At 68.9% G+C, this 57,671-nt stretch carries 44 protein-coding genes, 1 tRNA gene and 1 riboswitch (2 of these 46 only partly in view); of the genes, 38 read left to right on the top strand and 7 right to left on the bottom strand.

Annotated elements, in window-relative coordinates:
• The 20 genes from arsB to pyk all read left to right on the top strand — a co-directional run.
• A protein-coding gene (gene arsB, locus RF637_RS03910) for an ACR3 family arsenite efflux transporter (protein ID WP_368844211.1) crosses the window boundary here: on the top strand, positions 1-284 show its 3' end. Its footprint begins 781 nt before the window's first position; 284 of the gene's 1,065 nt are visible here — the last part of the coding sequence; its start codon lies beyond the left edge, outside the window; the stop codon is at positions 282-284.
• Positions 281-721 (top strand): arsenate reductase ArsC, encoded by a 441-nt coding sequence (locus tag RF637_RS03905; protein ID WP_144930964.1) that lies wholly within the window; start codon positions 281-283, stop codon positions 719-721. Before arsB ends, RF637_RS03905 begins: the two co-directional genes overlap by 4 nt.
• Before the next feature lie 57 nt (positions 722-778).
• Positions 779-954: riboswitch (FMN riboswitch) on the top strand.
• Between the two features lie 147 nt (positions 955-1,101).
• Positions 1,102-1,809, top strand: a complete 708-nt coding sequence (gene pnuC / locus RF637_RS03900) for a nicotinamide riboside transporter PnuC (protein WP_131332861.1) — start codon at positions 1,102-1,104, stop codon at positions 1,807-1,809.
• Entirely contained in the window at positions 1,806-3,074 is a 1,269-nt protein-coding gene (gene ribD, locus RF637_RS03895) for a bifunctional diaminohydroxyphosphoribosylaminopyrimidine deaminase/5-amino-6-(5-phosphoribosylamino)uracil reductase RibD (RefSeq protein WP_368844198.1), read from the top strand. The genes pnuC and ribD overlap by 4 nt, the downstream gene beginning before the upstream one ends.
• Before the next feature lie 88 nt (positions 3,075-3,162).
• A complete protein-coding gene (ribB, locus tag RF637_RS03890; protein ID WP_144996570.1) occupies positions 3,163-4,557 on the top strand; it encodes a 3,4-dihydroxy-2-butanone-4-phosphate synthase in 1,395 nt (464 codons plus the stop codon).
• On the top strand, positions 4,554-5,255 hold the full coding sequence (locus tag RF637_RS03885) for a GTP cyclohydrolase II (protein ID WP_085108532.1): 702 nt from the start codon (positions 4,554-4,556) through the stop codon (positions 5,253-5,255). The genes ribB and RF637_RS03885 overlap by 4 nt, the downstream gene beginning before the upstream one ends.
• Positions 5,252-5,731, top strand: a complete 480-nt coding sequence (gene ribH, locus RF637_RS03880) for a 6,7-dimethyl-8-ribityllumazine synthase (RefSeq protein ID WP_064846821.1) — start codon at positions 5,252-5,254, stop codon at positions 5,729-5,731. Before RF637_RS03885 ends, ribH begins: the two co-directional genes overlap by 4 nt.
• A 114-nt stretch (positions 5,732-5,845) precedes the next feature.
• Positions 5,846-6,109 (top strand): phosphoribosyl-ATP diphosphatase, encoded by a 264-nt coding sequence (locus tag RF637_RS03875; RefSeq protein ID WP_035962118.1) that lies wholly within the window; start codon positions 5,846-5,848, stop codon positions 6,107-6,109.
• A 69-nt stretch (positions 6,110-6,178) separates the two neighbouring features.
• Positions 6,179-7,024, top strand: a complete 846-nt coding sequence (gene hisG, locus RF637_RS03870) for an ATP phosphoribosyltransferase (protein ID WP_239318592.1) — start codon at positions 6,179-6,181, stop codon at positions 7,022-7,024.
• 48 nt (positions 7,025-7,072) lie between these two features.
• Complete coding sequence (gene hisF, locus RF637_RS03865) at positions 7,073-7,837, top strand: imidazole glycerol phosphate synthase subunit HisF (RefSeq protein ID WP_368844197.1); 765 nt, start codon at positions 7,073-7,075, stop codon at positions 7,835-7,837.
• Positions 7,837-8,241, top strand: a complete 405-nt coding sequence (gene hisI, locus RF637_RS03860) for a phosphoribosyl-AMP cyclohydrolase (protein ID WP_231885604.1) — start codon at positions 7,837-7,839, stop codon at positions 8,239-8,241. Before hisF ends, hisI begins: the two co-directional genes overlap by 1 nt.
• Positions 8,242-9,831 carry an anthranilate synthase component I gene (locus tag RF637_RS03855; RefSeq protein WP_064846824.1) on the top strand — a complete coding sequence of 530 codons (1,590 nt, stop codon included), beginning with the start codon at positions 8,242-8,244 and terminating at the stop codon, positions 9,829-9,831.
• 2 nt (positions 9,832-9,833) lie between these two features.
• Positions 9,834-10,475 (top strand): Trp biosynthesis-associated membrane protein, encoded by a 642-nt coding sequence (locus tag RF637_RS03850; RefSeq protein WP_144996575.1) that lies wholly within the window; start codon positions 9,834-9,836, stop codon positions 10,473-10,475.
• A gap of 132 nt (positions 10,476-10,607) precedes the next feature.
• On the top strand, positions 10,608-10,853 hold the full coding sequence (locus RF637_RS03845; RefSeq protein WP_098054460.1) for an HGxxPAAW family protein: 246 nt from the start codon (positions 10,608-10,610) through the stop codon (positions 10,851-10,853).
• Positions 10,854-10,984: 131 nt separating this feature from the next.
• Complete coding sequence (locus RF637_RS03840; RefSeq protein WP_368844196.1) at positions 10,985-13,150, top strand: bifunctional phosphoribosylanthranilate isomerase/tryptophan synthase subunit beta; 2,166 nt, start codon at positions 10,985-10,987, stop codon at positions 13,148-13,150.
• A 38-nt stretch (positions 13,151-13,188) separates the two neighbouring features.
• Positions 13,189-13,995 (top strand): tryptophan synthase subunit alpha, encoded by an 807-nt coding sequence (gene trpA, locus RF637_RS03835; RefSeq protein ID WP_231885607.1) that lies wholly within the window; start codon positions 13,189-13,191, stop codon positions 13,993-13,995.
• Complete coding sequence (gene lgt, locus RF637_RS03830) at positions 13,995-14,858, top strand: prolipoprotein diacylglyceryl transferase (RefSeq protein WP_312797214.1); 864 nt, start codon at positions 13,995-13,997, stop codon at positions 14,856-14,858. Before trpA ends, lgt begins: the two co-directional genes overlap by 1 nt.
• Before the next feature lie 327 nt (positions 14,859-15,185).
• The gene (gltB, locus tag RF637_RS03825) at positions 15,186-19,901 is read left to right on the top strand and encodes a glutamate synthase large subunit (RefSeq protein WP_368844195.1); all 4,716 of its coding nucleotides are present in this window, start codon (positions 15,186-15,188) and stop codon (positions 19,899-19,901) included.
• Positions 19,894-21,357, top strand: a complete 1,464-nt coding sequence (locus RF637_RS03820) for a glutamate synthase subunit beta (protein ID WP_035962101.1) — start codon at positions 19,894-19,896, stop codon at positions 21,355-21,357. The genes gltB and RF637_RS03820 overlap by 8 nt, the downstream gene beginning before the upstream one ends.
• Positions 21,358-21,539: 182 nt before the next feature.
• Positions 21,540-23,042, top strand: coding sequence for a pyruvate kinase (gene pyk / locus RF637_RS03815; protein ID WP_064846830.1), 1,503 nt, complete (start codon positions 21,540-21,542; stop codon positions 23,040-23,042).
• A gap of 602 nt (positions 23,043-23,644) precedes the next feature.
• Here the strand turns inward: pyk and RF637_RS03810 are convergent.
• Positions 23,645-23,726: transfer RNA gene (locus RF637_RS03810), tRNA-Leu, on the bottom strand.
• A 195-nt stretch (positions 23,727-23,921) separates the two neighbouring features.
• On the opposite strand from RF637_RS03810, the gene RF637_RS03805 reads away from it, so the two are divergent.
• The 4 genes from RF637_RS03805 to rpsA all read left to right on the top strand — a co-directional run bounded on the left by RF637_RS03805 (position 23,922) and on the right by rpsA (position 30,862).
• Positions 23,922-24,656, top strand: coding sequence for an ANTAR domain-containing response regulator (locus RF637_RS03805; protein ID WP_368844194.1), 735 nt, complete (start codon positions 23,922-23,924; stop codon positions 24,654-24,656).
• Between the two features lie 135 nt (positions 24,657-24,791).
• On the top strand, positions 24,792-27,680 hold the full coding sequence (polA, locus tag RF637_RS03800; protein WP_368844193.1) for a DNA polymerase I: 2,889 nt from the start codon (positions 24,792-24,794) through the stop codon (positions 27,678-27,680).
• A 129-nt stretch (positions 27,681-27,809) separates the two neighbouring features.
• Positions 27,810-29,207, top strand: a complete 1,398-nt coding sequence (locus RF637_RS03795) for a GNAT family N-acetyltransferase (RefSeq protein ID WP_368844192.1) — start codon at positions 27,810-27,812, stop codon at positions 29,205-29,207.
• A 185-nt stretch (positions 29,208-29,392) separates the two neighbouring features.
• Complete coding sequence (gene rpsA, locus RF637_RS03790) at positions 29,393-30,862, top strand: 30S ribosomal protein S1 (protein ID WP_144996587.1); 1,470 nt, start codon at positions 29,393-29,395, stop codon at positions 30,860-30,862.
• 86 nt (positions 30,863-30,948) lie between these two features.
• On the opposite strand, the gene RF637_RS03785 is transcribed toward rpsA, so the two are convergent.
• Positions 30,949-31,671: a YigZ family protein gene (locus RF637_RS03785; protein ID WP_368844191.1), complete on the bottom strand. Its 723-nt coding sequence runs from the start codon at positions 31,669-31,671 to the stop codon at positions 30,949-30,951.
• A gap of 159 nt (positions 31,672-31,830) precedes the next feature.
• Between RF637_RS03785 and RF637_RS03780 the strand changes: the two genes are divergently transcribed.
• The 5 genes from RF637_RS03780 (at position 31,831) to RF637_RS03760 (ending at position 40,028) form a co-directional block, all read left to right on the top strand.
• Positions 31,831-34,203 (top strand): dephospho-CoA kinase, encoded by a 2,373-nt coding sequence (locus tag RF637_RS03780; protein WP_368844190.1) that lies wholly within the window; start codon positions 31,831-31,833, stop codon positions 34,201-34,203.
• On the top strand, positions 34,196-34,822 hold the full coding sequence (gene coaE / locus RF637_RS03775) for a dephospho-CoA kinase (protein WP_368844189.1): 627 nt from the start codon (positions 34,196-34,198) through the stop codon (positions 34,820-34,822). The genes RF637_RS03780 and coaE overlap by 8 nt, the downstream gene beginning before the upstream one ends.
• 62 nt (positions 34,823-34,884) lie before the next feature.
• Positions 34,885-37,032, top strand: coding sequence for an excinuclease ABC subunit UvrB (gene uvrB / locus RF637_RS03770; protein ID WP_368844188.1), 2,148 nt, complete (start codon positions 34,885-34,887; stop codon positions 37,030-37,032).
• A 104-nt stretch (positions 37,033-37,136) separates the two neighbouring features.
• A complete protein-coding gene (locus RF637_RS03765; RefSeq protein WP_368835344.1) occupies positions 37,137-38,348 on the top strand; it encodes a TerC/Alx family metal homeostasis membrane protein in 1,212 nt (403 codons plus the stop codon).
• 297 nt (positions 38,349-38,645) lie between these two features.
• Positions 38,646-40,028: a TerC family protein gene (locus RF637_RS03760; protein ID WP_368844187.1), complete on the top strand. Its 1,383-nt coding sequence runs from the start codon at positions 38,646-38,648 to the stop codon at positions 40,026-40,028.
• A 60-nt stretch (positions 40,029-40,088) separates the two neighbouring features.
• Here RF637_RS03760 and RF637_RS03755 read toward each other — a convergent pair whose 3' ends face one another.
• From RF637_RS03755 to RF637_RS03735, 5 genes are all read right to left on the bottom strand, one after another.
• Positions 40,089-40,589 carry a hypothetical protein gene (locus RF637_RS03755; protein WP_064846600.1) on the bottom strand — a complete coding sequence of 167 codons (501 nt, stop codon included), beginning with the start codon at positions 40,587-40,589 and terminating at the stop codon, positions 40,089-40,091.
• Positions 40,586-41,314, bottom strand: a complete 729-nt coding sequence (locus RF637_RS03750) for a sigma factor-like helix-turn-helix DNA-binding protein (RefSeq protein WP_368844186.1) — start codon at positions 41,312-41,314, stop codon at positions 40,586-40,588. Before RF637_RS03750 ends, RF637_RS03755 begins: the two co-directional genes overlap by 4 nt.
• Before the next feature lie 85 nt (positions 41,315-41,399).
• Positions 41,400-44,012, bottom strand: coding sequence for a DEAD/DEAH box helicase (locus tag RF637_RS03745; protein ID WP_368844185.1), 2,613 nt, complete (start codon positions 44,010-44,012; stop codon positions 41,400-41,402).
• Between the two features lie 198 nt (positions 44,013-44,210).
• Positions 44,211-45,191: a bile acid:sodium symporter family protein gene (locus RF637_RS03740; RefSeq protein ID WP_186317123.1), complete on the bottom strand. Its 981-nt coding sequence runs from the start codon at positions 45,189-45,191 to the stop codon at positions 44,211-44,213.
• Positions 45,188-45,844, bottom strand: coding sequence for an MBL fold metallo-hydrolase (locus tag RF637_RS03735; protein ID WP_144996605.1), 657 nt, complete (start codon positions 45,842-45,844; stop codon positions 45,188-45,190). The genes RF637_RS03740 and RF637_RS03735 overlap by 4 nt, the downstream gene beginning before the upstream one ends.
• Before the next feature lie 67 nt (positions 45,845-45,911).
• Between RF637_RS03735 and RF637_RS03730 the strand changes: the two genes are divergently transcribed.
• From RF637_RS03730 to whiA, 9 genes are all read left to right on the top strand, one after another.
• On the top strand, positions 45,912-46,700 hold the full coding sequence (locus tag RF637_RS03730) for a MarR family winged helix-turn-helix transcriptional regulator (protein ID WP_368844184.1): 789 nt from the start codon (positions 45,912-45,914) through the stop codon (positions 46,698-46,700).
• Positions 46,697-48,505, top strand: a complete 1,809-nt coding sequence (locus RF637_RS03725; protein WP_368835338.1) for an MDR family MFS transporter — start codon at positions 46,697-46,699, stop codon at positions 48,503-48,505. The genes RF637_RS03730 and RF637_RS03725 overlap by 4 nt, the downstream gene beginning before the upstream one ends.
• Before the next feature lie 215 nt (positions 48,506-48,720).
• Entirely contained in the window at positions 48,721-51,747 is a 3,027-nt protein-coding gene (gene uvrA / locus RF637_RS03720) for an excinuclease ABC subunit UvrA (RefSeq protein WP_368844210.1), read from the top strand.
• Positions 51,744-52,430 carry an HAD family hydrolase gene (locus RF637_RS03715; protein ID WP_144996609.1) on the top strand — a complete coding sequence of 229 codons (687 nt, stop codon included), beginning with the start codon at positions 51,744-51,746 and terminating at the stop codon, positions 52,428-52,430. The genes uvrA and RF637_RS03715 overlap by 4 nt, the downstream gene beginning before the upstream one ends.
• 11 nt (positions 52,431-52,441) lie before the next feature.
• Complete coding sequence (locus tag RF637_RS03710) at positions 52,442-53,131, top strand: lysophospholipid acyltransferase family protein (RefSeq protein WP_368844183.1); 690 nt, start codon at positions 52,442-52,444, stop codon at positions 53,129-53,131.
• On the top strand, positions 53,124-55,187 hold the full coding sequence (gene uvrC, locus RF637_RS03705) for an excinuclease ABC subunit UvrC (RefSeq protein ID WP_368844182.1): 2,064 nt from the start codon (positions 53,124-53,126) through the stop codon (positions 55,185-55,187). The genes RF637_RS03710 and uvrC overlap by 8 nt, the downstream gene beginning before the upstream one ends.
• A gap of 58 nt (positions 55,188-55,245) precedes the next feature.
• Entirely contained in the window at positions 55,246-56,163 is a 918-nt protein-coding gene (rapZ, locus tag RF637_RS03700; RefSeq protein WP_085107506.1) for an RNase adapter RapZ, read from the top strand.
• Between the two features lie 27 nt (positions 56,164-56,190).
• Positions 56,191-57,264: a uridine diphosphate-N-acetylglucosamine-binding protein YvcK gene (gene yvcK / locus RF637_RS03695; RefSeq protein ID WP_094067113.1), complete on the top strand. Its 1,074-nt coding sequence runs from the start codon at positions 56,191-56,193 to the stop codon at positions 57,262-57,264.
• Positions 57,265-57,315: 51 nt separating this feature from the next.
• Positions 57,316-57,671 carry the 5' end (the start) of a DNA-binding protein WhiA gene (whiA, locus tag RF637_RS03690; RefSeq protein ID WP_239318529.1) on the top strand. Its footprint extends 634 nt past the window's final position, so only the first 356 of its 990 coding nucleotides appear in the window; the start codon lies at positions 57,316-57,318; its stop codon lies beyond the right edge, outside the window.

Below are 57,671 nucleotides of genomic sequence, written 5' to 3'. Positions count from 1 at the left end.
TGTTCGTCATCGGCCTCTTCGCCTCGAAAGCGGTGGGGCTCGACTACGGCAAGTCGGCCACGGTGGCTTTCACCGCGTCGGGCAACAACTTCGAACTGGCGATCGCCGTGGCCATCAGCACCTTCGGCGTCACCTCCGGGCAGGCACTGGCCGGCGTCGTGGGGCCGTTGATCGAAGTGCCCGTCCTGATCGGCCTGGTCTACGTGGCCCTGTGGGCCGGCCCGCGCGTGTTCCCGAACGATTCCTCCGTCCCCACCCACCGAACCCGGGAGACCGCATCATGAGCGCACCATCACCCACGAAACCGACCGTGCTCTTCATCTGCGTCCACAACGCGGGCCGCTCCCAGATGGCGGCGGGCTACCTGGCCGCGATGTCAGGCGGGAGCATCGATGTCCGTTCGGCCGGGTCCGAACCGGCAGAGAGCCTGAACCCGGTGGCCGTGGAGGCAATGGCTGAGGAGGGCATCGATATCACCGCAGCCGTGCCCACGATCCTGCGGACGGAGCAGGTCAGGGCCTCCGACGTCGTCATCACCATGGGCTGTGGGGACACCTGCCCCGTGTTTCCGGGCAAGCGCTACGAGGACTGGGACCTCGACGACCCGGCCGGTCAGCCCCTCGCGGACGTGCGCAGGATCCGCGACGACATCAAGGCCCGCGTCACCGGACTGCTCTCGGATCTGCAGGGCCGTGAGAACGGCCAGAAAACCAGGACGTGACCGCCCGGTGCCCCCGATCACGGGCATGGTGAGGCCGCGTGGCATAATGAGCGCAGCAACGTGTTCCGGGGTCGGTGCAATTCCGAACCGGCGGTGACAGTCCGCGAACCGTGAACACCGTGCACAGCACCGAGCAGGTTCCCGTGGGAACCACCGGGGATGCGCACGGAGGGATCGGCCGAACCGGTGGAAATCCGGTACCGACAGTACAGTCTGGATGGTAGGCACACGTGAGCGTCACGGCGTCCTGACCGTGCGCGGTCGCACGCGATCGCGGTCCGTCGGGTGGTGCTGTGACGTGCTCCGCCGCGCGATCGTGTTCGACGCGTGTGCGCATTCCTCCCCGGGACCACCGACAGTGGCGGGTGAGAGGAGACACCGTGGACGTCCTGCGTTGGTTGTTTGACGCGCAGTTGCGGGTGGGCGACGGTTTCATCCTGTGGCGCGAGGTGCTCGGCAACGTGTTCGGGCTGCTGTCCGCGCTGGGCGGAATGCGCCGCAAAGTGTGGGCGTGGCCCGTGGGGATCGTGGGCAACGCGATCCTGCTGACCGTCTTCCTGGGCGCGGTGTTCGACACCCCCAACCCCGTGAACCTGTTGGGCCAGGCCGGCCGTCAGGTCATGTTCATCGCGGTGTCCGTGTACGGCTGGGTGCAGTGGCGCCGGTCCCGCGGGGCGTCCGAGGAGGCCGTGTCCCCGCGTTGGGCCACCGCCCGCGAACGCGTGTTCCTCGTGGTCGCCCTCGTGTTCGGGACGGCACTTCTCACGCCCATCTTCCGTGCCCTGGGCTCGTACGAACCCGTGTGGGCGGACGCCTGGATCTTCATGGGCTCGCTGCTCGCAACGCTCGGGATGGCCAAGGGCTGGGTCGAGTTCTGGCTGTTGTGGGTCGCCGTGGACATCGTGGGCGTGCCCCTCCTGTTCTCCGCCGGTTACTACGCCTCGGGCTTGATGTACGTGTTCTACGGCGCGTTCACGCTCGCAGGGTTCTTCGTGTGGTGGCGCGTGAACACGCGCCAGCGCCGTCGCGCGACGATCGAGACGGGCTTCCCGGACCTGCGCCTGTCCGTGGGTGAGGACGAGAAGTGACGGCGTACAACGGCGCCGCTGCGCCGGGGCCCGAGCCCCGCTCCCGTCCGGGGGCGGGGCCGTCCCGCGACTACTCGGCCGCGGAACACGAGGCGATGCGCGCGGCTCTGGAAGCGGCTCGGCGGGGGATCCGCGGGGCCAATCCCGTGGTGGGCGCCGTGATCCTCTCCGCCGCGGGGGAGATCCTGCACGTGGGTCATCACCGCGGGGCGGGCACCCCGCATGCGGAGGCGGACGCCCTGCATCTGGCCCGTGAGGCGGGGACACCTCTCGAGGACACCACCATGGTCGTGTCCCTCGAACCCTGCAACCACACCGGACGCACCGGCCCGTGCTCGCGCGCGATCCTCGACGCGGGGATCCCCCGGGTCATTTACGCGGTGGCCGACGGCACGGACACCGCCCGCGGGGGCGGCGCGTTCCTCGCCGCACACGGGGTGGACGTGCGTCAGGGGCTGCTCGCGAGGGAAGCCCACGATCTCAATGACCGCTGGTTCATTGCCCAGCATGATGCGCGACCGTTCGTGACGCTAAAACTCGCTCAGACGATCGACGGCCGCGTGGCCGCCGCGGACGGGACGAGCCAGTGGATCACGGGTGCACCCGCTCGGGATCAGGGCCACGCCCTGCGCACCCGGGTGGACGCGATCCTGGTGGGCGGCGGGACCCTGCGCGCGGACGACCCGACCCTGACCGCGCGGGATGCCGCGGGTGAACCCCTCGCGCGGCAACCCCTGCGGGCAGTCATGAGCACCCGCCCCGTGCCCGCGGATGCCAAGGTCCGGCGCGGCGTCGTCGACCGCGGGCCCCGGGAAGACACCGAACGTGGAGCCCCGGGAGACACCGGAACGGATCACGGAGAGGTCGCATGCGCCGACCGCGGGCACGACGGGCGGTTCATCCACCTCACCACGCACGATCCCGCCGAGGCGTTACAACACCTCCGTGAACGCGGGGTTTCCCACGTGCTCGTGGAAGGCGGGCCCACGGTGTCCGCCGCGTTCCTCGCCGCCGATCTCGTGGACGAGCTGTGGTTGTACCAGGCCCCGCTGATCCTCGGGGACGGCGCGGCGTCGGTCGCGTCGCTCGGGATCGGGACGCTTGCCGCGGCGTCGTCATGGCGCGGTGACCCCGTGCGGCACCCGGCGGACCTCGCGCGCCCCGGCCACGAAGAGGCCACGGAGCAGATGGAGGCGATCAGCCGCGTGGGCGTCGATGGACGGTGGCACTTGCGGCCCGCGGGTCCCGTACCCGACGCCCCATGACACGCCCCTGAACTGACGCAGCACACCAAGACCTCGCGCCGGGAAGTTCCCGAGAACCCCGCGCACCCCGGATCCCCAAGGAGAATCAGTGTTCACCGGAATTGTCGAAGCCCAGGCCACCGTGGAACGTGTGGAACGGTTGGCGCAGGACGCCGCCCGGCTGCACGTGTCCGCGGGGCCACTCGTCGCGGACCTGCCCCACGGCGGCTCACTCGCGGTCAACGGGGTGTGCCTGACCGCGGTCCCCTCGGGCGCGGCGGGGGACTTCACCGCGGACGTCATGGGCGAGACACTGCGCCTGACCACCCTGGGGGCGCTCGGACACGGTGACCTGGTGAACGTGGAACGCTGCACCGCAGCCGGGCAGCGCCTGGACGGGCACGTGGTCCAGGGGCACGTGGACGGCGTGGGCACCGTGGTGCAGCGCACGTCCCACACCGGATGGGAGACCGTGCGGATCAGAGTCCCCGTGGCACTTGCGCGCTACATCGCGGTCAAGGGTTCGATCGCCGTGGACGGCGTGTCCCTCACGGTCACTGCGGTGAACTCCACGGACGAGCCCGAGGCGTGGTTCGAGGTGGGGCTGATCCCGGAGACCCTGCGCGCGACCACGCTCGGCGCTCGCACGCCGGGTTCCACCGTCAACCTCGAGGTGGACGTGCTCGCCAAGTACGCCGAGCGCCTGGCCTCGTACGCGGCACCCGCGACACCGCGCGGCGTCGCCCTCGATCCGGTCGCGGACGCCGTGGCCGCGATGGCCTCGGGCGCCGCGGTCGTTGTCGTGGACGACGAGGACCGGGAGAACGAGGGCGACCTGGTGTTCGCGGCCCAGCACGCGACCCAGCCCCTCATGGGCTTCACGATCCGGCACAGCTCCGGGGTGGTGTGCGTGCCCATGACCGACGAGCGCGCGGACCGGCTTGCCCTGCCGCCCATGACCGAGCACAACGAGGACGCCAAGGCCACGGCGTACACCGTGACGTGCGACGCCCGCACCGGGATCACCACCGGGATCAGCGCGCGGGACCGGGCGCTGACCACGCGACTGCTCGCGCTGCCCGGCACCACCGCGGCCGAGCTCACGCGGCCCGGCCACATCCTGCCGCTGCGCGCGGTCCCTGGCGGGGTGCGCGAACGCGCGGGGCACACCGAGGCCGCCGTGGAGCTCGCGCGGCTCGCGGGGTGCGAGCCCGTGGGTGCGATCGCGGAGATCGTCGACGACGCCGGGCAGCCCCTGCGCGCCCCCGCCCTGCGGCGGTTCGCGGACGAGCACGGGCTCGTAATGATCAGCATCGCCGATCTGATCGCCCACCTGGACGCGACGGATGCCGCTGAGGACGCCGTCCCGCGGGCGGCCGCGAACGACGCCGGCGCCGCGGCTCAGGACGCGAAGGGCACAACTCGACCGAGCGCCGTCGACGTCGCCGGGGGCGCCACCGCGCCGTCGGTGGACACCACGGGGGAGGGAGACCGCATCGCATGAGCGTTTTCGACCACGGTGAGATCCCCGAACACGCGTCACCGGCCGACAATCACGCGGCGCCGGGAGCGGAGCCCCTGCACCACAGCGACCCCGTGACCGTGCCCTCCGAGTACGGCACGTTCTCGGTGACCGGTTGGCGCGTTCCGGAGCCGTCGGGGATCCCCGCCGCCGAGCACGTCTCCCTCACGGCACCCCCGCCCGCCGACGAAGCCGCTCTGCCACCGTTGCTGCGGCTGCATTCCGAGTGCCTCACCGGGGACGTCTTCGGCTCGTGGCGCTGTGACTGCGGACCGCAACTGCACCTTGCGCTGGAACGGATCTCCCGCCACGGGGGCACGGTGCTGTACCTGCGCAACCACGAGGGCCGCGGGATCGGGCTGATCAACAAGCTGCGCGCCTACAAGCTCCAGGACGGCGGAGCGGACACCGTGGACGCCAACACCATGCTCGGGCTGCCCGCGGAGGCCCGGGACTACACCGCCGCCGCCCGGATCCTCGCGGCCATGGGCCTGACCACGGTGCGGCTGCTGACCAACAACCCGGACAAGGTCGCCAAGCTCGAGGCGCTGGGGATCACCGTGGCGGACGTGATCCCCCACGAGGTCCACGCGCGCACCGAGAACCTGGACTACCTGCGCACCAAGCGCGACCGCATGCACCACCACCTGACCCACCTCAACCCAGGAGAAACATCATGAGCGGACACGGCGCCCCGACCACCCTCGCCTCGGACCTCGATGCCTCGGACCTGACCGTGGCCGTGGTCGCCGCGAGCTGGCACACGACGATCATGGACGGGCTGCTCGACGGCGCCCTGCGCGCCCTCACGGAAGCGAACACCGGCACGGTCGTGCGGGTGCGCGTACCCGGGAGCTTCGAGCTGCCCGTGGCCGCCCGCCGCCTGGCGGAGACGGCGGACGCGGTGGTCGCGCTCGGCGTCGTCATCCGCGGCGGCACCCCGCACTTCGACTACGTGTGCCACGCCGCGACCTCCGGACTCACGGACGTGTCCGTGGCCACCGGGACCCCGGTGGGCTTCGGCGTACTCACGTGTGACACGGAGGAACAGGGCCTGGACCGCGCCGGCCTCGAGGGCTCGCACGAGGACAAGGGCTACGAGGCCGCCCACGCCGCCCTGAGCACCGCCCTGACCCTGCGCGAGCACGGGGTCTGAACGGAGCAGACGCTCGCGGCCGGTCCGCCACGCTCGATCCGCGGAGGCCGGCCGCGAGCGGCGTGCATGTGCCACGCGTTCGGGACGGGCACGCGCACCCATTACCCTGAAGGGGTGAAAACCTTCGAAGACCTCTTCACCGAACTGCGCACCAAGGCCGAGCAACGCCCCGAGGGATCCAGGACCGTCACGGAACTGGACTCCGGGATCCACGGCATCGGGAAGAAGGTCGTCGAGGAGGCCGCCGAGGTCTGGATGGCGTGCGAGTACGAGTCCGACGCCGAGGCCGCGGAGGAGATCTCCCAGTTGCTCTACCACGTGCAGGTCATGATGATCGCCAAGGGTATGAGCCTCGAGGACGTCTACAAGTACCTCTGAGCCCCGCGCGTCACCCGCTCCGGGCACCGCCCCGATCCCCGTCATCTGCGCCCCGCGGAAAGGAATCCCATGCTGCGAGTAGCCGTGCCCAATAAGGGCGCGCTGTCTGAAGCCGCCATCACCATGCTCATCGAGGCCGGTTACCGGCAGCGGCGCAGCACCCGGGAACTCGTGCTGGTGGACAACGACAACCACGTGGAGTTCTTCTACCTGCGCCCGCGGGACATCGCGATCTACGTGGGTGGCGGCACCCTGGACCTGGGGATCACCGGACGGGACCTGCTGCTCGATTCCGGCGCGGAGGCCGAGGAAGAGCTGGGCCTGGACTTCGCCCGTTCCACCTTCCGGTTGGCCGGCCCGCGCGGCCAGTTCGAGTCCGTGCAGGAACTCGAGGGCAAGCGGATCGCCACGAGCTACCAGTTGCTGCTGGAGCGTTACCTCGCGGACCGCGGCGTGGATGCCGAGGTCGTGCGCCTGGACGGCGCCGTAGAATCCTCCATCCGGTTGGGTGTCGCGGACGCGATCGCGGACGTCGTGGAGACCGGCAACACCCTGCGCGCGGCGGGTCTCGAGATCTTCGACGAACCGATCATGACCTCCGAGGCGCTGCTCATCCGCCGCGGCGACGAACCGGAACCCGAGGGACTGCGCGTGCTGCGACGTCGTCTGCAGGGTGTGCTGGTCGCGCGGCAGTACGTGATGATGGACTACGACATCACCGAGGACCTGCTGGCCGCCGCCACCGAGATCACCCCGGGTATGCAGGGCCCCACGATCTCCCCGCTCGGTCACGACGGCGCGGTGGCCGTTCGCGCGATGGTGCGCAAGAGCGACACCAACAAGGTCATGGACGCGCTCTACGAGGTGGGGGCCCGGGCCATCCTGGTCTCACCCATCCAGGCCGCGCGGATCTGACGCGGGCGCGGGCGAAGAGAAGTCGAGAGCAGTGAGGACGGTGGCGTAATGGGTGTGGCCGTACGAGTCATTCCGTGTCTGGACGTCGACGCCGGGCGCGTGGTCAAGGGCGTGAATTTCGAGAACCTGCGGGACGCGGGGGATCCTGTGGAACTCGCGGCGCGCTACAACCTGGCCGGCGCGGACGAGCTCACGTTCCTGGACGTGACCGCGTCCTCGAGCGAGCGGGACACCATGTTCGACGTCGTGGCCCGCACCGCAGAGAAGGTGTTCATCCCCCTGACCGTGGGCGGCGGCGTGCGCACGGCGCAGGACGTGGACCGGTTGCTGCGCTGCGGCGCGGACAAGGCCTCGATCAACACCGCGGCGGTCACGCGCCCGGAGGTCATCGACGAGATCACGAACCGCTTCGGCAACCAGGTGCTCGTGCTGTCCCTGGACGCGAAACGCACGGGCAACACCCCGTCCGGTTTCGAGGTCACCACGCGCGGTGGGCGCACGCTCACGGGCCTGGACGCGCTCGAGTGGGCCCGGGAGGCCGAGCAACGCGGGGTCGGGGAGATCCTGCTCAACTCGATGGACGCGGACGGGACCCGCGAGGGCTTCGACCTGGAGATGATCTCCGCCGTGCGGGATCGGGTAAACGTTCCGCTCATCGCGTCGGGCGGGGCCGGGGCACCCGAGCACTTCCCGCCCGCGGTCGCCGCCGGCGCGGACGCGGTGCTGGCGGCCTCGGTGTTCCACTTCGGCCCGGACGACGCGATCGCGGACGTCAAGAACGCCCTGCGTGCCGCAGGTTACGAGGTGCGCTGATGTCCCAGAACCAGGAGACCCGGATGAGTACCGCCACGGACGAGTTCACGACCCACAACCTGGACCCCCGCATCGCCGAGCAGCTCTCGCACAACGAGGCGGGACTCGTGGCGGCGATCATCCAGCAGTACGACACCAAGGAGGTGCTCATGCTGGGCTGGATGAACGACGAGGCCCTGCACCGCACCCTGACCGAGGGTCGCGTGACCTTCTGGTCGCGGTCCCGCCAGGAGTACTGGCGCAAGGGGGACACCTCCGGGCACTACCAGAGCGTGCACTCCGTGAGCCTGGACTGTGACGGGGACGCCCTGCTCGTGCAGGTGGACCAGCACGGCGCGGCATGCCACACGGGCTCGCGCACGTGTTTCGACGATCGAGACCTCCACGCGGAACAGGCGGTTTAAATGCACGAACTCGGCAGTATCACCCCCACCCTTGAGGAGTTCCGGCAGTATGCCGCGACCCGCCGCGTGATCCCGGTGCGCACCACGGTGCTCGCGGACTCACTGACCCCCGTGGGTCTGTACCGCGCGCTCGTGACCCGCGAGGGCGAACCCCGCCCGGGCACGTTCCTGCTCGAGTCCGCCGCGGAGGGCGGGGTGTGGTCCCGCTACTCGTTCGTGGGGGCCGGTTCCGTGGCCACGCTGACCTCCCGGGACGGGCAGGCGCACTGGATCGGTGACGCACCGGCCGGGGCACCGGTGGACGGTGATCCCCTCGACGCCCTGCGCGCGACCATGCAGTTGCTGCACACCGCACCCTTCGAGGGCGTCCCACCGCTCACGAGCGGGATGGTGGGTTTCGTGGGCTGGGAGGCCGTGCGCCGCTGGGAGACCCTGCCCAACCCGCCCGAGGATGACCTGCACATGCCCGAGCTGGCCATGAACCTGGTCGCGGACATGGCCGTGCACGACAGCAAGGACGGCTCCGTGCTGCTCGTGGCCAATGCCGTGAACGTCAACGGCACGGACGAGAACGTGGATGCCGCCTACCACGACGCCGTGTCCCGGTTGCGCTCCATGGTGACCCGCCTGGCCACCCCGCTCGAGCGCACTACGGTGTCCATCGCGGAGCAGGGAGCACCGGAGCTCACGGACGTGGAGTCCGTCGCGCGCCAGTCGTGGGACCGGGAGCTGTTCATGTCCGCGATCGACCGCGGCAAGCAGGCGATCGTGGACGGCGACATCTTCCAGGTGGTGGTCTCGCGCCGCTTCGAGGCTGAGTGCCACGCGAGCTCGCTGGACGTCTACCGCACGCTGCGCCGGATCAACCCGAGCCCGTACATGTACCTGTACTCGTTCGAGGACGCCCAAGGTCGGCCGTACTCGATCGTGGGTTCCTCACCCGAAGCGCTCGTGACGGTCACGGGCCGCCAGGCCATGACCCACCCGATCGCGGGCTCCCGCCCGCGAGGTGCCACGGTGGACGAGGACGTGGCCCTGGGCCAGGACTTGCTCGCGGACGAGAAGGAACGCGCGGAGCACCTCATGCTCGTGGACCTGGCCCGCAACGATCTCTCCAAGGTCGCCGAGCCCGGCAGCGTGGACGTGAGCGAGTTCATGGAGATCGAGCGTTTCAGCCACATCATGCACCTGTGCTCCACGGTGGTCGCGCGCATGCGCGAGGACGTCACCGCCTACGACGTCCTCGCCGCCACGTTCCCCGCGGGCACGCTCTCGGGCGCGCCCAAGCCTCGCGCGTTGCGCCTGCTCGACGAGTACGAACCGCTGCGCCGGGCCGTCTACGGCGGCGTCGTGGGCTACATGGACTTCGCGGGGAACATGGACATGGCGATCGCGATCCGCACGGCGCTGCTGCTCGAGGGTACGGCGTACGTCCAGGCGGGCGGCGGTATCGTGGCTGATTCGGATCCCGAGTCCGAGGCCCAGGAATCCCTCAACAAGGCCACCGCGCCGTTGCGCGCCGCGCTGATCGCCCAGACCCTGCGCGAGCCGGGCACGGACACCCGGGCCTCCCGTCCCCCGAGGAGCTGACGTTGCTGCGCCGCACCGCACCCGCCGTCCTGGTCACGCTGTTGTGTGCCCTGGCGTTGTTCGCCACGACCACCGCCACCTGGATCCACGCGGACGTCCCCACGTCCCTGCAGTCGGTCACGGTGGACGTCCCCGGGGCCGACGCCGCTCCGGCCGTCACCGCCCTGGGTCTTGTCGCCGCCGTGGCCGCGGTGGCCTCCACGCTGGGAGGCCGGGTGCTGCGCATGATCGTGGGCGCCGTCGTCGCGCTAGCGGGCGTGGGCGCGGTGCTCGCGGTGCTGGCCGTCACGGGGGACTCGCGTGCGGCCGCGCAACCCACGGTTGGCGCGCAGACGGGTGTGATCAACGACGGCGGGGACTACGCCCTTACCGGGTGGCCGTGGGCCGCCGTGACCGCCGCGGTGCTGCTCGCACTGTGCGGCGTGTGGCTCGCGGTGGTCGCCCGGCACGCGCGACGGCGCAATGCGCAACGCTACGATCGCGCTGCGGTCGCCGGCAGCGTGGGAACCGCCGCGACGACGGCCGCGATGCACCCGCGGGGTGGCGAGGCCTCGGCCGGGGAGACCCAGGCCGCGGAGCACGCGGACGACATCGACACGTGGGACGCGCTGACTCGCGGCGACGACCCTACACAAACCGACTGAACCGCGTGGGCTGCGGCGCGCACGCGCCGGGAAGTGGCACAATGGGGTCAGAGAATCCTCGGTCCCACGGCTCACGCGGGACCGGCAATCCAAGAGCCGAGCGGCTCAACCGGCACGGGAGAGTGGACACGCATGTCGAACACCGATCAGATCATCCTGGACCACACCGCCGCGGTGGGCCACGGCAACACCGTGGCCGCGTGGGCCTGTGTGGGCGTGATGACCGTGGGTGTCATCGTGGGCTGCGTGGGTTTCGTGATGGCTTCGGTCCCTGTGACGGTCGTGGGCATCGGTCTGATCATCGTGGGCGTGATCGTGGGCGGCGTGCTCAAGTCCATGGGGTACGGCAAGGGCGGGTCCAAGACCAAGTCCCACTGATCGCCGCAGGGGATCGGTACCGCATTCATCCGTCGATGACCAGTTCCGCGCTGTCGGGGAACTGGTCATCGTCGTCCGTGCGCCGGGTGCACCGCACGCCGGCGTGCACCGAGAACTAAGTGAGGAATCGCATGACGCAGCAGCACACCGGTACGGTGCTGGACCGGATCATCGAGGGGGTGCGCGAGGACCTTGAGACCCGGAAGGCATCGGTGTCCCTGCAGGACGTGCGCCATGCCGCCGCGGAACAGACTCCCGCGCTGGACGCCGAGTCCGCCCTGCGCGGTGCGGATCCCGCGTCCGTGCAGGTGATCGCCGAGGTCAAGCGCTCGAGCCCGTCCAAGGGTGCGCTCGCAGCGATCGAGGACCCGGCGCAGCTGGCCGCCGCGTACGAGCGCGGTGGGGCCTCCGTGATCTCGGTGCTCACCGAGCAGCGCCGCTTCGGGGGCTCGCTCGCGGACCTCGACGCCGTGCGCCGCGCCGTGGGCATCCCCGTGTTGCGCAAGGACTTCGTGGTCGAGGAGTACCAGGTGTGGGAGGCCCGCGCGCACGGTGCGGACATCGTGCTGCTCATCGTGGCAGCCCTCGACGACGCCACCCTGCGGGAGCTGCTCGAACTGACCCACCACCTCGGCATGCATGCGCTCGTGGAGACGCACACCGAGGAGGAGATCGATCGCGCCGTCGCCGTGGGTGCGCGGATCATCGGGGTGAACACCCGCAACCTCAAGACCCTGGACGTGGACGTGGACACGTTCGGTCAGCTCGCCGAGCGGTTGCCACGCGAGGCCGTGATCGTGGCGGAGTCCGGTGTCCTGGGGGAGGAGCAGATCCGGTTGTACGCGGGCCACGGCGCCAACGCGGTGCTGACCGGTGAGGTGCTCGTGCGCGCCGAGGACCCCGCGCAGACCATCGGTCGCTTCCGGGAGGTCGGCGCAATGTCCCGGGCCGAGTACTTGGCTGGGGCCACCCCGACCGCCGCGCAGGAGGAACTCGCCGCGGCCCAGGTCTCGGGGGAGGCTTCCGCACGGGACGCCGAGTCTCTCCGGCACGCCCCGGGCCCTTACTTCGGGGACTTCGGTGGCCGGTGGATGCCCGAGTCCCTCGTGGCGGCCCTGGACGAACTGACCGAGACGTTCGACAAGGCTCGTACGGATGAGACCTTCCAGGACGAGTTCCAGCGGCTCTCCCGCGAGTACTCCGGCCGACCCTCCCTGCTCACCGAGGCCGAGCGCTTCGGCGCGGAACTCGGGGTGCGCGTGTTCCTCAAGCGTGAGGACCTCAACCACACCGGTTCCCACAAAATCAACAACGTGCTGGGGCAGGCCCTGTTGGCCCGGCGCATGGGCAAGACACGGCTGATCGCCGAGACAGGCGCGGGCCAGCACGGTGTGGCCACGGCCACCGCAGCGGCTCTGTTCGGCATGGAGTGCTGCGTGTACATGGGCGAGGAGGACACGCGCCGCCAAGCGCTCAACGTCGCGCGCATGCGGCTGCTGGGCGCGGAGGTCGTGGCCGTGAAGAACGGTTCCCGCACCCTCAAGGACGCGATCAACGAGGCCCTGCGGGACTGGGTCGCGTCCGTGGAGACCACTCACTACCTGCTCGGCACCGCCGCCGGACCGCACCCGTTCCCGGCTATGGTCCGCTACTTCCACGAACAGATCGGTGAGGAGGCCCGCGCGCAGATCCTCGAGCAGACAGGCCGCCTCCCGGACGCCGTGACCGCGTGCGTGGGCGGCGGGTCCAACGCGATCGGGATCTTCCACGGCTTCCTGGACGATGAGTCCGTGCAGCTCTACGGCAACGAGGCCGGGGGTGACGGCGTGCAGACCGGCCGCCACGCCGCGACCATCACACTGGGCCGACCGGGCGTGCTGCACGGCGCCAAGACGTTCCTCATGCAGGACCCGGACGGGCAGACCGTGGAGTCCCACTCGATCTCCGCCGGCCTGGACTACCCCGCCGTGGGGCCGGAACACTCCTACCTGCACTCGATCGGGCGCGTGAACTACGAAGCGGTCACGGACGTCCAGGCCATGGACGCCTTCCGGCTGCTGTGCCGCACCGAGGGCATCCTCCCGGCCATCGAGTCCTCCCACGCGCTCGCCGGCGCCCGCGAGGTCGCTGCCCGCTGGGTCGCGGAACTCGGGCCCGAGGAAGCGGCGCAGAAGATCATCGTGGTCTCGCTCTCCGGGCGCGGCGACAAGGACGTGGCCACCGCGGGGGAATGGTTCGACCTCCTCCCGCAGGACAGCCACGAGGAACGCGTGGCGCAGAAAGGCGAACAACTGTGAGCACCACCGAGCACACCCCTGCGGGCTTGACCGAACGCATCGTCCCGCGTGACCTCACGCGCAGCGCGGACTCCGCGCTGTCGCGGCGGATCGAACAGTGCAAGGCCGAGGGCCGCCCGGCCCTCGTGGGCTATCTGCCCGCCGGGTACCCCACCGTCGAGGAGTCCGCCGCCGCCGCCGTGGCCCTGGGTCGCAACGGCGCGGACATCATCGAGATCGGCATCCCCTACTCGGACCCCGTGATGGACGGACCGGTCATCCAGGCGGCGACCACCCAGGCGCTCGCCAACGGTTTCCGGGTTGAGGACGCGTTCACCGTGGTGCGCGCCGTCGCCGAGCAGACGGACGCGGTCCCCGTGGTGATGACGTACTGGAACCCCGTGCTGCAGGCGGGCGTGGACGAGTTCGCGCGCCGGCTCAAGGACGCCGGGGGAGCCGGGATCATCACCCCGGACCTGATCCCGGACGAGGCCTCGGAATGGTTCGCGGCCTCCGAAGAGCACGGTCTGGACCGGATCTTCCTGGTGGCCCCGTCCACCACCCGTGAGCGCATGGACATGACTGTGAGCGCGGCCTCCGGCTTCGTGTACGCGGTGTCCGTGATGGGCGTGACCGGGACCCGGGACCAGGTGTCCTCGGCCGCCGAGGACGTCGTCGCCCGCGCACGCGGGGCCGGTGCGGAGCGGGTGTGCGTGGGCCTGGGGGTGTCCAGCCGCGAGCACGTGCTGGAGATCGGGGCGTACGCGGACGGCGTGATCGTGGGCACGGCTCTCGTGCGCGCGCTCGGTGAGGGCGGGCCGCAGGCCGTGGGTGAGCTCGCCGCGCACCTCGCGGGACGCGACTGATGCCGCCGGTGCTGCCCGCCTCCATCCCGTCCCCGAGCATCAGCAGCATCCACCTAGGGCCGCTCACGGTGCACTTCTACGCGCTGTGCATCCTGCTCGGGATGGCCCTGGCCATCTGGCTCACCATGCGGCGCTGGAAGCAGTGCGGTCAGGACCCGGACGTACTGTGGGACATCGTGTTCTGGGCGGTGCTCGCCGGGATCGTGGGGGCGCGCGCCTACCACGTGCTGATCACGGACCCCGCCGGGTACTTCGGGCCCGGCGCGGACCCCCTGGCCGTCTTCCGGATCTGGGAGGGCGGACTCGGCATCATGGGTGCCGTGCTGTTCGGCGCCGTGGCCGCGTGGTTCGTCTCGCGCAAGAACGGGTTGTCGCTCGCCGTGTTCGCGGACTGCGTGGCCCCCGGACTCCTGCTTGCCCAGGCCGTGGGACGGTGGGGCAACTGGTTCAACCAGGAACTGTTCGGCAGACCCACCACACTGCCGTGGGGGCTCGAGATCTCCCCGGCGTCCCCGAACTTCCCCGCGGGGCTGCCCGCGGACACGCTGTTCCACCCCACATTCCTGTATGAGAGCCTGTGGAACCTGCTGGGTGTGGTGCTGCTGCTCGCAATCGACCGCCGCATGCGGGACCCGCACGGGCGGATCTTCGCGCTGTACATGATCTACTACGGGATCGGGCGACTGCTCATCGAGCTGTTCCTGCGCGTGGACCCGGCCCTGATGATCGCCGGTGTGCGCGTGCACGTGTGGACCTCGCTGCTGATCGTCATCGCGGGCATCCTCCTCTTCGCGGTCCTGGGTAGGCGTGCCCGCTCTCGTGCCGGGGCAGCGGCCGAGCCTGCCCGGGCCGTGCGTTCCTGACGCGTCCTCCGGGTCTCCGACCACGACGCCGCACGCGGACCCCGCAGAGCTCTTCACGACTGCGCGGGGCCCGCGTCGTCGTCCGTGCGATCCGTCACGCATGTTCGGGTGACGTGGCCTACGTGGTAAATTACCCGAGCACCGTGCCTGTCCCGCTCATCCGTGGGACCCGCCGGTTCGATCCACGGCCCACGGGCCGCTTCCTTCCGCAACGGGGCGGACACGCGCGTCACCTGGATCCCGCGTCGCCCGCTGCGCACCCACCGAGTGCTCCCCGGGCCTCGTCCGACGCATTCGACCTGCCGGCCCTTGGTGAGGAGTACCGCCATGAGCAGTGACCAGATAGCAGCCCCGAACTCCCGCGAGCAGCATCGCGTGAGCACCACGGATCCCGTTCGCCGGGACGCACCCGAACCACGCGACGCCGCCGAACCGGTGTCCCCGTTCGAGCGTTTCTCGGCGGTGCCCGAGGATCAGGGCCTGTACCGCTCGGAGGACGAGAAGGACGCGTGCGGTCTGGCCGTCGTGGCCACCCTGGACGGCGTGGCCTCCCACGACATCGTGGACGCCGCGCTCACGGCCCTGCGCAACCTCGAGCACCGCGGTGCGGTGGGTGGGGACGAGGGCACCGGGGACGGCGCCGGTCTGCTGACCCAGATCCCGGACGAGTTCCTGCGCGAGGTGGTGGACTTCCCGCTGCCGCCCCAGGGGGCCTACGTGGTGGGCACGGCGTTCATGCCCACCGGCGGTAAGCACCTCGAGGAGCTCAAGCGCTCGCTCGAGGAACTCGCCCGCATGGAACGCCTCACGGTCCTGGGCTGGCGGGACGTCCCCGTAGTCGACGACGCCGTGGGCGCGTCCGCGCGCGCCGTGATGCCAACGTTCGTGCAGTTCTTCGTCTCCGACAGCAGTCACAACGAGCGGGCGGCGTCCCTGTTTGCGCAGGACGCAACGTCCTACGATCCCGTGGCCGCCCAGCTCGAACTGGACCAGAAGGCGTTCCGCGTGCGCAAGCGCGCGCAGAACAAGTTCGGGGTGTACTTCCCGTCCTTCTCGTCCCGCACGCTCGTGTACAAGGGCATGCTCACCACGGCTCAGCTCGAACCGTTCTACCCGGACCTGTCCGATCCGCGGTTCACGACCAAGCTCGCGGTGGTGCACTCGCGCTTCTCCACCAATACGTTCCCGTCCTGGCCGCTCGCCCAGCCCATGCGAACGCTCGCACACAACGGTGAAATCAACACCGTAGTGGGCAACCGCAACTGGATGCGCGCACGCCAGTCCACGCTGTCCGGGGCCGTGCTGGGCCGCCAGCCCGAGGACCTGTTCCCCATCTGCTCGGAGGGCGCGTCCGACTCGCAGTCGCTCGACGAGGTCGCCGAGCTGCTCCAGCTCGCGGGCCGGCCCGTGACCGAGACCATGCTCATGCTGATCCCGGAGGCGTGGCAGAACCATGAGACCATGGATCCGCAGCTCAAGGCCTTCTACCAGTACCACGCCACGCTCATGGAGCCGTGGGACGGTCCCGCGTGCGTGTCCTTCACGGACGGAGTGCGCGTGGGCTCGGTCCTGGACCGCAACGGGTTGCGCCCGGGGCGGTTCTGGCAGACCGACGACGGTCTGGTGATCTTCGCGTCCGAGGTGGGCGTCGTGGACGTGGGGGAGCGCGTCGTCGTCCGCAAGGGCCGGGTGTCCCCGGGGACCATGTTCCTCGTGGACACGGACGAGGGCCGGATCGTGGAGGACCGCGAGATCAAGGCCGAACTCGCCGCCACCAAGCCGTGGCAGGACTGGGTGCGGGACTCGGTGCTGCCCATCACGGAGCTGCCCGAACGCGAGCACATGACCCACCCGCCGCACTCCATCCGGTTGCGGCAGAAGACCTTCGGCTACACCGAGGAAGAGCTCAAGCTGATCATCGGTCCCATGGCCGTGGCCGGCGCCGAGCCCATCTACGCGATGGGCACGGACACGCCCGTGGCAGTGCTGTCCAACCGCTCGCGGCTGTTGTTCGACTACTTCGTGCAGTCCTTCGCGCAAGTGACCAACCCGCCGCTCGACGCGATCCGCGAGGAACTCGTCACGTCCATGGCCGGTGCCGTGGGGCCCATGGCCAACATGCTCTCCACGCAGCAGACCCGGACGCGCCAGATCCAGCTGAACTTCCCGGTGATCGACAACGACCAGCTGGACCAGTTCGTGCACCTGGACGACGACGGCGTGCCCCTGAGCCTGCGCGTGCGCGGGCTGTACCGTCCCGTGGACGGTGCGGACTCGCTGCGGGCCCGGATCGCGGAGATCTGCGAGAAGGTCTCCGCGGCCGTGAACCGCGGGGTGCAGTTCGTCATCATCTCCGACCGGGATTCCAACGGCGTGTGGGCTCCCATCCCGTCCCTGCTGCTGACCTCCGCCGTGCACCACCACCTGTTGCGCTCGGCGACCCGCACCAAGGTGGCCCTGATCGTGGAATCGGGGGACGTGCGGGAGGTCCACCACGTGGCCCTGCTGCTGGGCTACGGGGCGTCGGCCGTGAACCCCTACCTGGCCATGGAATCCGCCGAGGAACTCGTGCGCCGCGGGGAGATCCGGGGGGTCACGGAAGAACAGGCCGTGGCGAACCTCATCAAGGCGCTGGGCAAGGGCGTGCAGAAGATCATGTCCAAGATGGGCATCTCCACCGTGCAGTCGTACTGCGGTGCGCAGACGTTCGAGGCCCTGGGCCTGTCGAGCGAGCTCGTGGACGACTACTTCGCGGGCACACGGACCCAGATCGAGGGTGTGGGTCTGGACGTGATCGCCGCGGAGATCCAGTCCCGACACCGCCTGGCCTATCCGGAGGACGGCGTCACCGAACCGCACCGGGACCTCGCCACGGGCGGCGAGTACGACTGGCGCCGCGAGGGACCGCGGCACCTGTTCGACCCGCACACGGTCTTCCGGTTGCAGCACGCGACCCGCACGGGCCGCTACGACATCTTCAAGTCCTACACGTCCCGCGTGGACGACCAGGCCAAGGAGCTCGCGACCCTGCGCGGACTCATGAGTTTCGCGTCCACGCGCGAGCCCGTGAACATCGACGAGGTGGAGCCCGTGAGCGAGATCGTCAAGCGGTTCTCCACGGGTGCCATGAGCTACGGCTCGATCTCCGCGGAGGCCCACGAGACGCTCGCGATCGCCATGAACCGTCTGGGCGCCAAGTCCAACACGGGCGAGGGCGGTGAGGACGTCGAGCGGCTGATCGACCCCGAGCGGCGTTCGGCGATCAAGCAGGTGGCCTCTGGCCGGTTCGGGGTCACGAGCCTGTACCTCGCGACCGCGGACGACCTGCAGATCAAGATGGCCCAGGGCGCCAAGCCCGGCGAGGGCGGGCAGCTCATGGCGCAGAAGGTCTACCCATGGATCGCGCGCACGCGCCACGCGACCCCGGGGGTTTCGCTGATCTCCCCGCCGCCGCACCACGACATCTACTCGATCGAGGACCTCGCGCAGCTGATCTACGACCTCAAGCACGCCAACCCTCGCGCTCGCGTGCACGTCAAGCTCGTGTCAGAACGCGGGATTGGCACGGTCGCGGCGGGCGTGACCAAGGCCAAGGCCGACGTCGTACTGGTCTCCGGTCACGACGGCGGCACGGGCGCGGCGCCCCTGAACTCGCTCAAGCACGCGGGCATGCCGTGGGAGCTGGGACTCGCGGAGACGCAGCAGACCCTGCGGCTGAACGGGCTGCGCGAGCGCGTGGTCGTGCAGGCGGACGGCCAGCTCAAGACGGGGCGCGACGTCGTCGTCGCCGCGTTGCTGGGCGCCGAGGAATTCGGCTTCGCCACGGCGCCGCTCGTGGTGGAGGGCTGCATCATGATGCGCAAATGCCATCTGGACACGTGCCCCGTGGGAGTTGCCACGCAGAACCCCGAACTGCGCAAGCGCTTCACGGGCAAGGCCGAGCACGTGGTGAACTTCTTCGAGTTCATTGCTCAAGAGGTGCGCGAGATCCTCGCCGAACTCGGGTTCCGCAGCATCGCGGAGGCCGTGGGGCACGCCGAGGTACTGCGCACGCGGGAGGCCGTGGCGCACTGGAAGGCCAAGGGGCTGGACCTGAGCCCCGTGCTCGATTCGTTCCGCGCAGAAGGGGTCACGGACGGACTGCGCAACACCGGCGTCCAGGACCACGAACTCGAGAAACACTTCGACACGAAGCTCATCCCGCTTGCGCAACCGGCGATCGAACGCGGTGAACCCGTGCGCGTACAGGAACGCGTGATCAACACGGACCGCGCCGTGGGCACGATGCTCGGATACACCGTGACCAGCGCGCTCGGGACCCGGGAACTGCCGGATGACACGATCGACGTGACCCTGACCGGTCAGGCCGGCCAGTCGCTGGGCGCCTTCGTGCCCCGCGGTATCACGCTGCGGCTCGAGGGGGACGCGAACGACTACACGGGCAAGGGCCTTTCCGGCGGACGGATCGTCGTGCGGCCCCCGCGCGACGCCGGATTCGTGGCCCACGAGAACGTGATCGCGGGCAACGTGATCGGTTACGGCGCCACGAGCGGCGAGATGTTCTTCAACGGCACCGTGGGGGAGCGCTTCCTGGTGCGCAATTCCGGGGCCACCGCGGTGGTCGAGGGCATCGGTGACCACGGCTGCGAGTACATGACCGGGGGTGTAGCCGTGGTGCTGGGTGAGACGGGCCGCAACTTCGGGGCCGGGATGTCCGGCGGTGTGGCATACGTGCTGGACCTGGACGAGCGGGACGTGAACAAGCAGGCCCGCGAGAGCGGTGAACTGCACCTCGAGCACCCGGACGCCAACGACCGTGAGTTGCTCGCCGACCTCATCAAGCGCCACGGTGAGGAGACCGGGTCCGAGTTCGCGCGCCAACTGCTCGCGGACCCGGACCGCACGATGTCGCGCTTCACCAAACTGCTGCCGCGGGACTACTCCGCGGTGCTTGCACTGCGCAACGAGGCCGAAGCCGCCGGGGACGACCCGGACGGCGACGGCACCTGGCACAAGATTCTGGAGGTGACCGGCCGTGGCTGATCCCCGTGGTTTTCTCAAGGTCCGCACACGCGAGGACCGTCCCAAGCGCCCCGTCCCGGTGCGCCTCATGGACTGGGCGGAGGTGCAGCAACGCCAGGAGGCGGGGACGCTGCACGAGCAGGCCGGGCGCTGCATGGACTGCGGTGTGCCGTTCTGTCACCAGGGGTGTCCCCTGGGCAACCTCATCCCCGAGTGGAACGACCTCGTGTGGCGTGACCGGTGGGACGAGGCCTCCGAGCGGATGCACGCGACCAACAACTTCCCGGAGTTCACCGGGCGCGTGTGCCCCGCGCCGTGCGAGTCCTCGTGCGTGCTCGGGATCAATCAGGAGCCCGTGACCATCAAGCAGGTCGAGTACGCGATCGGCGAGAAGGCGTTCGACGACGACCTCATCAAGCCCTACGTCCCGCAGCGGCTCGTGGGCAAGACGATCGCGGTGGTCGGTTCCGGTCCCGCCGGACTCGCGGCGGCCCAGCAGCTCACGCAGGCGGGGTTCACGGTGGCCGTGTACGAACGGGACGACCGGATCGGCGGTCTGCTGCGCTACGGCATCCCCGACTTCAAGCTCGAGAAGTCCGTGCTCGAACGCCGGCTCGAGATCATGCGCCAGGAGGGCACCAAGTTTCGCCCGGGCGTGGAGATCGGCACGGACATCACGTGGGACGCGCTGCGCAGGCGTTACGACGCCGTGATCGTGGCCACGGGTGCCACGCGGCCCCGTGAGCTCGCGATCCCCGGCCGTGAGCTCGCGGGGATCCACTACGCCATGGACTTCCTCGTGCGGGCCAACCACCTGGTGGCCGAGGACCACGTCCCCGACCCCATCGACGCGCGCGGCAAGCACGTGATCGTGTTGGGTGGCGGTGACACCGGTTCCGACTGCATCGGCACCGCGCTGCGCCAAGGTGCGGCGTCCGTGACGTCGCTCGCGATCGGTCGCAAGCCTCCCGTGGACCGCGCGGACGAGGAACCGTGGCCCATGATGCCCCGGGTCTTCGAGGTCTCCACGTCCCACGAAGAGGGTGGCGAACGCACGTACCTGGCCTCCACGGTGGAGTTCGTGGGGCAGGACGGCCGGGTCACGGGACTGCGCGTCGCGGAGACCGAGTACCGCGAGGACGGCTCCCGCGGTCCCGTGGCCGGCACCGAGAAGGTGTTGCCTGCGGACCTGATCCTGCTCGCCCTGGGATTCACGGGCAACGAGTCCCGCGAGCTCACCGAGCAGCTACCCGTAGCGCTGGACTCCCGGGACAATGTGGCGCGGGACGAGACCTACATGACCGCCGTGGACGGGGTGTTCTCGTGCGGTGACGCAGGTCGTGGGCAGTCGCTCGTGGTATGGGCCATCGCGGAGGGCCGGGCGTGCGCCGCTCACGTGGAACGCCACCTTACAGGCCAGACCCGGTTGCCAGAACCCGTGACCCCGTCCGAGCGGGCGATCGACCTGAGCCTGTGACCCGCCCGCATCCGTGATCCTCCCGGCACCCGCCATGAGTCCTGCCATATCAATTCCCAGGGCTCGTTGCTAAGGTAGGAACGGACATCGGCGAAGCGGCCGCGGTCGGGCAGCACCAGGCTGCTCAACCCGGCCGCTTCGTCATATGCACCAACCATCCGCCATTCGAAAGGGAGTCACCCATGCGTCGAGCGAAGATCGTGGCCACCATCGGCCCCGCCATCTCCTCGTACGAGAACGTCACCCAGGCGATCCAGGCCGGAATGAACGTGGCTCGCCTCAACATGAGTCACGGTGACCACACCGTGCACAATACGTCCTACGAGAACCTGCGCCGGGCCAGCGAAGAGCTGGGCACCACGGTCGCGATCCTCGCGGATCTGCAGGGGCCCAAGATCCGGCTGGGCAACTTCGCGGACGGCCCCCATGCGCTGGACGTGGGTGACACCTTCACGATCACGATCGAGGACGTCCCCGGCTCCAAGGAGCTGTGCTCCACGACCCACAAGGGCCTGCCCGGCGACGTCAACGTGGGGGACCCGCTGCTGATCGACGACGGCAAGGTCGCCCTGCGCGCCACGGCCGTGTCGGACACCGCCGTCACCACCGAGGTCGTGGTCGCCGGGACCGTGTCCGACCACAAGGGCATCAACCTCCCCGGCGTGGCCGTCAACGTCCCCGCACTGAGCGAGAAGGACGAGGCGGACCTGCGCTGGGCCCTGCAGCGCGGCGTCGACATCATCGCGCTGTCCTTCGTGCGGGACGCCCAGGACATCACCCGGGTGCATGAGATCATGGCGGAGGAGGATCGCAAGATCCCCGTGATCGCCAAGATCGAGAAGCCCCAGGCCGTGGATGCGCTGCACGAGATCATCGACGCGTTCGACGGCATCATGGTCGCCCGCGGCGACCTCGGTGTGGAGCTGCCGCTGGAGGCCGTGCCGATCGTGCAGAAGCGCGCGATCGAGCTCGCCCGCCGCTGGGCGAAACCCGTGATCGTGGCCACCCAGGTGCTCGAGTCCATGATCGACAACCCGCGCCCCACGCGCGCCGAGGCCTCGGACTGCGCGAACGCCGTGCTCGACGGCGCGGACGCCGTGATGCTCTCGGGCGAGACCTCGGTGGGCAAGTACCCCATCAAGACGCTCGAGACCATGTCGAACATCATCCTGGCCACCGAGACGCAGGGCATGGACCGCATGCCCCCGCTGGGCACCGAGCCCCGCACGCGCGGCGGCGCCATCACCCGCGCGGCGGTGACCATCGCCCGGCAGCTGGACGTGAACTACATCTGCACGTTCACCCAGACGGGTGACTCGGCCCGCCGGTTGTCCCGGTTGCGCCCGGAACGCCCGATCCTCGCGTTCACCCCCGAGAAGAGCGTGCAGGCGTGGCTGCAGTTGCTGTGGGGCGTCCAGCCCATCCGGGTGGATCGCGTGGAGCACACCGACGACATGACTCGTCAGGTGGACCACTACCTGCTCCAGCATGATCTCGCCAACACCGAGGACATGGTCATCATCTGCGCCGGTTCGCCCCCGGGCCACGCCGGGTCCACCAACCTCGTGAAGGTGCACCGCGTGGGCGACCTCCAGGACGCCGGCGAGGCACCCCAGCGCGAACCCCGCGAGCGCGTGGGGCCGTGGGGCGGCATGGCCGGTTCCGCCACGTGGCGGGAGCCGTGATCGGTCGCTGACCCACGCGGGTCGCCCGTATGGCGGACCGCTGCGAGCGGTTCTCGTCGCGGCATCTGCGTGTGGGTCTCGACCCGATGTTCTAGTGGAGTAAAGGCAGTCCGGACGCCGTCCGAGCTGCCTTTACTCCACTCTGCGTGCTGACCGTGGATGCTGATCGATCGCGCGAACAGCGGCTGGGGCCCTACGGTTTCCCAAAGGTTTTGCTACGTGCCTTGATCGGGGAGCCGGTCCCGCATGAGGGATTCGAGCAGCGTGATGGGCAGGGGCCGGTCGTAGGGAAACTTGATGAACCCGGCGCCGTACTCTTCCCCCGCAGCCGCTTCCCGTGACTGGTGGGGTGCGAAGAACTCGGGGCTGAACCGCAGGGAGCAGTGGTGCTTGAAGTTCTACAGCATGCACAGAGTGGTGTTGTCGTCGAGCACGGGCGGGCCTCCCCATTGCTGACAGGTTCCCGACCGGTCCACCCACCCGCCCGACCACGGATGCGGGAAGGCCCACGACCCCCGTGCATTCGCCCTGTGTTCGGCCACGAAAAACGGCCCCGCGGGTGCGAGGCCGTTCCAAAGGTGCTCCGACGGAGCGAGTTGTCGTGCCCAAGGTGGGACTCGAACCCACACATGTCTCCATACTGCATTTTGAGTGCAGCGCGTCTGCCAATTCCGCCACTTGGGCATGTCCGGGAAGGGGACCGTAGTGCGGGCCACCGCCGCCGGTGCGGATAACAGCATACATGATGGGTCTAGGCTGGAGACCGGTCCGCCCCTTCCGCGCCCGGGGGTGTGATGTGTCCCATGAGGCGCGTTCGCGGCACTCGTGGTTGGATGCCGTGTCGACACGACCAAGTTGTCCCCAAACCTAGGAGTCCCCGTGACGGATTCGTCGAACACCCCGGAGCCCACTGCGCCCGGGGCACAACGGTCGGGCGCCGCAGACCCTGGCGTCGCGCAGCCCGACACCGCCCGCGCCGAGACGACCCACGTCGACGCCGCGCCCGCCCAGGACCACGCCGTCCGTTCCGAGGCGCAGGGTTCCGAAGCCAAGACGGTCGTCGTCGCGGAGGACGAGGCGCTGATCCGCATGGATATCGTCGAGATGCTCGAGGACGCCGGGTACCGCGTGGTGGCGCAGGCGGAGAACGGGGAGCTCGCCGTCGCCCTGGCCTCCGAGCACCGCCCGGACCTCGTGCTCATGGACGTGAAGATGCCCGTGATGGACGGGATTACCGCCGCGGAGCAGATCGCGCAGGACCGGATCGCGCCCGTGGTACTGCTCACCGCGTTCAGCCAGCGCGAGCTCGTGGAGCGTGCGCGGGAGGCCGGCGCCATGGCGTACGTGGTCAAGCCGTTCACCGTGGACGACGTGGTGCCCGCGATCGAGATCGCGATGTCTCGTTTTGAGGAGATCACGGCCCTCGAGAGCGAGGTCGCGGACATGAAGGAACAGTTCGCCACGCGCAAGCTCGTGGAACGCGCCAAGTCGCTGCTCCAGACCAAGATGGGTCTGTCCGAGCCCGAGGCGTTCCGCTGGATCCAGAAGACGTCCATGGATCGCAGGCTGTCGATGCGCGAGGTGGCCGAGGCGATCATCAGCCAGGTGGCCTGACGCCCCGGGGCCCAGCTCGTCCCGGGCCGCGCGCGGAACGCGCCCGAAGCTGTCCCTGGCCGTGCGACGTCCCGCGCCCGAGCCCGTGTTCCGCCGGGGCCTGTGCCTGTCCGGGGGTGGCCCTAGGATGGAGCCGTGACTGAGACGAGCAAGCAGGCCAGCCAGGACGCCCCTGAGACCCGCACCGTGGTGATCGGTGAGAAGACCGAGCACCCGCAGGAGGTCTCGCTGCCCGTTCCGGTGTCCCGGCCCGAGAAGCGCTTGCTACTGATCGACGGCCACTCCCTGGCGTTCCGCGCATTCTTCGCGCTCTCTCGCGCTGCCGAGTACGGTGGGGGCCCCGGTTTCGTGACGTCCGACGGCGTCCACACCGAGGGCGTCTACGGATTCGTGAACACCATGGTCAAGCTCGTGCGCGAGGAGAAGCCCACCCACCTGGTCGTCTCCTTCGACCTCGAGGGCCCTACCCTGCGCTCCCAGGAGTACGGGGAGTACAAGGGCGGCCGGGACGATACCCCGGAGGAGTTCCACGGGCAGGTCCCCAACATCCGACGCATCCTCGAGGCTGTTGGCATTCCGATCGTCACGAGCGAGGGCCACGAGGCGGACGATGTCCTGGCCACGCTCGCCACCACGGCCGCCGCCGAGGACTTCGAGGTGCTCGTGTTCTCGGGTGACCGGGACGCGTTCCAGATGATCACGGACCACGTGACGGTGGTCTACCCGGGCCGCACGCCGTCGGACCTGCGCCGCATGGACGCGCAGGCGGTCTTCGAGAAGTACAAGGTCGCCCCGCAGAACTACCCGGATCTCGCCGCGCTGACGGGGGAGACCGCGGACAACCTACCGGGTGTACCGGGCGTGGGTCCCGGCTTCGCGGCCAAGTGGATCACGTCCTACGGTCCCGTGGAATCGCTGCTCGAGCACGCGGACCGGATCACCGGCAAGAAGGGCGAGGCCCTGCGCGAGCACGAGGACCTCGTGCGGCGCAACCGCAAACTCAACCGCCTGGTCACGGACCTGCCCCTCGGCGTGGACCTGGATCATGCGGTACTGCCCGAGGCCGATCCCGAGCGGGTCGGCGTGGTCTTCGACGAGCTCGAGTTCGGTGCCCAGTTGCGCGGGCGTCTGCTCGAGGCCTTCGGTTCCCACGCTTCCGACGACGACGCCGCCACGGTTCCCGAGGTCACCGACGTCACCCGGGTGCGCACCGCCCAGGAGTTCAGCGATTGGCTGGACGCGGGGGAGAAGGACGTGCCTATCGTCGTCCGCCGCTTGGCGCACGACCCCAAGGCACCCTCCGGCGCGGAGGTGACCACCCTCATGCTCATGAACCAGCGCGGTGCCGCCGTGGACCTCGTGACCGCGGACCAGGAGCTGACCATCGCCGTCGAGGAATGGCTCGCAGACCCGGCGGCGCCCAAGATCGTGGACGGCCTCAAGGACCTGTACCACGGTCTGATCCAGCGCGGGATCGAGCTCGCCGGTGTCGTGGACGACGTCCAGCTCTCCGGCTACCTCGTGCGGCCCGCGCTGCGTTCCTACGAGCTGGACGCCCAACTGAGCCACCACCTGGAGGTGGAGGTGCCCCGCGCGGACGAGTCCGCGGCGTCGGAGAAAGACGGACAGACCGAACTCGCCCTGGACGCGTCGGACGAAGAGGACGAGCTGGCCGGTGTGAGCGACGCCGAGCTGCGTCGCCAGGCAACGCTCGGTTCCGCGTGCCGGCAGTTGAGCGAACACCTGCGCGGGCTGCTCGAGGCCGACGGCCAACTGGGGCTGCTCACGGATCTGGAGATGCCCCTCGCCGTGATCCTCGCCCGGATGGAGGCCACGGGGATCGCGATGGACCGCCCAGGTGTCGACCGGTTGTTCGACGACCTCCAGCAACCGATCGACCAGGCCTTCGAGCAGGCGCAGGCGCAGATCGACCACGAGATCAACCTGGGTTCCACCAAGCAACTGCAGGCCGTGATGTTCGAGGAACTCGGCCTGCCCAAGACCAAGAAGACCAAGACCGGGTACACCACGGACGCCGCGGCGGTCGCGGACCTGCTCGGACGCGTGGACCCCGAGACCCAGGGTTCGCGGTTCCTCGTGGCGCTCATGAACTGGCGCGAGTACTCCAAGCTCAAGCAGATCGTGGCCGGATTGCGGGACGCGATCGCCGAGGACGGGCGCGTCCACACCACGTACCAGCAGACCGTGGCGGCCACCGGACGGCTGTCCTCCACGGGTCCCAACCTGCAGAACATCCCCGTACGCACCGAGCAGGGCCAGCGCATCCGCGACGTGTTCGTGGTGGGGGAGGACTCCCAGGGCCCGTTCGCATGCCTCATGACCGCGGACTACTCCCAGATCGAGATGCGGATCATGGCCCACCTGTCCGGGGACGAGGGCCTGATCGAGGCGTTCCGTGGCGGGGAGGACCTGCACCGGTTCGTGGGCTCGCGCGTGTTCGACGTGGCCCCGGAGGACGTCACCCCTCAGATGCGTTCCAAGGTCAAGGCCATGAGCTACGGCCTCGTCTACGGGCTGAGCTCCTACGGCCTGTCCCAGCAGCTGAACATCGGCGTGGACGAGGCCCGCACCATGATGAGCGGCTACTTCGAACGCTTCGGCGGCGTGCGGGACTTCCTGCGCGGCGTCGTCGAGGAAGCCCGTTCCAAGGGCTACACCGAAACGATCGACGGGCGACGCCGCTACCTCCCGGACCTCACGAGCGACAACCGCCAGGCCCGCCAGGCCGCCGAGCGCATGGCCCTGAACGCACCCATCCAGGGCTCTGCCGCGGACATCATCAAGAAGGCCATGATCGGCGTGGACCGGGCCCTGCGCGAGGACGACCTGCGCTCGCGGGTGCTGCTGCAGGTCCACGACGAACTCATCGTGGAGGTCGCCCCGGGGGAGACGGAGCGGGTCGAGGAGATCCTGCGCACCGAGATGGCCGGGGCCGCGGAACTGACCGTGCCCCTGGACGTCAACGTGGGCACGGGGCGGACATGGCACCAGGCCGCCCACTGACCGCCTGAGCGCACGGACCACTCAGCCCGCCGCTCGGCGCCGCAGCAGGCCGTGCACCCAGCACCACACCCGCCACCGCGCGGCGGGCCACGGCACACCCGAACCGCCCGAGTCACGACGAGGAGCATCATGAACGCGACACCCCGGCACGAGCAGACCCGCGAGAGCGAGTACAGCGCCCGCGGGAACGACTACGTCCTGCGCCGCTTTCTCGCGAACGAGGGTGGCACGGACGCGAACCCCGAGTTCGTGGAGTGGAACCGGGCGGTCGCCCAGGGGTTCCACGGCCGTGAACCGGGGCAGGAGGCCACCGAGCGCAACCTGCGATCGATGCGCGCCGCTGGCACCCGGTTCCGCGCCGCATACACCGCGGACCCCGTGCCCACAGCCGCGCTGGGGGCCGAGCGACCCGTGGCCACGTTCTGCTCGTGGGACTCGGAGCTGACGCTCGGGGAAGGGAGCAGCGTGCCCGCGTGGTTGGTCTCTGAGGTCACGGTGCGCCCAACCCATGCCCGGCGAGGACTGTTGCGCCGGCTCATGACCACCGACCTGACCGAGGCCCACGAGGCGGGGTTCCCGATCGCGGCGCTCACCGCCTCCGAGGCCACGATCTACGGTCGCTTCGGTTTCGGTGCGGGCACGTTCAACACCGAGATCACGGTGGACGCGCACACGCGGTTGCAGTTGAAGGCCCCGACCGTGGGCACGGTGGAAATGGCAGACAACCACGCCGTGGCCGAGCTGGCGCCGAGCATCTTCGATCGCTTCCACCGCGTGACGGCGGGCTCCCTCACGCGCACGCAGAAGTGGTGGGACATTATTTCCGGTCGGTGGAGCTGGGACCAGGAGGGCCCGGATCCTGAGATCCGCACCGCGGTGCACTACGACGCCCGGGGTGAGGCGGACGGCTACGTGAGCTACAAGTTCGTCTCCACCCAGGGGTTCCAGGGGTACCTGAAGGTCGTGGACCTCGTGTCCCCGAGCTCGCAGGTGCGCATCGCCCTGTGGGAGTACCTGTGCAACCTGGACCTCGTCACGGAGGTGCGCTACAACAGCGCCCAGATGGAGGACCCGCTCATGTGGGGCATGGTGGACATGTCCGCCTACACCGTGCGCAAGCGCTACGAGCGACTGTGGTTGCGCGTCCTGGACCCGGTGGCAGCCCTGTCCGCCCGGCACTACACGTCCCACCGCAAGGTCAGGATGTCGGTCGTGGACTCCATGGGCTTCGCGGACGGGATCTACGAGATCGACACCACCGGTGATGCCCCCCGCGTGGAACGCGTAGCGGACCGCCCGCGCACACAGGACGATCTCGCGGGGAAGTCCATGCCCGCCGTGGAACTGCCCGACGGCGCGGACGTCGCCCTGAACGTCGATTCGCTCGGCTCGCTGTACCTTGGGGCCGTCAAGGCGTCCACGCTGCACTACGCGGGCCTGCTGCGCGTGCGCGACGACGCCGCCCTGCGGGACATCCAGGCGCTCATGTCCACGCCCACCCACCCGTACTGCATCTCCCCGTTCTAAGCGCGGCTCGCGCAGCGCGCGGACGCACCCTCCAGGCTTGAACCGGCACGGTTTCGGGCCTAGACTGGAGCGGTGCGTGTATTCGCACGCCCACATCAAGCGTGACGTCGCCAATCCGGTGCGCCCCACAGGGCGGGGTCGGTGACACCAAACCATCACATCAATTTCATCGGAGTCCCTACTACATGACCACCACCACCCAGCAGGTCGCCGTCAACGACATCGGAACCGAAGAGGATTTCCTCGCCGCTGTCGACGCGACCATCAAGTACTTCAACGACGGCGACCTCGTGGAAGGCACCGTCGTCAAGGTCGACCGCGACGAGGTCCTCCTGGACATCGGGTACAAGACCGAAGGTGTCATCCCCTCTCGTGAGTTGTCCATCAAGCACGACATCAACCCCGATGACGTCGTGGCTGTGGGTGACGAGGTGGAGGCTCTGGTCCTCACCAAGGAGGACAAGGAAGGTCGCCTGATCCTCTCCAAGAAGCGCGCTCAGTACGAGCGCGCCTGGGGCGACATCGAGAAGGTCAAGGACGAGGACGGCGTCGTCACCGGCACCGTCATCGAGGTCGTCAAGGGCGGCCTCATCCTGGACATCGGCCTGCGTGGCTTCCTGCCCGCCTCCCTCGTGGAGATGCGCCGCGTCCGCGACCTCGCTCCGTACATCGGTCAGCAGCTCGAGGCCAAGATCATCGAGCTGGACAAGAACCGCAACAACGTGGTCCTCTCCCGCCGTGCATGGCTCGAGCAGACGCAGTCCGAGGTGCGCGCCAACTTCCTGCAGCAGCTGCAGAAGGGCCAGGTCCGCACGGGCACCGTCTCCTCGATCGTCAACTTCGGTGCGTTCGTGGACCTGGGTGGCGTCGACGGCCTGGTGCACGTCTCCGAGCTGTCCTGGAAGCACATCGACCACCCCTCCGAGGTCGTCGAGGTCGGTCAGGAAGTCACCGTCGAGGTGCTGGACGTCGACATGGACCGCGAGCGTGTGTCGCTCTCGCTCAAGGCCACCCAGGAAGATCCGTGGCAGCTGTTCGCCCGCACCCACGCCCTGGGCCAGGTCGTCCCCGGCAAGGTCACCAAGCTGGTTCCCTTCGGTGCGTTCGTTCGCGTCGAGGACGGCATCGAGGGCCTCGTGCACATCTCCGAGCTGGCGCAGCGTCACGTGGACATGGCCGAGCAGGTCGTCTCCGTGAACGAGGAGCTGTTCGTCAAGGTCATCGACATCGACTTGGACCGCCGCCGGATCTCGTTGTCCCTCAAGCAGGCCAACGAGGGTGTGGACCCGGACTCCACCGAGTTCGATCCCGCCCAGTACGGCATGGCCGCCGAGTACGACGAGCAGGGCAACTACAAGTACCCCGAGGGCTTCGATCCCGAGACCAACGAGTGGATCGAGGGTTACGAGGAACAGCGCGCCGCGTGGGAGGAGCAGTACGCTCAGGCCCAGTCCCGCTGGGAGGCGCACAAGGAGCAGGTGCGCAAGCACCTGCAGGAAGACCAGGATGCGGCGACCACCTCGTCCTCCTCGTCCTCCCCGAGCCACTCCTCCGGCCCCACGAGCTACTCTTCCGAGGCTCCGGCCGAGGACGCGGGGACGCTCGCGTCCGACGAGGCCCTCGCCGCTCTGCGCGAGAAGCTCACCGGTCACTGAGTCGCACGCGGCGGCACGTCGGCCCGTGAGCTCGCCGTGAGGTGAATCCGAGAGGTCCCGCTCCCCGTGACGGGGAGCGGGACCTTTCACATGTCCGGGACGTCCTCCCACCGGGCGGGTCCCTCGTGGACGCTCGCGTGGCCCGCGGTGATGCTCGCAAGGGCTGCCCGGGCGTCGTCGATGGCGCCGGGGAGGTCCGCCACGAGCAGGCGCAGGGTCGCGTCCGCGGAGCCGTAACCGGTGGGCAGGACCGTGAACCCGCGGGCGCGCATCTGGGACTCCACGCGGCCGGCCTCGGCGTAGGCGAGCGGCAGGGTCAGTTCGCGGCAGCGCATCCTGCGCACCAGCGGGGCGGTGTCCAGCGCGGCGGTCACGGCACCGGAGTAGGCGCGCACGAGCCCGCCGGCCCCGAGCTTGACCCCGCCGAACCACCGCACGACCACGCCACACACGTCCGAGAGGTCACCGGCCTCGTCCGCGGTGCGTTGCCGGGTCGTGGCGTGCGCGGTCAGCGCCTGCAACATGGGCGTGCCCGCGGTACCCGCCGGTTCGCCGTCGTCGGACGAGCGCGTCGTGGCGCGCGTGGGTCCGAGCACGAACGCCGAGCAGTGGTGACGGGCGTCCCGGTGCTCGGCGGCCACACGGGAGATGAACTCGCGGGCTTCCGCTTCCGTGTCCACGCGGGTGAGTAGTGCCAGGAACCGCGACTTCTTGATCTCGAGCTCCGCGCTGTGCACGATGCCCCGGCGCGGGACGGTGTAGGACACGCGCGAGTCCGCGGCGTCGTGGGAGAGGGATTCGGCGGGCACACCACCAGTGTAGGGACGCGCCGATCCGGGGGCTCGTGGCCGCGCGGGGGGCCCGGGACGGTCCCGGGGCGCCCGCTCTGAGCACGGGAGGGCCACTACAGTGAGACCTGCCGCGCCGATGCGGCCACGTGCCACCGCCTCCCATCGGAAAGCTGACCTGTGCTCAATCGTCTTCACGACCGACTGGGGTTGCGCACGACCCCGTCCATCTTCTTCGTCTCGGCCGCGCTGGTCGTCGTCTTCACGCTCGGCATGAGTCTGTTCCCGGGGCCCGTGCAATCGGTCTTCGGCGTGGTCTCCCATGCGTTGCGCTACCAGACGGGATGGTTCTACACCTTCAGCGTGACCGCTCTCGTGATCTTCGCGATCGGTCTCGCACTGAGCCGCTACGGTCGCGTGAAGATCGGCGACGACGATTCCGTCCCGGAGTACTCCGGGATCGCGTGGTTCGGGATGCTCTTCGCGGCGGGCGTGGGCGCCGTGCTGATGTTCTGGGGTGTGGCTGAACCCATCAACCACTACGCGAACCCACCCATGTACGGCACCGAACCCGCCTCGGACCGCGCCGCGGTGGAGGCCCTGAACATCGCCAACTTCCACTTCGGCGTGCACATGTGGGCGATCCTCGCCGTACCCGGTCTGACGTTCGGGTACTTCACGTACAAGCGCAAACTGCCCCCGCGCGTCTCGTCCGCGTTCCACCCGGTGCTCGGGGACGGGATCCACGGCCCGTGGGGAAAAGCGATCGACGTGCTCTCGATCGTCGCGACCGTGTTCGGGCTCGCGGTGTCCGTGGGGCTCGGGGCGCTGCAGATCAACAGCGGCCTCACGTACGTCTACGGCATCCCGATGGAGGGGTGGATCCAGGCGGCCATCATCGCGCTGATCACGGCGGTGGGCCTGGCTTCCGTGCTCGCGGGCATGGAGAAGGGCGTCAAGCGACTGTCGTACGCGAACATCGTCCTGGCCGTGGCCCTGTTGTTGTTCGTGCTCATGGCCGGGGCCACAATGGACACGATGCGCAGCATCGTGGAATCCGTGGGTGGCTACGTGAACCAGTTGCCCACGCTCGCGTTCTTCAACGACACGTTCGGCGGCGGCACGTGGTCCGGTGACTGGACGGTGTTCTACTGGGCCTGGACCGTCACATGGGCGCCGTTCGTGGGGATGTTCGTGGCCAAGATCTCGCGCGGGCGCACGATCCGCCAGTTCGTGGTGGGGGTGCTCGGCGTCCCGTCGTCGTTCGTGGCGGTGTGGATGGCCATCTACGGCTACAGCGCGATCCGCATCGACCGCGCTCCCGAGACGCAGGGCAGTCTCACGGACACCATCGTCACGCAGGGCAACGTGGAGGCCGCGCTGTTCCAGTTGCTCGGGTCCATGCCGTGGTTCGCGGTCACCGCGCTCGTGGCGCTCGTGGTCATCACGATCTTCTTCATCACCTCGATCGACTCCGGCGCGCTCGTGATGGACGCAATGGCCAATGGGCACGAGGACGAAGGCCCGCGCCGACAGCGGATCTTCTGGACGCTCGCCGTGGGCGCGGTGTGTGCCGCGATCATCACGACCTCCGGCGAGAACGGGCTCAACGCCCTGCAGGAGGTCATCATCGTGATCGGTGCTCCCGTGATGGTCCTGGAGGTCCTGCAGGCCGGGATGCTGTTGCGGGCGTTACGCCAGGACGCCGGTACCGCGCGTCCCATGCGCACGCGGCAGTGGAAGAAGGTGCTGCCCGCGGAGGAGTACCACCGCAGGGCGCAGCAGGACACCGCCGCGATCGAGGACTACGTCATCCGTCCCGAGTACGAGGTGGGCACCGAACCCGATCACGACACCCATCAGCCCCGCACGTGGCACTGGCAGCGGGAGCAGGAGGGCCGGCCGGTGTTCCAGCTCGCGCTCACCGGTGGGCCGTCGGCGGGCAAGCACACCGTGGCCCGCGAGTTCGAGGCGCAGGGCGCCGTCGTCGTGGACAGCTCAGCGCTGTGGGGCGAGCTCCTGAGCCCGGGCACGGACACGCGCGCGGACGTCGAGCGCGTCTTCGGGGAGCAGTTGCGCGCCCGGGGGGTCTCTTCGCAGGACAAGGCCGCTGTGGCCGAGGCGCTCGACGACCTGATGACTCACAACGACGCCGCCAGGGCCCGCGCCCACGAACTGTTGCTCCCCGCGCTGCGGGAGGCGGCGCGGCGTCGTGCCCGGGACGCGGGACCCGACAGCGTGGTCGTGCAGGTGATCAGGGACCCGCTCGAGGCGGACCAGGGGGACCGGTTCGACCTCGTCGTGGCCGTCGACGCACCCGTGGAGGACCGGGTGCGGAGGTTGCGCGCGGGTAAGGGCCTGCCCGCCGAGGACGCGTGGGACCGGGTGGACGTGGCCGCCGGGCCGGAGGAGATCCGGGCGGTCGCGGACGAGGTGATCGTCAACGACGGTGACCTCCACGGTCTGCGGGAGCGCTCCCGCGAGATCTGGCGCGACCACGTGCTCCCGGCACTGGGCCGGGACCAGGACACGGAAGGACACCGTCATGACTGAGCTGTTGCGCAGACCTGGCCACACCGAGACCCTGCGGGTCGGGCTGACGGGCGGGATCGCCTCGGGCAAGTCCACCGTCTCGCGGCGGCTGAGCGAGCTCAGGGCGCTCGTCGTGGACGCGGACGCGATCGCCCGGGCCCTGCAGGAACCGGGGGAACCAGGCTACGAGGCCATGGTGGCCCACTTCGGTGAGCGGATCGTGCAGCCGGACTCGGGCGCACTGGACCGCGCGGCGGTCGCGACCATCGTGTTCGAAGACCCCGAGCAGCTCGCAGCCCTGAACGGGATCATCCACCCGCTCGTGCGGCGCGAGACCGCGCGGCTCGTGAGTGAGCTCCCGCCGGGGGGAGTGGTGGTCCACGATATCCCGCTGCTCGTGGAGACCGGTCAGTACGGGACGATGGACGAGGTGCTCGTGGTACAGGCCCCCGAGGACGAGCGGGTGCGGCGGATGGTCGAGGACCGCGGGATGAGCCCGGAGGACGCCCGCCGCCGGATCGCGGCCCAGGCCACCGACGAGCAGCGCCGGGCGGTGGCCACGGCAGTTCTCGACAATTCCACGACCATCGAGGACCTGCTCGCGCAGGTGGACGAGTGGTGGCGCACGCGGGTCCTGTGAGCAGTTCCGGAGCGATGCGAGCCGCCCGGATCCGTGTCTGAGTCGGCGCGTACGCTGGGTCCATGTCGCTCGCGCAGAAGATCAATCGTGTGGTCGCCCCGTTCGAGGTCGTGTCCGAGTACCAGCCCGCCGGTGACCAGCCCAAGGCCATCGCGGACCTGTCCCGCCGGATCGAGGGCGGGGAGAAGGACGTGGTACTCATGGGCGCCACGGGCACGGGTAAGTCCGCGACCGCCGCGTGGCTCATCGAGGCCGTCCAGCGGCCCACGCTGTTGCTCGTGCAGAACAAGACCCTGGCCGCCCAGCTGGCCAACGAGCTGCGCGAACTGCTGCCCAACAACGCCGTTGAGTACTTCGTCTCCTACTACGACTACTACCAGCCGGAGGCCTACGTCCCCCAGACGGACACCTTCATCGAGAAGGACTCCTCGATCAACGAGGAGGTCGAGCGGTTGCGGCACTCCGCGACCAATGCCCTGCTGACCCGCCGCGACACCGTGGTGGTCTCCACCGTGTCCTGCATCTACGGTCTGGGTACCCCGGAGGAGTACGTCAAGCAAATGGTCACCCTGGCCGTGGGCCAGGAGATGGACAGGGACACCCTGCTGCGTCAGTTCGTGAACATGCAGTATGTGCGCAACGACGTGGACTTCCACCGCGGGACGTTCCGCGTGCGCGGGGACACCGTGGAGATCATCCCCATGTACGAGGAACTCGCGGTGCGCATCGAGTTCTTCGGGGACGAGATCGAGGCGATCTACACGCTGCACCCGCTCACGGGGGAGATCGTAAACGAGGAGCAGGAGATGTACGTCTTCCCCGCCTCGCACTACGTGGCCGGTGCGGAACGCATGGCCTCGGCGATCGAGTCCATCCAGAAGGAGCTGCAGGAGCGGCTGCAGGAGCTCGAGTCGCAGAACAAGCTCGTGGAGGCCCAGCGGTTGCGCATGCGCACCACCTACGACCTCGAGATGATGGAACAAATGGGCTACTGCAACGGGATCGAGAACTACTCGCTGCACATCGACGGCCGCCCGCGCGGTTCCGCTCCCCACTGTCTGCTGGACTACTTCCCGGACGACTTCCTGCTCATCATCGACGAGTCCCACGTGACCGTGCCGCAGATCGGTGGCATGTACGAGGGGGACATGTCCCGCAAGCGCACGCTGGTGGAACACGGCTTCCGGTTGCCGTCCGCCATGGACAACCGCCCCCTGAAATGGGACGAGTTCCTGGAACGAATCGGGCAGACCATGTACATGTCCGCGACCCCGGGGCCGTACGAGATGTCCAAGGTGGACTCCGTGGTGGAGCAGATCATCCGCCCCACGGGACTCGTGGACCCCCAGGTGATCGTCAAACCCACCAAGGGTCAGATCGACGACCTGCTGGAACAGATCGAGTTGCGCGTGGAACGCGACGAACGCGTCCTGGTGACCACGCTGACCAAGCGCATGGCGGAGGACCTCACCGAGTACCTCATGGAACACGGTGTGCGGGTCCAGTACCTGCACTCGGACGTGGACACCCTCAAGCGCGTGGAACTGCTGCGGGACCTGCGCATGGGCACGTTCGACGTCCTCGTGGGCATCAACCTATTGCGCGAGGGCCTGGACCTGCCCGAGGTCTCCCTCGTGGCCATCCTGGACGCGGACAAGGAAGGCTTCCTGCGTTCCACCACGTCCCTGATCCAGACGATCGGTCGCGCCGCCCGTAACGTCTCGGGTGAGGTCCACATGTACGCGGACAAGATCACCAATTCCATGAACGTTGCGATCGAGGAGACCAACCGCCGCCGGGAGATCCAGGTCGCGTACAACGAGGAACACGGGATCGATCCGCAACCGCTGCGCAAGCGGATCGCGGACATCACCGATCAGTTGGCACGCGAGGACGAGGACACCCGCACCCTGCTGGCCCAGCGCGCCGCCGCCAACAATCACACCGCTCCTGTCAAGGGCGGTAAGGGCAAGGCCACAGGCAAGGCCACGGGTAAGGATCAGGCCGCGGCCGCCGCGGAGTCCAAACTGCTGCGCGACGGTGTCGCGGCCGCACCCGCCGAGGACCTCGTGGATCTGATCGAGGACCTCAGTGAGCAGATGCGCAACGCGGCCGCCGAGCTGAAGTTCGAGCTGGCCGGGCGGCTGCGGGACGAGATCGCGGACCTCAAGAAGGAACTGCGGCGCATGAAGGACGCCGGCCACGCGTGAGCCGATCGCACCCCTCACGGCGAGTTGTTAGTCAGGTAAACTTCCCAAGTTACCCAGCCCGTTCCCGGGCTGCTGCATACGTCGTTCTCGCCTAAGGGGTGCTCGTGGAGGTTTCCGGTCTGCAATGGGGGGTCACCATCGCGGTGATCGTGGGGTTGCTCGCGTACGACTTCATCTTCCACGCGCGCAAACCGCACGAACCCAGCATCAAGGAAGCGGCGCTGTGGACCAGCCTGTATGTGTCCCTGGCCCTGATCTTCGGCCTGCTGATCCTGTTCTGGGACGGCCCGGGCTTCGCGGCGCAGTACTACGCGGGCTTCGTGACCGAGCAGGCCCTGTCCGTGGACAATCTGTTCGTGTTCCTGATCATCATGGCGTCCTTCAAGGTGCCCCGGGCTGACCAGCAAAAGGTGCTCCTGTTCGGCATCGTGGTGGCTCTGATCGCCCGCACGGTGTTCATCTTCATCGGCGCGGCCGCGATCAACCGGTGGTCCGCGCTGTTCTACGTGTTCGGTCTGTTCCTGCTCTACACCGCGGGCAACCTGGTCAAGGGTGAGGTCACGGACAAGGACGAGGGAGACGAGGCCAACAACGTGATGGTTCGTCTGGCCAAGCGCTTCCTCAAGACCACGGACGAGTACGACGGCGACAAGCTGTTCACCGAGGTCGACGGCAAGCGCGTGATGACCCCCATGCTGCTGGTCATGGTGGCCATCGGGCTCACGGACATCATGTTCGCCCTGGACTCCATCCCCGCGATCTTCGGTCTCACCCAGGAGACCTACATCGTGTTCACGGCCACCGCGTTCTCCCTCATGGGTCTGCGTCAGCTGTACTTCCTGATCGACGGTCTGCTGGACCGGTTGATCTACCTCTCGTGGGGTCTCGCGATCATCCTGGGCTTCATCGGCGTGAAGCTCATCCTGCACGCCCTGCACGAGAACACCCTGCCGTTCATCAACGACGGCGAGCCCGTGCACGTGGTCGAGGTGACCACCGGGTTCTCACTGGCCGTGATCCTGGGGGTGTTGATCGTGACCGTGCTCGCATCGCTGTTCAGCCCCAAGGGCCGCGCGGTGCGCATCGTCAACGGCGCGCGCGACTGGGCCGAACGCTACCTGGACCTGCCCGAGGACGCGCCCCGGGACGAGCGGGTCAAGGCCGCGGAGAAGATGACCAGGTACCGGGAACTGCTGCCCACCGTGAAGGAGAAGTACCGGGACGAGCTCATCGAGTCCGAGGCCCGCTACCACGACCTGCTCGAACGGGCCCACGGATTGCGTCAGCACCGGCTCGCCCGGACCGAGAACCGCTGAGTTCGCGTCTCGCCCGAGGGCCCGTCCAGGGGCCGCCACCGTGGCCCGCTCACGGATCCGCCACGAGGCCCCGCCGGTGCACCGGCGGGGCCTCGCCCTTCACCGCGTGCCTCCACGCCGGGAAACCGGTACACTATTACCTGATCAAGGGAGTATCCCACCACTTCCGTGCACGTCAGTACGTCGGGCGCCGTCGCCGGGCCGGGCACGGACCACGCCGCACCCCGTCCTCCGCGCGAGGACCGGCGCGTGGGGGAGAGACTTGTGCGGTACACCTCACCCACAAGGAGACCCTCCGTGGAGATCACATCCTTCCAATGGGGCATCACGATGGCCCTGATCGTGGGCCTTCTGGCCTACGACTTCATCTTCCACGTGCGTAAGGCGCACGAACCGTCGATCAAGGAAGCGGCCATCTGGTCCGCGGCGTACGTGGGCATCGCGTTGCTGTTCGGCTTCGTGATCCTGTGGCTGGACGGCCCCACGCTCATGGCCGAGTACTACGGCGGCTACGTCACGGAGAAGGCGTTGTCGGTGGACAACCTCTTCGTGTTCCTGATCATCATCGGCTCGTTCGCGGTGCCCCGGGCGGACCAGCAGAAGGTGCTGCTGTTCGGCATCATCTTCGCGTTGATCGCCCGCACGGTGTTCATCTTCATCGGCGCGGCCGCGATCAACACCTTCGCGTGGGTTTTCTACCTCTTCGGCCTGATCCTGATCTTCACCGCGGGCAACCTGATCAAGGGCGAGGTCACGGACGACAAGTCGGACGAGGCCAACAACATCGTGGTGCGCCTGGCCAAGAAGGTCTTCCACACCACGGACTACTACGACGGCGACAAGCTGTTCACGAGGCACAACGGCAAGCGCGCGCTGACCCCCATGCTGCTCGTGATGGTTGCGATCGGTGGCACGGACATCCTCTTTGCCCTGGACTCGATCCCCGCGATCTTCGGCCTCACGCAGGAGCCGTACATCGTGTTCACGGCCACCGCGTTCTCGCTCATGGGTCTGCGCCAGTTGTACTTCCTGATCGACGGTCTGCTGGACCGGTTGATCTACCTCTCGTGGGGCCTGTCCATCATCCTCGCGTTCATCGGTGTGAAGCTCATCCTGCACGCGCTGCACGAGAACACCCTGCCGTTCATCAACGACGGCGAGCACGTGGCCGTCGCCGAGATTGGGATCGGCACGTCCCTCACGGTGATCATCTCCGTGCTCGTGCTCACCGTCCTCATCTCGCTGTACAGCCCCAAGGGCCGCGCGCTGCGCACCATCCAGAAGACGCAGGACCTCACCGAGAAGTACCTGGCTCTCCCGCAGGACGCGGACGCCGAGGAGCGTCACAAGATCGCCGGGGAGCTCGCGCGGCTGCAGAAGCGTTTCCCGCGGATCTCGGAGAAGCACAAGAACGAGCTGATCGATTCCCGCGCTCGGTTCCGTAAGATGCTCGAGACCGCCCGGGGTCAGCACCGCGAGTTCGAGGAGACCGGCCGGGTGCAGACCCCTTCCCCGGACTTTGCCGAAGAGAGCCACCGCGACGACACCGCCTCCCCGGCCGCCCCGGGGGCCAACACGGGCAAGGCCGCTCCGGCGGGTGAAGCGGCCGCGGACGCCACGCCGGGTGCGGGGACCGCCCGCGGCGACTCCTCGGGCGGGGGCTCCACCGCGGCGCGGTAGCCACCCGGCTGCCCGAGGCGTACGACGACGCCGCTCGAACCGGTCCGCGGGGCCCGTTCCCTATCCTGGGAACGGGCCCCGCGGCGTCGTGCACCACAGCGCAGCACCGGCGAACAACGCGGCCCATAGCAGGGACACGAGGGTGCCGATGATGAACTGTTCGCGCTGCTGGGCGTTGGTGAACTCGCCGTAGCGGGCCAGGCCCTTGATCGCCACGACCACGCCGATCCCGGCGACCATGCCCGTGAGCAGCGAGACGATGGCGCCGGCGCGTTCCAGCGCACCGATGACCAGACCTCCGCGCAGCGGCGGGTCCACGGGTTCCGCCGTGGCCTCGGAGTCGTCCCACGGGCTCTTCGCCGGACGCAGGCGTTCGTGGGAGACGTCTGCGAAACGGAAGACCCCGCGCACCACAGGGTCGCCGGACAGGGCCCCGGCGATCAGCAGCGCGGGATAGGCCCATTCCCGGGGCACGGTCCCCGCGAACACGGTCCAGATCGCGGTGGTCAGCACCAGGGCTGCGGGGAGGACCGCGGTGGTGAGCGGGCGCAGGAAGCTCACGCGTCACCGCCCGAGGTGGTGTCGCCACTCGAGGCGACATCCTCCGGCGAGGAGACGTCCTTCAATGGGTGGGCGTCCTTCGAGGAGATGGCGTCCTGCGCTGAGGGGGCCGCGGCGTCCGGAGCGTGGCCAGAGGGGGAGTGCTCGTCCGCGAGTCGGAACAACGCCTCGAGGGTCTCGTGGACCGTGTGTTCCTCGTGCCACAGCGCTGCGCTGAGCCGCCGGGACACCGAGGACTGGGTGATCCCGAGCCCCTCGGCGATCTCCTGTTGCGTGAGCCCCCGGTCGGCGAGTTCCGTGGCCTGCGCCCCGGCCTCGGAACGCCGGGCCCGCACGGCACACACCAGATCCACCACGCTGCCCGCGCGCCGCGCCCACTCGTTGCCGGCCACGACCGGACGGCCGCGCTCCTTCGCGGCGTTCACGGCATCCCGCGCGGCCACGAAGGCCTCGCCCGTAGCTTCGCGCACGGACGACGGCAGGGGGTCGTCCACCGCGCCGATGCCCACGCCCACGTGCCAGTGCCCGGCGTCGGCGAGCGCGAGGACCGCGCGGACGATCGCGGCGGCGTCGTCGTAGAGCGCCTGCAGCTCATCGCCCGCGCTGATCTCCCAATCGAGGACCGGGCGGGGGAGTTCCTCCTGCAGAGCCGTGCGCTGCCGTCCCATGTGCAGCTCGGCGGCGCGGCCGCGGGAATCGCGGCGGTCGATCGTCAGGGCGAACACGAACTCCTCCTCACCCTATGCATCCTAAAGTGCATATTATCCGATGATGCGTCTCCACATGCATGGCTTCTGGGATAACCGGTGCTCAGTGTCTCGTGTCGGTGATGGGACCCACGTTGTCCACGAGGACCACGGGGAAGCCGTCCTCGTCCGACGCCGCGAGGTCGACGCGCGCGTTGATACCCCAGTCGTGGTGCCCGTCCGGATCGTCGAAGACCTGCGTGACGGTCCAGAACCCGGTCATTCCCTCGGGGTCCTCGGTGATGCGGATCAGAGACGGCCCGCGGGACTGGGCGTCCGTGTAGATGTCCTCGTACTCGTCGAAGTACGTGTCCATCGCGTCCGCCCAGCGGTCGCGGTCCCACCCGGTTCTCTCGTCCAGGGCCCCGAGCACCTTGTCCTTCTCCTGCGCGAACAGTTCCACGCGCTGGAACAGGGCATTACGCACCATCACGCGGAACGCACGGGGGTTCGCGGTGACGCCTTCCGGCTGTTCGGCCACGAGTTCCTTGAGGGAGTCCGCGCCCGTGCCCATGGGGGATTCCTCCCCGGAGGCCAGCTTCTCCCATTCGTCCAGCAGGGAGTTGTCGGTCTGGCGGATGCTCTCCCCGAGCCATTCCACCAGGTCGGTGAGCGACTCGGTCGTGGCGTCCACCGGGACCGTCTGGCGCAGGGCCTTGTACGCGTCCGAGAGATAGCGCAGCAGGATGCCCTCGGAGCGGGCGAGACCGTAGAACTGCACGTAGTCCCCGAACGTCATGGCGCGCTCGTACATGTCCCGCACCACGGACTTGGGGGAAAGCTCGAACTGTGCGACCCACGGGGCGGAAGATCGGTAGGTCTCGAACGACTGCTCGAGCAGTTCCCGCAACGGCTGGGGGTACGTGATCTCGTCCAACTCGCGCATGCGTTCCATGTACTCGAGGCCGTCGGCCTTCATGGTCGCGAGCGCCTCGCCCTTGACCTTCTTCTCCTGCAGGTTCAGCACCTGGCGCGGTTTCTCCAGCGTGGCCTCGATGACCGAGACGACATCGAGCGCGTACGTCTCCGACTCCGGGTCCAGCAGGGTGAGCGCGGCCAGCGCGAACGGGGACAGCGGCTGGTTCAGCGCGAAGTTCTCCTGCAGCTCGACCGTGAGCCGGTAGCGGCGCCCGGTCTCGTCCGGCTCATGCAGGCGTACGACGACGCCCGCGCGCAGCAGTTCCTTGAGGATCGCGAGCGCCTGGCGCAGCAGCAGGCGTTGGCGCGGCCGTGGTTCGTCCACGCTCGTGAGCAAGCAGTACCCGGCGCCGATGTTGTCCCCGGGCCGCTGCAGCATGTTCAGGACCATGGAGTGGGTGATCGCGAAGGAGGACGTGAGCTGTTCGGGCTGGGCGGCCACGAGCGACTCGAACGTCTTACGGCTCCAGGACACGAAACCCTCCGGCGGCTTCTTCTTGGGCACCTGACGCAGTTTCTTCTGATCGTCCCCGTGCTTGGCCCGGGCCTTGGCCATGGCGCGTTCGTTCTCGATGACGTGCTCGGGGGCCTGGACCACCACGGTCCCCGCGGTGTCGTAGCCGGCGCGGCCCGCGCGGCCCGCGATCTGGTGGAACTCGCGGGCGCTGAGCCGGCGGGTGCGGCGACCGTCGAACTTGGACAGCGCCGTGATCAGCACGGTGCGAATGGGCACGTTGATCCCCACGCCTAGGGTGTCCGTCCCGCAGATCACCTTGAGCAGCCCGGTCTGGGCGAGCTGCTCCACGAGGCGGCGGTACTTGGGCAGCATGCCCGCGTGGTGCACCCCGATCCCGTGCCGCACGAGCCGGTTGAGCGTCTTGCCGAAGCCCGCGGAGAAGCGGAAGTCCTTGATCAGCTCCGCCACGCGCTGCTTCTCGTCCTTGCTGAGGACGTCCACGGACATCAGGTTCTGGGCCTGTTCCGCGGCCTGCAGCTGCGAGAAGTGCACCACGTACACCGGGGCCTGGTGGGTGCTGAGCAGTTCCTCGAGCTCCTCGTGGACGGGGCGCTCGGAGTAGTAGTGGTGCAGGGGGATGGGGCGTTCCGCGGAGGAGACGAGCGCGGTGGAACGGCCCGTGGTCTCGTTCAGGCGGTTCTCGATGCGGGTGACGTCCCCGAGGGTCGCGCTCATGAGCAGGAACTGCGCCTGGGGCAGTTCGATGAGCGGCACCTGCCACGCCCAGCCGCGCTGGGGATCGGAGTAGAAGTGGAACTCGTCCATGATCACCACGCCGAGGTCCGCGTCCGCACCCTCACGCAGGGCCACGTTCGCGAGGATCTCCGCGGTGCAGCACACGATCGGGGCGTTCTGGTTGACCGCGGAATCACCCGTGACCATGCCGACGTTCTCGGCGCCGAAGATCTCGCACAGGTCGAAGAACTTCTCGGACACCAGGGCCTTGATGGGCGCGGTGTAGTACGAGCGAGCCCCGCGAGCGAGCCCCGCGAAGTGCGCGGCCACGGCCACGGTGGACTTACCCGATCCCGTGGGGGTCGCGAGGATCACGTTGGACCCGTTGGCGACCTCCAGCACGGCTTCGTCCTGGGCGGGGTACAGCTCCATGTCCCGTGAGGCGATCCAGCCGAGGAACCCCTCGTAGATCTCGTCCTCGCTCAGGGGGTTGGACGCGAAATCACCGCGCAGGTACCGGTGCCCGGGGGCGGAGAGATCGGGGGCCAGGGAATCGAGGAGTTTCATCCCCGTCAGCCTATCGGCACCCGCGGACACGCATACGGGCGTGTCCTGTGGGGGTGCGCGGGCGACGTCGTCCCCTCACCGCGGTACCGCGGGGCCGGGTCCAACACGGCGCCCCGTGGTGCGCGGCGGGTCCGGTCGGCCAAGGGCGGCCCCGGAGGGAACGAGGCCCGGCGGCACGGGAACGACGTCGCGACGTCGTCAGATGTTCGCGCGCCGCGCCGCGGCCGAATCCGCCCGGCGGCACAGCAGCGCGAAGACCGCGCCGGAGAGGTTGTGCCACACCGAGAACACCGCGCCGGGCAGGGCCGCGAGCGGGGACATGTACTGCGCCGCGAGACCCGCGGCGAGTCCGGAGTTCTGCATGCCGACCTCCACCGCGGTGGTCCGGCGCACGGGAGCCGGCTGTCCGGTTACCCGGCCGACCGCGTAACCCAGCAAATACCCGAGCACGTTGTGGATCGCGACGGCGGCGAGCACGAGCAGTCCCGCCTGGATGATCTTGTCCGCCGAGCCAGAGACCACGACCGCCACGATCACGGCGATGCCGAGTACCGACACCCACGGCAGCACGGGAAGCAAACGCTCGACCACGCGGGGTAGCGTGAGGCGCACCACGAGTCCCGCGAGCACGGGCAGGAGGACGATCAGGGCGATCGACGTGGCCATGGCGGCGCCGTCGAGCGGCATATAAGCGCCCGCGAGCCACAGCGTGAGGAACGGGGTGAGCAGCGGGGCGAGCAGCGTGGAGATGGACGTCATGGTCACGGACACGGCCACGTCACCGCGGGCCAGGTAGGACACCACGTTGGAGGACGTGCCGCCCGGGGCGCAGCCCACGAGGATCACGCCGGCCGCGATCTCCGGGGGCAGTCGCAGCAGCCAGGTCACGAGCAGCGCGATGGTCGGCATGAGGACGTACTGGGCCAACACACCCACGACGATCGGGACCGGGCGCTTGGCCACGAGCGCGAAGTCCACGGGACGCAGAGTGAGTCCCATCCCGAACATCACCAGACCCAGCAGGGGATTCGTCCAGCCCGCGGCCTGGTGCACCGTGGGGGCGAACGCGTATCCGACCACCCCGCCCGCGAGCACCAACAGGGGGAAGGCCAAGACGGCGACGTACGCGGCCCGGTCCGCCGTGTTACGCGCCGCGGCCCCGGACGAGGCGGCGCTCACCAGCCGCGTTCTTTCCACTCCTGCAGGTGCGGGCGTTCGGCGCCCAGGGTCGTGGGGTCGCCGTGGCCCGGGTGGATCACGGTGTCGTCCGGGAACTCGTCGAAGATCCGCTCGGTGACGTCCTGGTAGAGCTGCTGGAAGTCATCGGGGGAGTTGGTCTTGCCGAGACCGCCGGGGAAGAGGGAGTCACCCGAGAAGATGTGGGCGGGCCCGGACGGGTCCCGGTACACCACCGCGATGGAGCCTGGGGTGTGCCCGCGCAGCTCGATGATGTCCAGCTCGAAACCGTCGAGTTCGGCGGTGTCCCCGTTCTCGAACGTGAGGTCCATGGGCACCGAGATGTCGTTCTCGTCCGCGGCACCGCACGCCGTCATGGCCTCCGAATGCGAGGCCACGGACTCCAGCGCGCGCACGTGGTCCCAGTGCGAGTGGGTCGTGATGATCAACTGCAGGTTCCCCCAGTCGGAGCAGTCCCCGGACCCGGCGGCCACGAGACCGGCGATGGCGCGGGCGTCGTCCGCGGCGTCGATGAGCACCTGCGTGCCGTGCTCCTTGGAGGTGAGGAGGTACACGTTGTTGTCCATCTCGCTCACCGAAATGCGGCGGATGGTGATGTCGGCGAGTTCCGTGATCTCGGTCTGGGTAGCGATCATGCCCACGATTCTAGGCCGCCGAGTCACGCCGGGCTAATACGCACCCGCGCGCGGAGAGGTGCGTGTAATGCAGACGACCCGCCCGGTGATGGACTACCGGAGCGTCAAGATATATAGTTGCGCGAAGCAAATAAATAAGCTGGCGGCATCCGAGCGCCGCGTGCTCGCCCGACTGAACGGCGTCGACCGCCGAGTCCTGCGAACCCAGCGGATCGCCCGAGTGGGCAGCAATGAACTCATGACCGCCCGCACCGGGTGCGGACCGCGCGCTACGGACCCGGCACCCGAGGAACGGGGGGAGTGGATGGGCGTGTCACACGCGACCGCCGAGGAGCTCGTGCGCGACTTGTTCGAGCTGCAACGCGTGACCCGCAAGGTGCTCAAGGCAGCGGCGCTGCACCGGGAACTGTCCATGGTGCACACCAACATCCTGAGCTATCTCGCGTGCGTGCCCGGACGCCGGGCAAAGGACATCGTGGCCGAGTCCGGCCTCGGGGCCTCAGGGATGAGCCGACACCTGAGCGCCCTCGAACACCTCGGGTACGTGACCCGCACACGGGATCTCGAGGACGGACGCGCGCAGATCGTGGAGATCACCGCCGAGGGTCGCAAGGCCCTCGAGGCGAACCTGCGCGCGGACGCCGAGACCCTCGTCGCCCGTCTGGGCGACCTGGGCGAGGACGAGGCAGAACGCACACGCGTGGACCTCAACCGGCTCACCGAACTCTTCCTGACATCACTGGGCATGTCCCGGGTCACGGCGGCCACGACCGCGCCGGAGCCCGGGACGCAGCCCGGACCCCCGCACCCCACGGCGTCCGGTGACCCCGGTCGCGGAAAGGAGAACAGCCCGTGACGACAGCCCAGGACACGCGCGGTAAGGCGCGTACTACGCGAACGAGCGACCAGGAGCATCGGGACGTCCTGCGGGCGTTGACCGGCATCCTGGCCGCGTTCTTCATGGCCATGGTCACCCTGACCATCATCGGCACGGCACTGCCCGTCATCATGGCGGACCTGGGCGGAGACCAGACGGCACTGTCCTGGACGGTCACGGGCACCCTGTTGGCCAACGCCGTCACGACCCCCATGTGGGGCAAGCTCGCGGACCTTTTCGACAAGAAAAAGCTGCTGCTCATGGCCATCGCGATCTTCGTGATCGGTTCCGCCGCCGCGGGTCTCGCGGGATCCATCACCATGCTCGTGGTGGCGCGCGTGATCCAGGGCGTGGGCATGGGCGGCCTGATGGCGCTGGCCCAGACGATCCTGGGCACGATCATCCCGCCGCGCGAGCGCGGCCGGTACGCCGGGTACATGGGCGCGGTCATGGCCGTGGCCACGTCGGTGGGCCCGCTCCTGGGCGGGCTCATCGTGGACGCGTTCGGGTGGCGCTGGTGCTTCCTGATCCCCGTGCCGCTATCGATCCTCGCGGCCGTGCTGATCGTGCGCACGCTGCACCTGCCCGAGACCACGCGTGAGACGGCGCCCACAGTGGACTTCCTGGGTATGGCCCTGCTCGCGGTGGCCACGTCCTCCCTGCTCTTGTGGGTGTCCTTCGCGGGCAAGCTCTTCGACTGGGGTTCGTGGGAGTCCATCCTGCTGATCGTGGTGGGCGTGCTCAGCACCTTGGCGTTCATCCTGGTGGAGCGGCGCGCGAACGAACCGACCATGCCCCTGCACGTGGTCACCGAGCGCACCACCGTGCTCGCGATCATCGCGGCGATCGCCACGGGTGGCGCCATGTTCGCGTCCACGACGTACCTGGGTCAGTACTTCCAGCTGGGCCAGGGCTACACGCCCACCGAATCCGGGCTGCTCATGCTCCCGCAGGTCGTGGGATCGTTCCTGGGCTCCATGATCGCAGGCCAGCTCATCACGCGTTTCGGCCGGTGGAAGAGGGTGTTGATCGCGGGCGCGGTAATCCTCGCGATCGGTCTGTTCCTGGCGTCCCAGCTGACCCACGCGACGCCCGCGTGGCTCGTGGGCATCTTCATCTGCCTCGTGGGTCTGGGCGTGGGCACGCTGAACCAGAACCTCGTGCTCGCCGTGCAGAACACCGTGGGCCTGAAGGACATGGGCTCCGCGTCCTCCGCGGTCGCATTCTTCCGCACCGTGGGTGGCGCCGTGGCGGTGTCTCTGTTCGGGGCGCTGCTCACGCGTCACCTCTCGAGCGAGATGTCCCAGTTTGCCGCGGACCACGGTCTGGATGCCCACCAAACGCCCGACGCCGCGTCGATCGACCTCGCGGGGCTGCCCCCGGCAGTGTTGGAGGCCATTCGTGAGGCGTACGGCACCGGGACCGGGTTGCTCTTCCTCGTGGCCGGGATCGCATCGCTGGTGACCCTGGTGTGCGTGCTGCTCATGAAGGAGGTGCCGCTGCGCACCACGGTGGACGTCGCGGAGGTGGACCCGGAGACGGGTGAGATCACCATGGTGACCAAGCGCGTCAACCCCGTGGAAGCGGCCGGGCTACGCATGCAGCACGCGGAGACCGGTGAGCTGCCCGTGGTCGATCCCAGGGCCTCCGGGCTGCGGCGCTCCCACGGCGAGCGCGCCGAGGAGACGGCGCGTTCGGCCCGCGGGGCCCACGCCGCGCCGGTCGAGCCCGACTCCGCGGGGACCGCGCACCCGCATCCCCACCCTAGGCACCGGGCCGAGTAGGGTGCCCCGCTGCCGAGTGAGTTGCCCACTCGCAGGGGACACGACGGACGACGGCGCAGCGCGCGATCCGGCCGGGAGGTCGCATTGCGCGCTGCGCTGATTCGTCCCTGGACCCGCTCGTCGTGTCGGCGGCTAGTAATAGAGTGACTGCCGTGTCTGAGCAAACCCGCCGAACCCCCAGTGACCGTTCGTCGAGCTCCGTGCTCGCGGAACGAGTGGCCCACGACCGTGCCCCGCGCACCCGCGCCTCCGGTGTCTCGGACCTGACCGAGATCGTGGTGCAGGGTGCCCGCGAGCACAACCTCAAGAACGTGGATCTGACCATCCCCCGCGATTCCATGGTCGTGTTCACGGGGCTGTCCGGGTCCGGGAAGTCCTCCCTGGCCTTCGACACCATCTTCGCCGAGGGTCAGCGCCGCTACGTGGAGTCGCTGTCCTCCTACGCCCGGATGTTCCTGGGCCGCGTGGACAAGCCGGACGTGGACTTCATCGAGGGGCTGTCCCCGGCGGTGTCCATCGACCAGAAGTCCACCTCGCGCAACCCGCGCTCCACGGTGGGCACGATCACCGAGATCTACGACTACATGCGTCTGCTGTGGGCGCGGATCGGCCACCCGCACTGCCCGGTGTGCGGTGAGCCCATCACCAAGCAGACGCCCCAGCAGATCGTGGACCAGCTGCTCGAGCTGCCCGAGCGCACCCGGTTCATGGTCCTCGCCCCCGTGGTCAAGGGCCGCAAGGGCGAGTTCCAGGACCTGTTCCAGCAGCTGAGCACCCAGGGATACGCGCGCGCCGTCGTGGACGGCGAGACCGTTCAGCTCGAGAACGCACCCAAGCTCAAGAAGCAGTACAAGCACACGATCGACGTGGTCGTGGACCGCCTCACGGCCAAGCCGGACGCCCGGCAGCGGCTCACCGACTCGGTCGAGACCGCCCTGAACCTCGCGGACGGACGCGTGGTCATCGAGCTCGTGACCCGTGAGGGCGAGCAGTCCCCGTGGCACGAGACCCGCCGCACGTTTTCCGAGAACCTCGCGTGCCCCAACGAGCACGAGCTGCAGACGGACGAGATCGAGCCGCGCTCGTTCTCTTTCAACGCCCCGTTCGGCGCGTGCCCCGAGTGCGACGGCATCGGTTCGCGCCTCGAGGTGGACGAGGACCTCGTGGTTCCCAATCCGGACCTGTCCCTCGTGGAGGGCGCCATCGCGCCGTGGTCCCTGGGCAAAGCCACGAGTGACTACTGGAACCGCTTGCTCGCCGGACTCGGGGAGGAGGCCGGATTCGACCTCGTGACCCCGTGGAAGGACCTGCCGGCCAAGGCACGCAAGGCCATCCTGCACGGCAAGGACTACAAGGTCACCGTGGCCTACCGCAACCGGTGGGGCCGCGAGCGCCGGTATACGCAGGGCTTCGAGGGCGTGTTCGGCTATATCAAGCGCAAGCACGAGGAAACCGAGTCCGATCACGCCAAGGACCGCTACGAGCAGTACATGCGCCAGGTGGCGTGCCCCGAGTGCGGGGGAGCGCGGCTGAACCCCACGATCCTGGGGGTCACCGTGGGCGGGAAGAACATCGCCGAGGCCACCCGCCTGCCCATGCGCGATTCCCTCGCGTTCTTCCAGCAGTTGGACCTAGACACCCGCGAGGCCAGGATCGGTGACCAGGTGCTCAAGGAGATCATCGCGCGCCTGACGTTCCTGATCGACGTCGGGCTGGACTACCTCAACCTGGAGCGGGCCGCGGCCACGCTGTCCGGCGGGGAGGCACAACGCATCCGGCTCGCCACCCAGATCGGTGCGGGGCTCGTGGGCGTGCTCTACGTCCTGGACGAGCCGTCCATCGGGCTGCACCAGCGCGACAACCGCCGACTCATCGACACCCTGCTGCGCTTGCGGGACATGGGGAACACCCTCATCGTGGTCGAGCACGACGAGGACACCATGCGCGAGGCCGACTGGATCGTGGACGTGGGCCCGGGCGCGGGCGTGCACGGTGGGGACGTGGTCCACTCCGGGACCTACGACCAGCTGCTCGAGAACCGCCGGTCCATCACGGCCGACTACCTCACCGGCCGCAAGCTGATCGAAGTCCCCACGACGCGGCGTCCCGTGGACAAGAAGCGGCAGCTCACGGTCGTGGGTGCGCGGGAGAACAACCTGCAGAACCTCACGGTGGACTTCCCGCTCGGGGTATTCGTGGCCGTCACGGGCGTCTCCGGTTCGGGGAAGTCCACGCTCGTCAACGACATCCTCTACACGAGCCTGGCCAATCAGCTCAACGGCGCCAAGCAGGTGCCTGGTCGGCACAGGCGCATCGACGGTCTGGAGCACCTGGACAAGGTCGTGCACGTGGACCAGAGCCCCATCGGGCGCACCCCGCGCTCCAACCCGGCCACGTACACGGGCGTGTTCGACCGGATCCGCAAGCTGTTTGCGGAGACCCAAGAGGCCAAGGTCCGCGGCTACCAGCAAGGCCGGTTCTCGTTCAACGTCAAGGGCGGGCGCTGCGAGGCATGCTCGGGTGACGGGACGCTGAAGATCGAGATGAACTTCCTGCCGGACGTCTACGTCCCGTGCGAGGTGTGCAAGGGCGCGCGCTACAACCGCGAGACCCTCGAGGTGCACTACAAGGGCAAGAACATCGCGGAGGTCCTGGACATGCCCATCGAGGAGGCGGCGGAGTTCTTCGCGCCGTTCACCGCGATCGCGCGCTACCTCACCACGCTCGTGGAGGTGGGCCTCGGGTACGTGCGGCTGGGTCAGCCCGCCACCACGCTCTCCGGCGGTGAAGCTCAGCGCGTCAAGCTCGCCGCGGAATTGCAGAAGCGTTCCAACGGGCGCACGATCTACGTCCTGGACGAGCCCACCACGGGTCTGCACTTCGAGGACATCCGCAAGCTGCTCATGGTGCTGCAGAGCCTGGTCGACAAGGGCAACAGCGTCATGACCATCGAGCACAACCTGGACGTCGTGAAGTCGGCGGACTGGATCGTGGACCTGGGCCCCAACGGGGGATCCGGTGGTGGCACGGTCGTGGCACAGGGCACCCCGGAGCAGGTCGCTCGCAACAAGGACAGCTTCACGGGGCAGTTCGTACGCGAGGTGCTCGAGCACTCCGCCGCCCGGGAGGCCGCCCACCGCAGCGACGCGGACGGCGCGGATGCCCAGGAAGACGCGGAACCGGCCGACGGGACGCAGGAGAACCGGCAGCGCGCCGAGGCCGCGGTGGGGGACCGGGCATGAGCGTCCAGAGCCCCATCGTCCTGTGGGACCTGGACGGCACGGTCCTGGATCCCGCCGGGGCCATCACGGACGGGATCGCCGGCGCCCTGCGCTCGTGCGGTTTCGCCGTGCCCGAGAACCTCGGGCGCTTCGTGGGACCGCCGATCGGGGAGTCCCTGCGCCGGTTCACGGACGTCCCCGAGGACCGGATCGCGGAGGTCGCCGCGGTGTACCGCGCCGGGTACCTCGCGGAGGGCCTGGACCGCTCGCGCGTCTATCCGGGTGTCCGCGAGGTGCTGGGGTCGCTGCGCGAGCGCGGCGTGCGTCAGGCCGTGGCCACCCAGAAGCCCGAACACATCGCCGTGGAGGTCGTGTCGCGTTTCGGGCTGGACGAGTACTTCGAGACCGTGAGCGGCGCCGCGGACGATCTCGCGCAACCGAGCGGGTCCGGGCGGCTGCACGACAAGCCCGCGATCATCGGGGAGGCGCTGCGGCGCATGGGTGCGCTGCCCCCGGACCCCGCACGCACCGTGATGATCGGGGACCGCAGCTACGACGCCGACGGTGCCCGCAGCCACGGCATCGACTGCCTGGGCGCAGGATGGGGCTTCGCGCAACCCGGGGAACTGCGGGACGTGTGTGCCGCTGTCGCTCGTGAGCCCGGGGATTTGGCACACTTGCTCCAGCAATATACGGACCGGTAGGGGAGCGAGCAGTGATCACGAAATACGACCTGACCAAGGCCTCGGTGGCGCGCGCCCTGAGGCTGCTGTGTCGTCCCGTGATCACGGGTCTGGAGAACCTCCCGCAGGACGGCCCCGTGATCATCGCGTCCAACCACCTGTCCTTCCTGGACTCGGTCATCATCTCCGCGTTCATGCCCCGCCGGGTCAAGTTCATCGCCAAGGCGGAGTACGTCAACAGCCCCGGGATCAAGGGCAAGCTCATGCGCGAGGTCTTCGAATTCATCGACATCATCCCCGTGACCCGCGGTCAGCAGAGCGAGTCCGTGGCGGCCCTGGATCCCGCCGTGGAACACCTCAAGCAGGGCAACGTGTTCGGGATCTACCCGGAGGGCACGCGCTCCCGGGACGGTTACCTGTACCGCGGGCACTCCGGCGTGGCCTACCTGGCCTACGTCACGGGCGCCCCGGTGGTGCCCGTGGGGCTGATCGGCACCCAGCGGTTGCAACCGCCCGGGGCGACCATGATCCGCCCCGCCAAGTTCGAGATGCACGTGGGGGAGCCCATCCCCACACCGGAGTCCCACGGGCACCAGACGGGCAAGCTGCGCAAGACCCACGTGGAGCAGATCATGACCACGATCGCGGGACTGTCCGGGCAACCGCGCAAGGACGTGTACAACGTGTCCCCGTCCGTGCAGAGGGACGCCGGGCGTGGCTGACCCGGCGAGCTACAGACCGGCCCGACAGGACATCCCCACCAATCCGGGGGTCTACCGGTTCCGGGACGAACACGGCCGTGTGATCTACGTGGGCAAGGCCAAGAACCTGCGCAACCGGCTCTCGTCCTACTTCGCGCCCCTGCACCAGCTCGCGCCCAAGACCCGCACGATGGTCACCACGGCCGCGGCGGTGCAGTGGACCGTGGTGGGCTCGGAGTTCGAGTCCCTACAGCTCGAGTACACGTGGATCAAAGAGTTCGCGCCCCGGTTCAACATCGCCTACCGGGACGACAAGTCCTATCCGTACCTGGCGGTCACGATGTCCGAGGACGTCCCGCGGGCCATGGTCACACGCGGGGAGAAGAAACCGGGCAACCGCTACTTCGGCCCCTATTCCCAGGCGTGGGCCATCCGGGACACCCTGGACGCCCTGTTGCGGGTCTTCCCCGTGCGCACGTGCACCAAGGGTGTGTTCCAGCGCGCCGAGCGCAGTGGCCGGCCGTGCCTGCTCGGTTACATCGACAAGTGCTCGGCGCCGTGCGTGGGGGAGATCTCCCGCGAGGACCACCGCCGGCTCGCCGACGACCTGTGCCGCTTCATGGCCGGACACGCCAAGCCGTACATCCGGGAGCTCACGCGGCAAATGAACGAGGCCGCCGAGCGTATGGACTTCGAGACCGCTGCGGCACGCCGCGACGACGTCGGCGCGCTCGAACGGGCTTTCGAGCGCAATACGGTGGTGCTCGCGGACACCACGGACGCGGACTTCTTCGCGATCGCCGAGGACGAGCTCGAGGCCGCGGTCCAGGTGTTCTACGTGCGAGGTGGCCGGATCCGGGGTCAGCGCGGGTGGATCACCGAGAAGGTCGAGGACGTCACGACCGCCCAGCTCATGACCCACCTGTTGCAACAGGTCTACGGCGAGGCGCAATCGGAACTGGCCCCCGCGCCGTCGGCCCGCAGGAAACAGACCGCAGGCGGGAGCACGGACGTGGTCGCCAAGCACCGCCGCACGTCCGAGCTCGCGTATCGTCAGGACACGATCCCGCGCACGGTGTACGTGTCCGCGGAACCGGACGAGGCGGACGAGCTGCGCAACTGGCTCAGTGAGCTGCGCGGTTCCCAGGTGGCCATCCAACGGCCCCAGCGCGGTGACAAGGCGCAGCTGCTCGAGACCGTCGCGGAGAACGCGCGCCAGGCGCTGGCCCTGCACAAGTCCCGCCGCGCGGGGGACCTGACCACGCGCTCGGCGTCCTTGCAGCAGTTGCAGGAGGCCCTGGACCTCCCGGACGCCCTCATGCGCATCGAGTGCTACGACATCTCCCACGTCCAGGGCACCAACGTGGTCGCTTCCATGGTCGTGTTCGAGGACGGTCTGCCGCGCAAGTCGGAGTACCGCAAGTTCTCGATCACTGGCGACGCCGCACGGGACGACACCGCGTCCATGTACGACGTCATCCACCGCCGGTTCTCCCGCCACCTCGAACAGCAGCGCCGCGCCGCGGAGAAGGGCGTGCACAGCGGGGAGGTGGCCCCGGACACCGACGACGCGCCCGCGCGCGCCTTCGCGTATCCCCCCAATCTCGTGATCGTGGACGGCGGCCCGCCCCAGGTCGCGGCGGCCCAGCGCGCCCTGGACGACCTCGGCGTGGACGATGTCCACGTGGTGGGTCTGGCCAAGCGGCTCGAGGAGGTGTGGGTGCCCGACGACGAGTTCCCGGTCATCCTGCCCCGCGCCTCGGAAGGGTTGTTCCTCATGCAGCGCGTGCGCGACGAGGCCCACCGTTTCGCGATCACGTTCCACCGGCAGAAGCGCTCCAAAGCCATGACGGTCTCCGCGCTCGACGACGTGCCTGGGCTGGGCCCGGCCAAGCAGAAGGCCCTGCTCAAGCACTTCGGCTCGGTCAAGAAATTGCGCGCCGCCACCGCGGAGGAGATCCTTGAGGTCAAGGGCTTCGGGCCCGCGTTGACCACCAAGGTCGCGCAGGCCCTCGGGGGCGGCACCGAGGCCCGGGAGCCCGCTGTGGATACCGAGACGGGCGAACTGCTCGACTGAAACTGGTCTACCCTGGAAACGAACCCTGCAGTCGGAAGATCAGGCGGTCCGCGACCACATGAGCAGCCCACCCCCGGAAGCCACGCCCTCCACCCTGGAACCGGTGAAGCCCCCCACGGCGGAGTTGCTGATCGTGACCGGGATGTCCGGGGCGGGTCGCTCCACGGCGGCCAACGCGCTCGAGGACCTCGGGTGGTACGTCGTGGACAACCTGCCCCCGCAGATGCTCGGGACGCTGGCGGACCTCGTGTCGCGGACCCCGCAGACCCTGCCCAAGCTCGCCGTGGTGATCGACGTGCGTGGCAAGGCACTGTTCAACGACATGCGTGAGACCCTCGCCGCGCTCGAACGCTCGGGCGTGGAGTTCTCGGTGCTGTTCCTCGAGGCCTCGGACGAGGTGCTCGTCTCGCGCTACGAGCTCCAGCGCCGCCCCCACCCCCTGCAGGCGGGCGGCCGGATCCTGGACGGGATCCGCGCCGAGCGCGAGCTGTTGCGCGATCTGCGCGAGACCGCCGACTCCGTGCTGGACACCTCGTCCTTCAACGTGCACGCGCTGACCAAGGCCGTCGCGGACATGTTCTCCACAAGCGGTCCGGTGGTGCTGCGGCTCACGGTCATGAGCTTCGGGTTCAAGTACGGCGTGCCCGCGGACGCGAACTTCCTCGCGGACGTCCGTTTCATCCCCAATCCCCACTGGGTCCCCGCGTTGCGCCCGCGCACGGGCAAGGACCCCGAGGTGCGGGACTACGTCTTCGGCCACCACGGCACGCCGACCTTCGTGGACCGCTTCGTGGCCATGCTCGAACCGGTGTTCGCCGGCTACCGCACCGAGAACAAGCACTACGCGAGCATCGCCATCGGGTGCACGGGAGGCAAGCACCGTTCCGTGGCGATCACCGAGGAGGTTGCGCGGCGGCTCAGCAAGTCCCCCCGCGTGACCGTCAACATCCAGCACCGGGACCTGGGCCGAGAGTAGTCCCGCCCCCCAGAAATTACGGATTCCATGACTAACTTTCCTACGACGGGTGCGTTGCCCCGGTTGCCGCTGAGCAGCCGACGCGACGTGGACCCCTACCACTCGTTGGACGCCTCCGCGCGTGCGTCCCTGACGGATGCCGATTCCGTGGTCGCCCTGGGTGGCGGTCACGGGTTGTCCGCGAGCCTGTCCGCCCTGCGTCTGTTAGCGCCGGCCCTCACGGCCGTGGTCACGGTCGCGGACGACGGCGGATCGTCCGGTCGACTGCGCAACGACCTGGGCGTCCTGCCGCCCGGCGATCTGCGGATGGCGCTGGCGGCGCTGTGCGACGACTCCCAATGGGGTCGCACGTGGAGCGACGTGATGCAGCACCGGTTCAGCATCAAGACCCACCCGGACGAGGGTCTGGACAACCACGCCCTGGGGAACCTGCTGATCGTGACGTTGTGGGAGCTGCTCGGCGACCCCGTGGAGGGACTGCGCTGGGCCGGTGCGCTGCTGGGTGCGCGCGGCCAGGTGCTGCCCATGAGTTGCCTCCCGCTCGTGATCGAGGGGGATGTCTCGCCCGGGAGCAATCCCACGCAGGAGTGCCCCCCGGAGAAGATCACGCGCACCGTCACGGGCCAGTCACGGCTCGCCAAGGAGGCGGACGTGTGCAACGTGCGCCTGTCCCCGGCGGACGCCCCCGCGTGCCCGGAGGCCGTCACCGCGATCGAGGAGGCCGCGTGGGTCGTGCTTGGTCCCGGGTCGTGGCACACCTCCGTACTGCCGCACCTGTTGCTGTCCGAACTGCGGGACGCGATCTGCCGGTCCCCGGCCAAGCGTCTCGTCACGCTGAACCTCTCCCGGGATTCCGAGACCCTCAGCATGGGATCGGGGGACCAGCTGCGCGTGCTCAAGCGCTACGCCCCGGACCTGCGCCTGGACGTGGTGCTCGCGGACCCGTCCGCCGCGGAGTCCCCCAAGGACGTCGAGGCGGCGGCCGCCCAGCTCGGCGCCGTCGTGCACTGGGACTCGCTGCGGGACACGAGCGGCAGTTCGGTGCACAACCCCTTCAAACTGGCCGCGGCCTACCAACAGATCATGAACGCGCAGCGCTGAGCGGGAGCCCCCGCCGCGCAGCACACGTACTCGGCAAGGAGATCGACAACCATGGCATTGACCGCTTCGGTCAAGGAAGAACTCTCGCACCTGCAGGTGCGCAAGTCCGCGGTGCGCGCGGCGGAGCTCTCGGCGCTGTTGCGCTTCGCGGGCGGGCTGCACATCGTGGGCGGGCGGATCGTGGTGCAGGCGGAGCTGGACACCGAATCTGTCGCGCGCCGCGCGGCACGCGCCGTGGGGGAGGTCTTCGGCCACGAGTGCGAGCTCGGGGTGATCAGCGGCGGTGGTCTGCGCCGGGACCGTACGTGGGTCGTGCGGGTTGCCCGCGACGGTGAGGCGCTGGCCCGGCGCACCGGGTTGCTGGACGCCCACGGTCGTCCCGTGCGCGGTCTGCCGCCCACCGTAGT

Source organism: Kocuria sp. CPCC 204721, from assembly GCF_040980945.1.
Classification (GTDB): domain Bacteria; phylum Actinomycetota; class Actinomycetes; order Actinomycetales; family Micrococcaceae; genus Kocuria; species Kocuria marina.
Note: the sequence above shows the minus strand (reverse complement) of the source record. Positions and strands in the feature narration are given on the sequence as shown.

What these genes read in the sequence shown, in the direction of transcription:
- coaE (WP_368844189.1), top strand. Translation starts at nt 34,196, where the DNA reads ATGACTGAGCTGTTGCGCAGACCTGGCCACACCGAGACCCTGCGGGTC.
- RF637_RS03845 (WP_098054460.1), top strand. Translation starts at nt 10,608, where the DNA reads ATGTCGAACACCGATCAGATCATCCTGGACCACACCGCCGCGGTGGGC.
- rpsA (WP_144996587.1), top strand. Translation starts at nt 29,393, where the DNA reads ATGACCACCACCACCCAGCAGGTCGCCGTCAACGACATCGGAACCGAA.
- hisF (WP_368844197.1), top strand. Translation starts at nt 7,073, where the DNA reads ATGGGTGTGGCCGTACGAGTCATTCCGTGTCTGGACGTCGACGCCGGG.
- hisG (WP_239318592.1), top strand. Translation starts at nt 6,179, where the DNA reads ATGCTGCGAGTAGCCGTGCCCAATAAGGGCGCGCTGTCTGAAGCCGCC.
- RF637_RS03795 (WP_368844192.1), top strand. Translation starts at nt 27,810, where the DNA reads ATGAACGCGACACCCCGGCACGAGCAGACCCGCGAGAGCGAGTACAGC.
- RF637_RS03715 (WP_144996609.1), top strand. Translation starts at nt 51,744, where the DNA reads ATGAGCGTCCAGAGCCCCATCGTCCTGTGGGACCTGGACGGCACGGTC.
- RF637_RS03735 (WP_144996605.1), bottom strand. Translation starts at nt 45,844, where the DNA reads ATGATCGCTACCCAGACCGAGATCACGGAACTCGCCGACATCACCATC.
- RF637_RS03730 (WP_368844184.1), top strand. Translation starts at nt 45,912, where the DNA reads ATGCAGACGACCCGCCCGGTGATGGACTACCGGAGCGTCAAGATATAT.
- RF637_RS03905 (WP_144930964.1), top strand. Translation starts at nt 281, where the DNA reads ATGAGCGCACCATCACCCACGAAACCGACCGTGCTCTTCATCTGCGTC.
- RF637_RS03840 (WP_368844196.1), top strand. Translation starts at nt 10,985, where the DNA reads ATGACGCAGCAGCACACCGGTACGGTGCTGGACCGGATCATCGAGGGG.
- RF637_RS03885 (WP_085108532.1), top strand. Translation starts at nt 4,554, where the DNA reads ATGAGCGTTTTCGACCACGGTGAGATCCCCGAACACGCGTCACCGGCC.
- RF637_RS03745 (WP_368844185.1), bottom strand. Translation starts at nt 44,012, where the DNA reads ATGAAACTCCTCGATTCCCTGGCCCCCGATCTCTCCGCCCCCGGGCAC.
- gltB (WP_368844195.1), top strand. Translation starts at nt 15,186, where the DNA reads ATGAGCAGTGACCAGATAGCAGCCCCGAACTCCCGCGAGCAGCATCGC.
- rapZ (WP_085107506.1), top strand. Translation starts at nt 55,246, where the DNA reads ATGAGCAGCCCACCCCCGGAAGCCACGCCCTCCACCCTGGAACCGGTG.
- pyk (WP_064846830.1), top strand. Translation starts at nt 21,540, where the DNA reads ATGCGTCGAGCGAAGATCGTGGCCACCATCGGCCCCGCCATCTCCTCG.
- hisI (WP_231885604.1), top strand. Translation starts at nt 7,837, where the DNA reads ATGTCCCAGAACCAGGAGACCCGGATGAGTACCGCCACGGACGAGTTC.
- RF637_RS03855 (WP_064846824.1), top strand. Translation starts at nt 8,242, where the DNA reads ATGCACGAACTCGGCAGTATCACCCCCACCCTTGAGGAGTTCCGGCAG.
- uvrB (WP_368844188.1), top strand. Translation starts at nt 34,885, where the DNA reads ATGTCGCTCGCGCAGAAGATCAATCGTGTGGTCGCCCCGTTCGAGGTC.
- yvcK (WP_094067113.1), top strand. Translation starts at nt 56,191, where the DNA reads ATGACTAACTTTCCTACGACGGGTGCGTTGCCCCGGTTGCCGCTGAGC.
- lgt (WP_312797214.1), top strand. Translation starts at nt 13,995, where the DNA reads ATGCCGCCGGTGCTGCCCGCCTCCATCCCGTCCCCGAGCATCAGCAGC.
- ribH (WP_064846821.1), top strand. Translation starts at nt 5,252, where the DNA reads ATGAGCGGACACGGCGCCCCGACCACCCTCGCCTCGGACCTCGATGCC.